The 57,671-nt window shown below is 62.0% G+C and carries 47 protein-coding genes and 1 pseudogene (2 of these 48 only partly in view); 25 read left to right on the top strand and 23 right to left on the bottom strand.

All coding sequences use genetic code 11. From position 1 onward, the window contains the following. Positions 1–125 carry the 3' portion of a cation:proton antiporter gene (locus QF039_RS29110; RefSeq protein ID WP_003213459.1) on the top strand. It extends 1,639 nt beyond the left edge of the window, so only the last 125 of its 1,764 coding nucleotides appear in the window; the start codon falls outside the window, past its left edge; it ends in the stop codon at positions 123–125. An 80-nt stretch (positions 126–205) separates the two neighbouring features. Here QF039_RS29110 and QF039_RS29105 read toward each other — a convergent pair whose 3' ends face one another. The 3 genes from QF039_RS29105 to uvrD all read right to left on the bottom strand — a co-directional run bounded on the left by QF039_RS29105 (position 206) and on the right by uvrD (position 4,000). Beyond that, positions 206–613 carry an SMI1/KNR4 family protein gene (locus tag QF039_RS29105; protein WP_003213456.1) on the bottom strand — a complete coding sequence of 136 codons (408 nt, stop codon included), beginning with the start codon at positions 611–613 and terminating at the stop codon, positions 206–208. A gap of 136 nt (positions 614–749) precedes the next feature. Then, positions 750–1,625, bottom strand: coding sequence for a Tim44 domain-containing protein (locus QF039_RS29100; RefSeq protein ID WP_003213454.1), 876 nt, complete (start codon positions 1,623–1,625; stop codon positions 750–752). A gap of 191 nt (positions 1,626–1,816) precedes the next feature. Continuing rightward, positions 1,817–4,000, bottom strand: a complete 2,184-nt coding sequence (gene uvrD / locus QF039_RS29095) for a DNA helicase II (RefSeq protein WP_003213452.1) — start codon at positions 3,998–4,000, stop codon at positions 1,817–1,819. Positions 4,001–4,279: 279 nt separating this feature from the next. Here uvrD and QF039_RS29090 point away from each other — a divergent pair, with 279 nt between their 5' ends. From QF039_RS29090 to QF039_RS29080, 3 genes are all read left to right on the top strand, one after another. Continuing rightward, positions 4,280–7,153, top strand: coding sequence for an EAL domain-containing protein (locus QF039_RS29090; protein ID WP_307521971.1), 2,874 nt, complete (start codon positions 4,280–4,282; stop codon positions 7,151–7,153). Positions 7,154–7,315: 162 nt separating this feature from the next. Continuing rightward, a complete protein-coding gene (gene hexR, locus QF039_RS29085; protein WP_003213447.1) occupies positions 7,316–8,182 on the top strand; it encodes a transcriptional regulator HexR in 867 nt (288 codons plus the stop codon). Positions 8,183–8,404: 222 nt separating this feature from the next. Further along, positions 8,405–8,602, top strand: a complete 198-nt coding sequence (locus QF039_RS29080) for a PA3496 family putative envelope integrity protein (protein WP_076013218.1) — start codon at positions 8,405–8,407, stop codon at positions 8,600–8,602. Here QF039_RS29080 and QF039_RS29075 read toward each other — a convergent pair. Further along, positions 8,532–9,506, bottom strand: a complete 975-nt coding sequence (locus tag QF039_RS29075; RefSeq protein WP_102604039.1) for a LysR family transcriptional regulator — start codon at positions 9,504–9,506, stop codon at positions 8,532–8,534. The two genes, QF039_RS29080 and QF039_RS29075, sit on opposite strands and share 71 nt — an antisense overlap. A 194-nt stretch (positions 9,507–9,700) precedes the next feature. On the opposite strand from QF039_RS29075, the gene QF039_RS29070 reads away from it, so the two are divergent. Together QF039_RS29070 and oadA are read left to right on the top strand one after the other, a co-directional pair. Continuing rightward, the gene (locus tag QF039_RS29070; RefSeq protein ID WP_003213442.1) at positions 9,701–11,116 is read left to right on the top strand and encodes an acetyl-CoA carboxylase biotin carboxylase subunit; all 1,416 of its coding nucleotides are present in this window, start codon (positions 9,701–9,703) and stop codon (positions 11,114–11,116) included. A gap of 11 nt (positions 11,117–11,127) precedes the next feature. Beyond that, positions 11,128–12,937 (top strand): annotated as a pseudogene (gene oadA, locus QF039_RS29065) (sodium-extruding oxaloacetate decarboxylase subunit alpha). Positions 12,938–13,007: 70 nt separating this feature from the next. On the opposite strand, the gene QF039_RS29060 reads toward oadA, so the two are convergent. Continuing rightward, on the bottom strand, positions 13,008–14,336 hold the full coding sequence (locus QF039_RS29060) for an autotransporter domain-containing protein (RefSeq protein ID WP_307521964.1): 1,329 nt from the start codon (positions 14,334–14,336) through the stop codon (positions 13,008–13,010). A 111-nt stretch (positions 14,337–14,447) separates the two neighbouring features. Then, positions 14,448–17,420: an autotransporter domain-containing protein gene (locus QF039_RS29055; RefSeq protein ID WP_307521961.1), complete on the bottom strand. Its 2,973-nt coding sequence runs from the start codon at positions 17,418–17,420 to the stop codon at positions 14,448–14,450. Positions 17,421–17,507: 87 nt separating this feature from the next. Between QF039_RS29055 and QF039_RS29050 the strand changes: the two genes are divergently transcribed. After that, the gene (locus QF039_RS29050; protein ID WP_087694596.1) at positions 17,508–17,783 is read left to right on the top strand and encodes a helix-turn-helix domain-containing protein; all 276 of its coding nucleotides are present in this window, start codon (positions 17,508–17,510) and stop codon (positions 17,781–17,783) included. A gap of 220 nt (positions 17,784–18,003) precedes the next feature. Here QF039_RS29050 and QF039_RS29045 read toward each other — a convergent pair whose 3' ends face one another. From QF039_RS29045 to QF039_RS29035, 3 genes are read right to left on the bottom strand one after another with little or no spacing between them, the layout of a single operon-like run. Beyond that, complete coding sequence (locus QF039_RS29045; protein ID WP_307521958.1) at positions 18,004–18,675, bottom strand: GNAT family N-acetyltransferase; 672 nt, start codon at positions 18,673–18,675, stop codon at positions 18,004–18,006. Between the two features lie 13 nt (positions 18,676–18,688). Further along, positions 18,689–19,135 carry a GNAT family N-acetyltransferase gene (locus QF039_RS29040; protein ID WP_003213433.1) on the bottom strand — a complete coding sequence of 149 codons (447 nt, stop codon included), beginning with the start codon at positions 19,133–19,135 and terminating at the stop codon, positions 18,689–18,691. Beyond that, complete coding sequence (locus tag QF039_RS29035; protein ID WP_177020310.1) at positions 19,132–19,767, bottom strand: FMN-binding negative transcriptional regulator; 636 nt, start codon at positions 19,765–19,767, stop codon at positions 19,132–19,134. Before QF039_RS29035 ends, QF039_RS29040 begins: the two co-directional genes overlap by 4 nt. Positions 19,768–19,857: 90 nt before the next feature. Here QF039_RS29035 and QF039_RS29030 point away from each other — a divergent pair, with 90 nt between their 5' ends. Beyond that, the gene (locus tag QF039_RS29030; protein ID WP_307521955.1) at positions 19,858–21,420 is read left to right on the top strand and encodes a PLP-dependent aminotransferase family protein; all 1,563 of its coding nucleotides are present in this window, start codon (positions 19,858–19,860) and stop codon (positions 21,418–21,420) included. A 21-nt stretch (positions 21,421–21,441) separates the two neighbouring features. Here QF039_RS29030 and QF039_RS29025 read toward each other — a convergent pair whose 3' ends face one another. The 7 genes from QF039_RS29025 to aspA all read right to left on the bottom strand — a co-directional run bounded on the left by QF039_RS29025 (position 21,442) and on the right by aspA (position 33,753). Continuing rightward, positions 21,442–22,533, bottom strand: a complete 1,092-nt coding sequence (locus QF039_RS29025; protein WP_093203570.1) for a polyamine ABC transporter substrate-binding protein — start codon at positions 22,531–22,533, stop codon at positions 21,442–21,444. After that, the gene (locus QF039_RS29020) at positions 22,530–23,564 is read right to left on the bottom strand and encodes a histone deacetylase family protein (protein WP_008439485.1); all 1,035 of its coding nucleotides are present in this window, start codon (positions 23,562–23,564) and stop codon (positions 22,530–22,532) included. Before QF039_RS29020 ends, QF039_RS29025 begins: the two co-directional genes overlap by 4 nt. A gap of 151 nt (positions 23,565–23,715) precedes the next feature. Then, positions 23,716–24,708 carry an AraC family transcriptional regulator gene (locus QF039_RS29015; protein ID WP_307521951.1) on the bottom strand — a complete coding sequence of 331 codons (993 nt, stop codon included), beginning with the start codon at positions 24,706–24,708 and terminating at the stop codon, positions 23,716–23,718. Positions 24,709–24,761: 53 nt separating this feature from the next. After that, on the bottom strand, positions 24,762–29,354 hold the full coding sequence (locus QF039_RS29010; protein WP_307521948.1) for a hypothetical protein: 4,593 nt from the start codon (positions 29,352–29,354) through the stop codon (positions 24,762–24,764). Positions 29,355–29,429: 75 nt separating this feature from the next. Further along, positions 29,430–30,407: an asparaginase gene (locus QF039_RS29005; protein ID WP_307521945.1), complete on the bottom strand. Its 978-nt coding sequence runs from the start codon at positions 30,405–30,407 to the stop codon at positions 29,430–29,432. A gap of 77 nt (positions 30,408–30,484) precedes the next feature. Continuing rightward, entirely contained in the window at positions 30,485–31,936 is a 1,452-nt protein-coding gene (locus QF039_RS29000; protein ID WP_003213417.1) for a sodium:alanine symporter family protein, read from the bottom strand. Between the two features lie 392 nt (positions 31,937–32,328). Beyond that, the gene (aspA, locus tag QF039_RS28995; RefSeq protein WP_003213415.1) at positions 32,329–33,753 is read right to left on the bottom strand and encodes an aspartate ammonia-lyase; all 1,425 of its coding nucleotides are present in this window, start codon (positions 33,751–33,753) and stop codon (positions 32,329–32,331) included. 181 nt (positions 33,754–33,934) lie between these two features. On the opposite strand from aspA, the gene QF039_RS28990 reads away from it, so the two are divergent. The 5 genes from QF039_RS28990 to QF039_RS28970 all read left to right on the top strand — a co-directional run bounded on the left by QF039_RS28990 (position 33,935) and on the right by QF039_RS28970 (position 37,726). Further along, a complete protein-coding gene (locus QF039_RS28990) occupies positions 33,935–34,843 on the top strand; it encodes a LysR substrate-binding domain-containing protein (protein ID WP_003213413.1) in 909 nt (302 codons plus the stop codon). A 332-nt stretch (positions 34,844–35,175) separates the two neighbouring features. Further along, the gene (gene purE, locus QF039_RS28985; protein ID WP_177122426.1) at positions 35,176–35,667 is read left to right on the top strand and encodes a 5-(carboxyamino)imidazole ribonucleotide mutase; all 492 of its coding nucleotides are present in this window, start codon (positions 35,176–35,178) and stop codon (positions 35,665–35,667) included. 12 nt (positions 35,668–35,679) lie between these two features. After that, positions 35,680–36,765 carry a 5-(carboxyamino)imidazole ribonucleotide synthase gene (locus QF039_RS28980; RefSeq protein ID WP_017476761.1) on the top strand — a complete coding sequence of 362 codons (1,086 nt, stop codon included), beginning with the start codon at positions 35,680–35,682 and terminating at the stop codon, positions 36,763–36,765. Between the two features lie 103 nt (positions 36,766–36,868). Continuing rightward, positions 36,869–37,114, top strand: a complete 246-nt coding sequence (locus QF039_RS28975) for a GlsB/YeaQ/YmgE family stress response membrane protein (RefSeq protein ID WP_003213408.1) — start codon at positions 36,869–36,871, stop codon at positions 37,112–37,114. A gap of 78 nt (positions 37,115–37,192) precedes the next feature. Next, a complete protein-coding gene (locus QF039_RS28970) occupies positions 37,193–37,726 on the top strand; it encodes a DUF3299 domain-containing protein (protein WP_023659290.1) in 534 nt (177 codons plus the stop codon). Positions 37,727–37,846: 120 nt separating this feature from the next. Here the strand turns inward: QF039_RS28970 and QF039_RS28965 are convergent, their stop codons facing one another. Both QF039_RS28965 and QF039_RS28960 read right to left on the bottom strand, forming a co-directional pair. Continuing rightward, positions 37,847–38,746, bottom strand: a complete 900-nt coding sequence (locus QF039_RS28965; RefSeq protein ID WP_177035358.1) for a D-hexose-6-phosphate mutarotase — start codon at positions 38,744–38,746, stop codon at positions 37,847–37,849. Positions 38,747–38,804: 58 nt separating this feature from the next. Next, complete coding sequence (locus QF039_RS28960; protein WP_003176975.1) at positions 38,805–39,209, bottom strand: acyl-CoA thioesterase; 405 nt, start codon at positions 39,207–39,209, stop codon at positions 38,805–38,807. A gap of 457 nt (positions 39,210–39,666) precedes the next feature. Here QF039_RS28960 and QF039_RS28955 point away from each other — a divergent pair, with 457 nt between their 5' ends. The 8 genes from QF039_RS28955 to QF039_RS28920 all read left to right on the top strand — a co-directional run bounded on the left by QF039_RS28955 (position 39,667) and on the right by QF039_RS28920 (position 50,133). Then, positions 39,667–40,956: an MFS transporter gene (locus QF039_RS28955; RefSeq protein WP_003213403.1), complete on the top strand. Its 1,290-nt coding sequence runs from the start codon at positions 39,667–39,669 to the stop codon at positions 40,954–40,956. 329 nt (positions 40,957–41,285) lie between these two features. Then, entirely contained in the window at positions 41,286–42,275 is a 990-nt protein-coding gene (locus QF039_RS28950) for a phosphate ABC transporter substrate-binding protein PstS (RefSeq protein WP_003213401.1), read from the top strand. A gap of 430 nt (positions 42,276–42,705) precedes the next feature. After that, on the top strand, positions 42,706–44,739 hold the full coding sequence (locus tag QF039_RS28945; RefSeq protein ID WP_307523047.1) for an ABC transporter permease subunit: 2,034 nt from the start codon (positions 42,706–42,708) through the stop codon (positions 44,737–44,739). 15 nt (positions 44,740–44,754) lie between these two features. After that, on the top strand, positions 44,755–46,425 hold the full coding sequence (pstA, locus tag QF039_RS28940; RefSeq protein ID WP_008439475.1) for a phosphate ABC transporter permease PstA: 1,671 nt from the start codon (positions 44,755–44,757) through the stop codon (positions 46,423–46,425). Between the two features lie 174 nt (positions 46,426–46,599). Beyond that, positions 46,600–47,433 (top strand): phosphate ABC transporter ATP-binding protein PstB, encoded by an 834-nt coding sequence (pstB, locus tag QF039_RS28935; protein WP_003213395.1) that lies wholly within the window; start codon positions 46,600–46,602, stop codon positions 47,431–47,433. A gap of 72 nt (positions 47,434–47,505) precedes the next feature. After that, complete coding sequence (gene phoU, locus QF039_RS28930; protein ID WP_307521938.1) at positions 47,506–48,267, top strand: phosphate signaling complex protein PhoU; 762 nt, start codon at positions 47,506–47,508, stop codon at positions 48,265–48,267. A gap of 124 nt (positions 48,268–48,391) precedes the next feature. After that, entirely contained in the window at positions 48,392–49,291 is a 900-nt protein-coding gene (locus tag QF039_RS28925) for a response regulator (protein ID WP_003213389.1), read from the top strand. 191 nt (positions 49,292–49,482) lie between these two features. Beyond that, positions 49,483–50,133, top strand: coding sequence for a M23 family metallopeptidase (locus QF039_RS28920; protein ID WP_307521936.1), 651 nt, complete (start codon positions 49,483–49,485; stop codon positions 50,131–50,133). Positions 50,134–50,250: 117 nt separating this feature from the next. Here the strand turns inward: QF039_RS28920 and QF039_RS28910 are convergent, their stop codons facing one another. The 3 genes from QF039_RS28910 to phoB form a co-directional block, all read right to left on the bottom strand. Continuing rightward, positions 50,251–51,591, bottom strand: a complete 1,341-nt coding sequence (locus tag QF039_RS28910; RefSeq protein ID WP_003213385.1) for a hemolysin family protein — start codon at positions 51,589–51,591, stop codon at positions 50,251–50,253. Positions 51,592–51,715: 124 nt separating this feature from the next. After that, the gene (gene phoR / locus QF039_RS28905) at positions 51,716–53,038 is read right to left on the bottom strand and encodes a phosphate regulon sensor histidine kinase PhoR (RefSeq protein WP_008439473.1); all 1,323 of its coding nucleotides are present in this window, start codon (positions 53,036–53,038) and stop codon (positions 51,716–51,718) included. 43 nt (positions 53,039–53,081) lie between these two features. Further along, a complete protein-coding gene (phoB, locus tag QF039_RS28900; protein WP_003195617.1) occupies positions 53,082–53,771 on the bottom strand; it encodes a phosphate regulon transcriptional regulator PhoB in 690 nt (229 codons plus the stop codon). 152 nt (positions 53,772–53,923) lie between these two features. Between phoB and QF039_RS28895 the strand changes: the two genes are divergently transcribed. Next, positions 53,924–54,304: a hypothetical protein gene (locus QF039_RS28895; RefSeq protein WP_003213380.1), complete on the top strand. Its 381-nt coding sequence runs from the start codon at positions 53,924–53,926 to the stop codon at positions 54,302–54,304. Between the two features lie 33 nt (positions 54,305–54,337). Here the strand turns inward: QF039_RS28895 and ubiA are convergent, their stop codons facing one another. Together ubiA and QF039_RS28885 are read right to left on the bottom strand one after the other, a co-directional pair. Then, positions 54,338–55,228: a 4-hydroxybenzoate octaprenyltransferase gene (gene ubiA, locus QF039_RS28890; protein ID WP_307521930.1), complete on the bottom strand. Its 891-nt coding sequence runs from the start codon at positions 55,226–55,228 to the stop codon at positions 54,338–54,340. Then, positions 55,228–55,791 carry a chorismate lyase gene (locus tag QF039_RS28885; protein ID WP_008439472.1) on the bottom strand — a complete coding sequence of 188 codons (564 nt, stop codon included), beginning with the start codon at positions 55,789–55,791 and terminating at the stop codon, positions 55,228–55,230. Before QF039_RS28885 ends, ubiA begins: the two co-directional genes overlap by 1 nt. Before the next feature lie 195 nt (positions 55,792–55,986). Between QF039_RS28885 and QF039_RS28880 the strand changes: the two genes are divergently transcribed. The 3 genes from QF039_RS28880 to QF039_RS28870 form a co-directional block, all read left to right on the top strand. Continuing rightward, entirely contained in the window at positions 55,987–56,154 is a 168-nt protein-coding gene (locus QF039_RS28880; protein ID WP_003213373.1) for a rubredoxin, read from the top strand. A gap of 52 nt (positions 56,155–56,206) precedes the next feature. Further along, positions 56,207–57,355, top strand: coding sequence for an NAD(P)/FAD-dependent oxidoreductase (locus tag QF039_RS28875; protein ID WP_177020307.1), 1,149 nt, complete (start codon positions 56,207–56,209; stop codon positions 57,353–57,355). A 191-nt stretch (positions 57,356–57,546) separates the two neighbouring features. Continuing rightward, positions 57,547–57,671 carry the beginning of an HU family DNA-binding protein gene (locus QF039_RS28870; protein ID WP_003213368.1) on the top strand. It continues 151 nt past the right edge of the window, so 125 of the gene's 276 nt are visible here — the first part of the coding sequence; it begins with the start codon at positions 57,547–57,549; its stop codon lies off the right edge, out of view.

Genomic DNA, 57,671 nt, shown 5'->3' with positions numbered 1-57,671 from the left:
TGATCGCCGTGGTGACGGCCGCGGTGGCCGCCGTGCTGTGGCGCTGGTTCATCCGCGTGCATACGCGGATGCAGGTCGCCTTGCTGGAGACCCTGGATAACCATAAGGATACGCCGGAGCACTGAGTGGGTCGCAGAGGGCTGCTTCGCAGCCCAGCGCGAGCAAGCTCGCTCGCCACAACAAGCGCCCTCGGCACACAGGGGTCTCAGCTTTCCAGCCAGACGTCCCGTGCCCAGTGCCACACCGATTCCCAGGTTTCTTCGGTGACGAGCTCTTCTTCGCCGGACCACAGCACCACGGTGCCGTCTTCCTCGACGCAGTAGTAGTCGTCGCCGTCCTGGCAGATCGGGATCATGCTGCGGTCAACACCGGCATCCCAGGCGTTGGCGGCAACGTCCGGCAGGTAGGTGTGGGACTGTGGATCGGTGACGGTCACCGGCTCCAGGCTGCCGTAGACCACATCGCTGACGGTCAGCAGAAATTCACGGAAGACGAACGGAATATCGATGAACAGTTGTTCCTCGATTTCCACCAGTTGATCTTCGTCAGGCAGCTCCAGAGGAACCGGTACCGGTTCGTTGGCTTCACGCAATTGTTCGATAACTTCTTCCACGGCCGGGATCCTCTTGCTAGATGGCGCGGTTTATAGGGGCGTTTTATACAGTAGCTCGCTATAAGTGCAACCGTGAAATAGAAAACCCCGGACAAGTCCGGGGTTTTTGTTACTGCGTACTCAAAGCGGGCAGGGATCAGCCGTTCTGGCGGATACCGGCGACCAGCCAAGGCTGGTTTTCGCCTTGTGGGCGCTCCATGTTCCAGCTTTCGCTGAACACTTCGCCCTGGTCGAAACGCGAGGTCTTCGACACACCGCTGAAGGTCAGGGTGGCGATGGTCTTGTCGGCGCGGTCATCCACACCTTCAAGCTGCACTTTCAGGTCGTCGATGTAGGTCGACTGGAAGCCGTCGCCCAGATCGGCACGTTCGCGCTTGAGGAACTCCAGCAGTTGCGGGGTCACGAACTCGGCGATCTTGTCCATTTCGTTGGCGTCCCAGTGTTGCTGCAGGGACTGGAAGTGGCTGCGGGCCGCTTCGACGAAGCGCTCTTCGTTGAACCAGGCGGGTGCGTTGATCACCGGACGAGCGGCAGCAGGAGCAGCCGAACCGCCGAAGATCGAACCCATGGCAGCAGGCTTTTGCTCGAACACTTCACGCTGCATCGGCGCGCCGGCTGGAGCCATGTGCTCCTGTTGCTTGCGGCGACGGGCGGCGATAAAGCGGAAGATCAGGAAGGCGATGACCGCCATGATCAGGATGTCGAAGATCTGCATGCCCTGGAAGCCGCCGCCCATGAACATGGAGGCGAGCAGGCCGCCGGCCGCGATACCGGCCAGAGGGCCCAACCAGCGCGAAGCACCGCCAGCCTTGGCAGCAGCGCCTGCGGCACCGGCAGCGCCAGCGGTCGCAGCTGCGCCGCCCATGCCGCCGCCGGATGGGGCCATTTGGCTGGTCTGGTGGCTCGGCGCCGAGCCCATGGATTTGCCGCCACCGAAGCGCTTGGCGTTGGCGTCGAGGCTCATCGTCAGGCCGATGCACAACGCCATGGCGATGCTAAGAAAACGTTTCATAAAGGGAATTCCCATTTGTGGATTGCACGCGCGCCATGTTGCACAGGTGTGATGTCAGTGGCTAGCGGCATAGTGTTTCGGGCTTTTGCGTAGGGCCAATACCGAATCGTCTGTAGGACTTATTACAGATATTGACCCCACCGCTGCCAAATACAAGGGTGGGGCAACATCCTTCATGTTCTACAGTTGTTTCAGATTGCTTCGAGCTTGGCGTAGCCCATCATCAGCCACTTGCTGCCTTCGGCGAAGTTCACCTGCACCCTGGCCTGGGCACCGGCGCCTTCGAAGTTGAGGATCACGCCTTCGCCGAAGATCGCGTGCTTGACCTGCTGGCCAAGGCTGAACGGCGTCTCGGGGATTTCCGAACCAGCGAACATGCTGCTGGAGTTCTGCTGCTGGCCGCCGCCGAACGGTCGGCTGACGCTGTTGGACAGGCGCACTTCCTGAATCAGCCCTTTCGGCACTTCACGTACGAAGCGCGACACCTTGTTGTAGGTCTCACTGCCGTACAGGCGCCGGGTTTCGGCGTAGGTCATGACCAGGTTCTGCATCGCCCGGGTGATGCCCACGTAGGCCAGGCGGCGTTCCTCCTCAAGGCGGCCGGGTTCTTCCAGGCTCATCTTGTGGGGGAACAGGCCTTCTTCCATGCCCACCAGGAACACGTAGGGGAATTCCAGGCCCTTGGCACTGTGCAAGGTCATCAGCTGAATGCTGTCTTCATGCTCATCAGCCTGGGTGTCGCCGGCTTCCAGGGAAGCGTGGCCGAGGAATGCCGCCAGTGGCGTCAGGTCTTCGTCTTCTTCGGTGTTTTCGAACGCGCGGGCGGCGCTGACCAGTTCCTCAAGGTTTTCTACCCGGGCCTGGCCTTTCTCGCCTTTTTCCGCTTCGTGGTAGGCGATCAGGCCGGATTGCTCGATCACGGTCTGGGTCATCAGGTGCAGGGGCATTTCCATGCACTTGGCGGCCAGGTTCTCGATCAGCTCGACAAACACGCTCAAGGCACCGGCCGCACGGCCGGTCAGGCCCTTGTTGGCGATCAGCAGGCGCATCGCTTCCCACATCGACACATCGCTGTGGCGTGCGTGGTCGCGAATCGCCTCGACGGTCTTCTCGCCGATGCCACGGGCCGGAATGTTGATCACCCGTTCCAGCGCCGCATCGTTGCCGCGACCTTCCAGCAAGCGCAGGTAGGCCATGGCGTTCTTGATTTCGGCACGTTCGAAGAAGCGCTGGCCACCATAGATGCGATACGGAATGCGCTCGCGCAGCAGGGCCTCTTCCAATACCCGTGATTGGGCGTTGGAGCGGTAGAGAATCGCAATATCGCTGCGGGCCAGGCCGGTTTTCAGGGCGCTTTCGATGGTTTCCACCACGTAGCGCGCTTCATCGTGTTCGTTGAAGGCGGCGTACAGGTTGATCGCTTCGCCTTCGCCGCCGTCGGTCCACAGCTCTTTGCCCAGGCGCCCGGTGTTGTTGGCGATCAAGGCGTTGGCGGCCTTGAGGATCCCGGCGGTGGAGCGGTAGTTCTGTTCCAGGCGGATGGTTTCGGCGTCCGGGAAGTCGTCGCTGTACTGGTAGATGTTCTCGATTTTCGCGCCGCGCCAGCCGTAGATCGACTGGTCGTCGTCGCCCACCACCATCAGGCTGTCGCCGCCCTTGGCCAGCAGGCGCAACCAGGCGTACTGCACGGCGTTGGTATCCTGGAACTCGTCCACCAGGATGTGGCGGAAGCGTTTCTGGTAGTGCGCCAGCAAGCCCGGGTTGTCGCGCCACAAGTCGAGGGCGCGCAGCAGCAGTTCGGAGAAGTCGATGACGCCGGCGCGCTGGCAGGCCACTTCATAGGCTTCATAAATGCTGCGCATGGTGGCCAGGAACAGGTCGCCGCTGGCCTGGATATGTTGCGGGCGCAGGCCTTCATCTTTCTGGCCATTGATGAACCACTGGGCCTGACGGACCGGCCAGCGTTGTTCATCCAGGCCCAGCTCGCGGATCACCCGCTTGACCAGGCGTTGCTGGTCGTCGCTGTCGAGAATCTGGAAGGTCTGGCTCAGGCCGGCTTCCTGCCAATGCGCCCGCAACAGGCGGTGCGCCAGGCCGTGGAAGGTGCCCACCCACATGCCGGCCGGGCTGATGCCCATCAACTGCTCGATGCGATGACGCATCTCGGCAGCGGCCTTGTTGGTGAAGGTCACCGACAGGATGGAATGCGGTGAGGCGTTCTCGACCTGGATCAACCAGGCGATACGGTGCACCAGCACTCGGGTTTTACCGGAGCCAGCACCGGCCAGGACCAACTGACGGCCAACGGGGGCCGCTACGGCCTGGCGTTGGGCATCGTTGAGGGAGTTCAGCAAAAGAGAGAGATCATCGCGCATCGGCGCATTCTAGGGTGCCCGGGGGAGTCGGGCAAATCCCAATGCCGGGTGGTCACGGGAAAACTTCTGCGTCGACACAGGATAAGGCAACAATCTATTCACGGTGATGACCGGTCGGTCATCGCCCACAGCCCGCGCCCTGTCTCACTCAAGCTGTCTGGCTCCAAGGTTTGCGCCTGATTGTCGCGCTGTTTTTATGACTTGGGGCAGTTTGGCCCGAGCGTTTGCTTGTGTATGCTCCGTCGACGTTTCGGGCTCACCATTATAAGAACACTGCCTATGACCCTTAGCATTGACCTGGCGGGACCCTCCGTGGCGCCGGCGCAGGTTATCCGCAAGCACTACGCCATGGAGATGGCGGTGGAGCGCACGCGCCTGCTTTACCAAGGCTCCCTGCTGCCTACTTTATTAATGCTGGTGAATGGACTGGTCTGCGCCTGGTTGCTCTGGAGCCCGCAGCGCTATCTGCTGGACAGCATTTGGCTGGTATGGCTGCTGGCGCTGGTGGCCTTGCGGGTAATTCAGGTGGCGGCGTTCGATTCCGCCATGCCCAGCCGCCAGGCGCAGCCGATCTGGCGACGCATGTTCATGCTGGGCTCGGCCGTCAGCGGCTTGACGCTGGCCAGTGCTGCCATCGCCCTGGTCCCTGTGGACAGTTTTGCGCAACAGGCCTGGGTGTTCGGCCTGCTCGGCGCGGCGACCTTGTCCGCCAGTGTGGCCTATGCCGTCAGCCTGCCGGCTTTCCTGTCGTTTGCCGTGCCCTGCCTGGTGCCGGCCATCCTCTATTTATTCTGGAGCGGCGACCCGCAACAGCAAGGCTGGGGTTGCCTGGGCCTGATTCTGCTGGCATCCCTGAGCCTGGTGGCATGGCAGGTCAATCGCCTGATCCAGCGCGGGCTGCTCAGGCGCTTCCAGAACCAGGCGTTGATCGAGCATCTGCAGCAAGCGCAGCAACGCAGCGAGCAACTGAACCAGGAACTGGTGCGTGAGGTGGAGCAGCGGCGCCAGGTCGAACAAGAGTTGCGCGAAGCACAGATCGGCCTGCAGCAACGCGTCGATCAGCGCAGTCAGGAACTGGACGCGGCCAGCCTGGCCCTGAGCAAAAGCGAGGCGCGTCTGGCCATGGCGCTGCAGGCCAGCGAACTGGGGCTGTGGGACTGGAACCTGCAAACCGATGAGGTCCACCATACCCAGCTCAAGGAGTTGTTCGGCCTGGAGCCGGAATACGTCACGGCGATGCTCAGCCACCTCAAGCCACGCCTGCATCCGGACGACTTGCCGCTGCTCAAGCGCGCGCTGGTGGAGCACCTTAAAGGCCGCAGCGAGGACTACCTGGTGGAATACCGGGTGCGCCATGGCGATGGCCATTGGGTATGGATCCAGGACCGTGGCCGCGCCGTGGAGCGCTCGGCAGGCGGGCGCGTCACGCGGATGCTCGGTACCCGCCGCGACATCAGCGCCGGCAAGGTCCTGGAAGAACAGCAGCGCCTGGCATCGACGGTGTTTGAGGCGGCCAGCGAAGGCATTGTGATCCTCGATCCGGACTACGTGCTGATAGCCGTCAACCAGGCATTCAGCCGCGTTACCGGCTTCGACATTGACGACATGATCGGGCGCAATGTCGTGGAGCTGCCCAGCAGCCGCGACGCACGGCGCCACTTCCCGGTGATCCGCCAGGCGTTGCTCAGCCACGGCACCTGGCAGGGCGAGCTCGTGGAAACCCGCAAGAACGGCGAACTCTACCCGCAATGGCTACAACTGAATGTAGTCCGAGATATTCGGGGAAATGTCAGCCATATCGTGGGTTTCTTCGCTGATCTGTCCGCGCGGCGCGAATCCGAGGAGCGCATGCGGTACCTCACGCACTACGACGAATTGACCGGGCTGGCCAACCGCTCGCTGTTCCGCGAGCGGTTGCGCGAAGCCCATCAGCGGGTGCGCCAGGGTGGCCGCAGCCTGGCTTTACTGCATATCAACCTGGACCGTTTCAAGCTGCTCAACGACAGCCTCGGGCATGAAGTGGCCGACCAGTTGTTGCAGAAAATGGCCCGCCGCTTGATCAACGCCTTGCCCGAAGCCGACACCATAGCGCGGCTCTCTGGCGATGAATTCGCCGTGCTGTTCGACGCCTACGGCAACCTGTCGAGCCTGGCGCGGGTGGCCACGCGGTTGCTGGCCAAGTTGCGGGTGCCGGTGACGGTGGAAGGGCACGAACTGGTGGTCAGCGCCTCAATGGGCGTCAGCCTGTTGCCCGACAATGCGCGGGAAATATCCGCGCTGGTCAGCCAGTCGAACATGGCCATGCAGCACGCCAAGCACCTGGGCGGTAATAACTTCCAGTTCTACACCGACAGCCTGCAGGCCAGCACCCTGGAACGTTTGCAGCTGGAAAACCAGCTGCGCAAGGCGATTGATGAGCGCCAGCTCACGGTGTTCTACCAACCCAAACTGTGCCTGTCCAGTGGCAAGCTGAATGCGGCCGAAGCATTGATTCGCTGGGAACATCCGCAGTGGGGCATGGTGCCGCCCGGCGATTTTATCGGGCTGGCCGAAGAAACCGGCCTGATCGTGCCGCTGGGGGAGTTCGTGTTGCGCCAGGCGTGCTGGCAGGCTTGTGAATGGCAACGCCAGGGGCTGGCGCCGATTCGGGTGTCGGTCAACCTGTCGGTGCACCAACTGCGCCAGGGCAAGCTGATCAGCCTGGTGCGCCAGGTGCTGGAAGAAACTGGGCTTGATCCGCAATACCTGGAGCTGGAACTGACCGAAAGCCAACTGCTCGACAGCGTCGAGCACATCATCTCGACCTTCCAGCAACTGCGCGACCTGGGGGTGAAGCTGGCGATTGATGATTTCGGCACCGGTTACTCATCCCTCAGTTACCTCAAGCGCATCCCCGTGGACTACGTGAAGATCGACCAGACGTTCATTCGCGGCCTGGGCCAGGGACGCGAAGATGCCTCGATCACCCGCGCCATCATTGCCATGGCCCACGGGCTGTCGCTCAAGGTGGTGGCCGAGGGTGTGGAAGATCAGCAGCAGCTGGACTTTTTGCGGGATGAGCAGTGCGACGAGGTGCAGGGCTATTTGATCAGTCGGCCGGTGGAAGCGGATGGCTTGGCGGATTTGTTACGAAAAAATGCCGATTTTCCATAGTTGAGCCCAAGCCGCACGCGGGGCTACATCGAGCCTGCCCGCTGAATCAGCGGGCAGCAGCGTGATTAAGTGATGCATCGAACGGGCAAATCGGTAATTCTTGTAGTATAACTACAAGCTTGCTACATCCCTGGCGTCTGCCAATAACAAGAGTCCAGCCCTTTGAACCTGTTGCAACATATCGCCCAGTCGCGCCACCTGTTACGCAAATCGGAACTCAAGGTTGCCGATCACGTGCTGCTTGACCCTGCGGCCGTGATGCACAGTTCCATGGCCGACCTGGCCCACAGCGTGGGCATCAGCGAGCCGACCATCGTGCGCTTCTGCCGCGCCATCGGTTGCTCCGGTTTCCAGGACTTGAAGCTCAAGCTGGCCCAGAGCCTGGCAGCGGGTGCGAGCTTTGGCCAGTTTGCGATCCACGAAGACGATTCCGTCGCCGACTACAGCCTGAAAATCTTCGACACCACCCTGCACACCCTGATGGAAGTGCGCGAAAAGCTCGACCCGGTGGAGCTGCAAAAAGCCGTGACCGCCATGTCCCAGGCCCAGCGCGTGGAGTTCTATGGTTTCGGCGCGTCCGGCGCGGTGGCGGCGGATGCCCAGCACAAGTTCTTCCGTTTGCTGCTGACGGCGGCGGCCTACAGCGACCCGCACATGCAGGCGATGTCGGCGGTGACGTTGAAGCCCAGCGACGTGGCGATCTGCATTTCCCAGTCCGGCCGCTCCAAGGATTTGCTGATCACCGCCAACCTGGTGCGTGAAAGCGGCGCGACCCTGATTACCCTGTGCCCGAGCCAGACGCCATTGGCAGAGCTGTCGACCGTCAACCTGGCGATCGATGTGCACGAGGACACCGAGATCTATACGCCGCTGACCTCGCGTATCGCCCACCTGGTGGTGATCGACGTGCTGGCGATGGGCGTGGCCATGGCGCGCGGCCCGAGCCTGGTCAACCACCTCAAGAGCGTGAAGCGCAGCTTGCGCAGCCTTCGGTTGTCACCCAAGTCCGTAAAAGCCCTCGACGACTGATAGTTTGTACGCGGACCAATTGTGGGAGCGGGCTTGCTCGCGAATGCGGAGTGTCAGTCACTGAATATGCTGGCTGGCCCACCGCATTCGCGAGCAAGCCCGCTCCCACATTTTGATTGGGTCCTGCCTCGGAAGATTCATCGTCCTGTCATCCCCATGCCGCTAAACCGTCATTGCCCGAGCCCATCCTGAACTCCCCTTACTCGCATTGGGAGACTCGAAATGGCTCGGCAATACGAAGAAAGCAACAGCACCGTCAAGACTCGCCGCCAGCAGGAAGACCAGCGCCGCATGGCCTTCCGTCGCGCAATTGAAGACCGCTGCGATCAGCGTCAATTGCAACAGAGCATCAGTGACTATCCGGAACTCCACTGGCAGGCACCCGCAGCTGCCCAGCGAAGCGCTCAGCCAGCGCGCTGATCTGCAGCCGCTCGCTGCGGATAAAGCCCAGGAATGCATGGGCCACCGGTGACAGGCGCTTGGCCTTGGCCTGCACCAGGCACCAACTGCGGTACAGCGGCAGTTCTTCCACCGGCAGCTCCCTGAGCCCGCCGGTGGCCAGTTCCAGGTTGACCGCGTGGCGCGTCAGCAGCGCCACGCCCAACCCGGCGGTCACGCACTCGCGCTGCGCCTCGGCCGAAGACACTTCCACCGTCTGGGTGAAGTGCACGCGCTTCTCCTTGAAATACTCTTCGCACGCCATCCGCGTGCCGGACCCCGGCTCGCGCAACAGCAGCGTGTAAGGCTCAAGGTCCTGCAGGCGCAACGGCCCTTGATGGCTCAGCGGATGATCGTGGGGTGCCACCGCGACAATCGGGTTGTTCAGGAACGGCAGGAATTCCAGGCCCATGTCCTGGGGCACCATCGACATGATCACCAGGTCGTCGCGGTTGTCTGAAAGCCGGCGAATCACCTGGGCGCGGTTGACCACCGTCAGGTGCAGGTTGACCTCCGGATGCTGGCGCTTGAAGGCGGCAAACAGGTGCGGCACGAAGTACTTGGCGCTGGATTCCACCGCCAGTTTCAGCTGGCCCTGCAACGAGCCCTGCATGTCGGAGAGTTGCATATCGAGGTTTTCCAGGCGGCCGAAAATGTCCCGGCTGGCCCGTTGCAAGGCTTCAGCAGCTTCAGTCATATAGAGCTTTTTGCCGACGTAATCGAACAATGGCTGGCCCAGCAGCTCTTCCAGCTGCTTGATTTGTAGGCTAACGGCCGGTTGCGTGAGGGACATTTCCTCGGCTGCGCGGCTGTAGGAACGCAAATCACAGACTTCATTGAAAATCTGCAATTGACGCAATGTCATACGCATCAATGACTTACGCATAGTTCAAACACTCCCGCCGACCCTTGATGCGACGACTATAAGTCTTTGCTTATACACAACCCAATAATTATTGATTTTTGTTAATCCCTACAGGGGCATAGTGTGTGTCACGCGACTGCCATGAAACATTTGGTCACGCGCCGACCCGCTTCCAGGGTCGAAGTAGGTAGCAATCGGCTCAAGGGAATTTCCAAGTGATAAAAAAGATCCTGATCGCCAACCGTGGTGAGATTGCCGTACGTATCGTGCGTGCCTGCGCCGAGATGGGCATTCGTTCGGTCGCGGTCTATTCCGATGCCGATCGCCATGCCCTGCATGTAAAGCGTGCAGATGAAGCCCACAGCATCGGTGCCGAGCCATTGGCCGGTTACCTGAACCCGCGCAAGCTGGTGAACCTGGCGGTGGAAACCGGTTGCGACGCGCTGCACCCCGGCTACGGCTTCCTCTCGGAAAACGCCGAGCTGGCAGACATTTGCGCCGAACGTGGGATCAAGTTCATCGGCCCGTCCGCAGAAGTGATTCGCCGCATGGGCGACAAGACCGAAGCCCGCCGCAGCATGATCAAGGCCGGCGTACCGGTGACCCCGGGCACCGAAGGCAACGTTGCCGACATCGCTGAAGCCCTCACCGAAGGCGACCGCATTGGTTACCCGGTGATGCTCAAGGCCACCTCCGGTGGTGGCGGTCGCGGTATCCGTCGCTGCAACAGCCGTGAAGAACTCGAACAAGCCTTCCCCCGGGTAATTTCCGAAGCCACCAAGGCCTTCGGTTCGGCGGAAGTGTTCCTGGAAAAATGCATCGTCAATCCCAAGCACATCGAGGCGCAGATCCTCGGTGACAGCTTCGGCAATGTGGTGCACCTGTTCGAGCGCGATTGCTCGATCCAGCGCCGTAACCAGAAGCTGATCGAGATCGCCCCTAGCCCCCAGCTGACCCCTGAACAGCGTGCCTACATCGGCGACCTGTCGGTGCGCGCGGCCAAGGCCGTGGGCTACGAGAACGCCGGCACCGTGGAGTTCCTGCTCGCCGAGGGCGAGGTGTACTTCATGGAGATGAACACCCGGGTGCAGGTGGAACACACCATCACCGAAGAAATCACCGGCATCGACATCGTGCGTGAACAGATCCGCATTGCGTCGGGCCTGCCGCTGTCGGTCAAGCAGGAAGACATTCAGCACCGGGGTTTTGCGTTGCAGTTCCGCATCAACGCCGAAGACCCGAAGAACAACTTCCTGCCCAGCTTCGGCAAGATCACCCGTTACTACGCACCCGGCGGTCCTGGCGTGCGTACCGACACGGCGATCTACACCGGCTACACCATCCCACCGTTCTACGACTCGATGTGCCTGAAGCTGGTGGTGTGGGCGTTGACCTGGGAAGAAGCCATGGACCGCGGCCTGCGCGCCCTGGACGACATGCGCCTGCAAGGCGTGAAGACCACCGCCGCCTATTACCAGGAAATCCTGCGCAACCCGGAATTCCGCAGCGGCCAGTTCAACACCAGTTTTGTGGAAAGCCACCCTGAGCTGACCAACTACTCGATCAAGCGCAAACCCGAAGAGCTGGCCCTGGCCATCGCCGCCGCCATCGCCGCCCACGCAGGCCTGTGAGGAATATAAGAATGAGCAAGAAGATCTTCGTAACCGACACCATCCTGCGCGACGCCCACCAATCGTTGCTGGCGACCCGCATGCGCACCGACGACATGCTGCCGATCTGCGACAAGCTCGACAAAGTCGGCTACTGGTCCCTGGAAGTCTGGGGCGGCGCGACCTTCGACGCCTGCGTACGCTTCCTGAAAGAAGACCCGTGGGAGCGCCTGCGCAAACTGCGCGCGGCGCTTGCCCAACACGCGCCTGCAAATGCTGCTGCGTGGCCAGAACCTGTTGGGCTACCGCCACTACAGCGACGATGTGGTCAAAGCCTTCGTCGCCAAGGCCGCTGTCAACGGTATCGACGTGTTCCGCATCTTCGACGCGATGAACGACGTGCGTAACCTGCGAGTGGCCATCGAAGCGGTAAAAGCCGCCGGCAAACATGCCCAGGGCACCATCGCCTACACCACCAGCCCGGTGCACACCATCGAGGCGTTCGTGGCCCAGGCCAAGCAAATGGAAGCCATGGGTTGCGACTCGGTGGCGATCAAGGACATGGCCGGCCTGCTGACACCATACGCCACCGGCGAGCTGGTCAAGGCGCTGAAGGCCGAGCAGAGCCTGCCGATCTTCATCCACTCCCACGACACTGCGGGCCTGGCTTCGATGTGCCAGCTCAAGGCCATCGAAAACGGTGCCGACCATATCGACACCGCCATTTCCAGCTTCGCCTGGGGCACCAGCCACCCGGGTACCGAGTCGATGGTCGCGGCCCTCAAAGGCAGCGAATTCGACACCGGCCTCAGCCTGGAACTGCTGCAGGAAATCGGTTTGTACTTCTACGCCGTGCGCAAGAAGTACCATCAGTTCGAAAGCGAATTCACCGCCGTCGACACCCGCGTGCAAGTCAACCAGGTACCGGGCGGGATGATTTCCAACCTGGCCAACCAGCTGAAAGAGCAGGGCGCGCTGAACCGCATGAGCGAAGTGCTGGCCGAAATACCGCGGGTTCGTGAAGACCTTGGCTTCCCGCCGCTGGTCACCCCGACTTCGCAGATCGTTGGTACCCAGGCGTTCTTCAACGTGCTGGCCGGCGAGCGCTACAAGACCATCACCAACGAAGTGAAGCTGTACCTGCAAGGCGGCTACGGCAAGGCGCCGGGCACCGTGAATGAAAAACTGCGGCGCCAGGCCATCGGCAGCGAAGAGGTGATCGACCATCGCCCGGCAGATCTGCTGAAGCCGGAAATGACCAAGTTGCGCGGCGAAATCGGCGCGTTGGCCAAGTCCGAAGAAGACGTACTGACCTACGCGATGTTCCCGGACATCGGGCGCAAATTCCTTGAAGAGCGCGACGCTGGCACCTTGAGCCCTGAAGTGCTGTTGCCGATTCCTGAAGCCGGCGGCGTGGCCCGTGCCGGTGGTGAAGGTGTGCCGACCGAGTTCGTGATCGACGTGCACGGCGAAAGCTATCGCGTGGACATCACCGGGGTGGGCGTCAAGGCCGAAGGCAAGCGCCACTTCTACCTGTCCATCGACGGCATGCCGGAAGAAGTGGTGTTCGAGCCGCTCAACGAGTTTGTCAGCAGTGGCGGCAGCAAGCGCAAGCACGCCACCGCGCCAGGCCATGTCAGCACGGCGATGCCGGGCAACATCGTCGACGTGCTGGTCAAGGAAGGCGACGTGGTGAAGGCCGGCCAGGCTGTGTTGATCACTGAAGCGATGAAGATGGAGACCGAAGTACAGGCGTCGATCGCCGGCAAGGTCACCGCCGTACACGTGGCCAAGGGCGACCGGGTCAACCCGGGTGAAATCCTGATTGAAATCGAAGGCTGATCAACAGCCTTCGAAACTACCGCTTAATCCTCGGGGGGGCATGTGCCCCCTTTTTTTTCGCCCGCAATAATCAGAACGCCAGGGTCCACTGGCCCAGCAAACCCTGGTTACTGCTGTGGGTGCCGACCTCGGCGGTATAGGCCAGGCCCACGGTGTGCCGGGTCGACAGCGCCAGGTCCACTCCGGTGTGCAGCGCCAGGCTGTCGCGGTCCAGGGAGGTGCCTTCGATGGTGAAGTCACTGTTGAAGCCCGGCCGTTTTACCCACGCGGAGGACTGGCGCACGGTGCTGCTCACGTCACCGTAGAGGTGCTTCCAGCCTGTGCTCAGGTGCGGCTTGAGGGCCATCTGGTTGTCCAGCGTAAAGGCACTGGCCAGGCGCAAGCCGAAGGTGCTGCTGAGGTTTTCCTGGGTCTGGGCGCCGACATTCAGCGCTGTAAAGCCGCCTTTTTCCTTGTAGCGGTCGCGGTGATAGCGCTGGTAGCCGATCCCCGCATAGGGTTCGACGCTGAAACTGCCCTTGTCCAGTTGATAGCCCAGCTCGGCGAAAGCGTTCTGGCTTTGGGCGTTGTATTTGCCTTTGGACTGCTCGCGGCGCTCAACGAAATCAAAGTCTACGGTGCGTTGGGTTTGGCCGGCATGGCTGCTGTAGATCGCCCCCAGGCGCAGTGCAAGGGGGCCGTCCTGACGCACGGCGTAACCGCCGAGGTGCCAGCTGTCCAGTTCGCCTTTGAAGCGTTTGGCGTTCAGGTCGCTGGCGGACTTGGCGCCCATCACACCCACCCGCCAGGCATCGTCCACTGCCCAGTCGCCGCCCAGCATCAGGCCTTGGGTGTTTTGCTGCAGGCCCACGCTACCGTGCTGTCCTTCAAGCTTGCCAGCGTTGCCAAGGGCCTGGAGCCATACGTGGCCATTGCCTTCGGCATCCGTAAGGTTGCGTTCGTCGCCTGTCCGGCGCATGACTGAAAGCAGGCTGCTGTTGAGCTGTTTCATACTGTCTTGAGTGGCGGCGCCAAGGTTGGCGTTCTGGCTGCCTGCCAGCTGCTCCAGAACTGCACCCACACGGCCCGGTGCCAGCCTGCCAAGTTCCCGGGCGATATTGTCCAGTTCGTACTCCTCCCAGTCATTGAGTTCGCCCGACTTGATGAGGGTATCCACGGCAGAGTCCAGTACGCGGGCAACCTGCTGGCCGTTACGGGTGGTGGCGTGGTCGTTGAAGTAAAAGTCGGGAGTGGGCTTGGGTGGCTTGGGGCGCTGGTGGCCTTGCTGGCCGACCTCTGGCGCCGGGATGAACCACTCGCTGTCTGGATCGATGTCCCCTCGCGCCTGGACGAATTGAGCGTTGGTGGCACCCAGCGCGAAGGTGATGGCGAGTGCGAGTTGTTTCTGAAGGAGTGGCATGCAGGTCCGACCTCTTGATGTATGAGGTCGGGAAATCTAGCGGGGTAAAGGGCGGATAAATGTCAGGCCATCCACCCTTTGCCTGCCAGAGATGTCTCTAGTGGGCCGCGATTAAAAACTCATCTGCCATTGCCCGATCAGCCCGTGATTGCGGCTGTTACTGCCTATTTCGCCGCTGTAGCCCACGCCGAGGGTATGGCGTGCCGACAGGCCTACATCCAGCCCGGCTTCCAGCAACAGGCTGTCGCGGTCCAGGGCGCTGCCTTCGACGTTGAACGCGGTGCCGCCCATCAGGAAGGCCTGGCGGGTGCTGCTGTCCACGTCGCCGTAGGTGTGTTTCCAGCCGGCGCTGACCCGCGGCGTGAGACTGATGCCGTTGTCCAGCTGGCTCAAGTGCGCCAGGCGCAGGCCGAAGGTGCTGCTGAAATTGTCCTGGGTTTGCCCGTCGACATGCAGGGCGGCGGCGCCGCCTTTTTCGTTGTAGCTGTCGCGGTGGTAGCGCTGGTAGCCGAGGTTGGCGAACGGCTCGGCGCTCAGGCGCCCGCTGCCCATGGCATAACCCAGTTCGGCGAAGGCTTGTTGGCTGTTGGCGTCGTAGTCACCTTTGGGCCGATCGTTGAAACCGTCAAAGGCCACCGTACGTTTACTGTCTCCCTGGTGCCCGCTGTACGCAGCACCCAGGCGCAAGGCCAGCGGTCCGCTCTGGCGCATGGCGTAGACGCCGGCGTGCCAGCTGTCGACGCTGCCGTCGACGCCGGTGGTGTCCAGGTCGGTCTTCGAATAACCGCCCAGCACGCCCACGCGCCAGTCCGAATCGAGCGCCCAATCGGCCCCCAGCACGCTGCCTTTGGTGCGCTGGGTCAGGCCATTGCTGCCGTGGTCGCCGTCGAGCTTGCCGTAGCTGCCGATACCTTGCAGCCACAGGCGGCCCCGGGCATTGGGGTCGTTGAGGTTACGGGCTTCGGCGGGTACGCCGGTGGCGGCCAGTACGGGTGTGTCTTTTTGATCAAGGCCCACCAGCAGTCCGGCACCGCCGCCCAGTTGGTGCATGGCGTTCAACATGCTGTTGCCGACCTGGGCGCTGGCGCCGAGGGTGGCACTGGTCAGGTTGGCGGTGCTGCTGCCCGCCAATTGCTCGATGGCGGCACCGGCGCTGCTGTTGGTGGTGTTGAGCAAGGCGTTGTACAACGCGTTGTTCTTGCCCAGGCTCGCCAGGGCGTTGGCGGCGCGGGTGCCGTTGCCGGTGTTGGCGAACTGATTGAACGCCACGTCATTGCGGGAATAGGTCAGGCCGACCTGGGTAGGGCTGTAATCCAGTGTGGGGGTGAGGAAGGCATAGTCGCTGGTGACCTTGCCGAACGTGCCATTGATGCTGCCGGCCTGCAGTACCGTGTAGTGGCTCTGCCACGGGTAGGTGCCGGTGCCGGGATTGACCGCCAGGGTCGCGCCATTCAGGTACGCGGTGCCGCCGACCTGGACCGGTGCGCTGCTGCCGTCGGCATTCACGCCATAGGCCAGGGTCGAGCCGCTGGTCATCGTCAGGTCGCGGGTGATGCTGGCGGTGCCGAGGGTGGTGTTGGTCTGCAAGGTGCCTTTGACCAACAGGCTGCCGACACTGCCGCCACCGGCATAGATACCGCCTTCATCGACGGTCAGGTTGCCAGCGATCCCACCCTGGTTGATCAGCTTGGCGCCGCTGAAAATCTCGCCGCCGTCGCTGAAGTCGCCGCTGCCGGTGAGGGTCCAGGTGCCTTGCTTCACGTCCAGCCATTCGAAGTTGCGGCTGTCGCCAAAACTGCCGCCGGCGACGTCGTCCATGATCACGCGGTCATATCCGGTGCCGCCATCCACCACGCCGACAAAGCGGCTGCCGCCGAGCAGGGTCAGCGTGTCATCGCCGCCGCCCAAATCCAGGGCCAGGCCGTTGCTGCCGCTGATCAAGCCGGCGTTGACCACCGTGTCGGCAAACTCGCCGACGAACTTCACGCCGAAGCCGTTCAGGCCCTGAATGGTGCCATGGTTGATCAGGGTGGTTGCAGCGAGTCCCGGGCCGTCGCTGCCGTCGTCCACCAGCACCGCGTTGTTGGCACCGCTTACCAATGCACCCACGCCGTTGAACACGTAGCCACCGCCGAGGGCGATGCCTTCGCTGCCGTTGGCAAAGCCGTTCTTGTCGACACCGCCGGCGCCGACGCCCTGGATGATGCCGTAGTTTTCAATGTGGGCGATCTTGTCGATGTCCACGCCGTCACCATCGCCGTCCGGCTGCAGTCCGGAAAATGCGCCGGTAATAGTGCCGTGGTTGATCACCGTGCCATCGCCGTCGGAACCAAAGCCCGAGCCGTTGCGGCCGATTACCGTGCCGTAGTTGGTCAGCGTGGCGCCCAGGTCGGTGGTGATGCCGTGGCGGCCGCCGGAGATGAGGCCGTAGTTGGTGACGGTCACGCCAGTAGCGGAGTCGATGTCGACGCCGTCGAATTTGTCATCGCGCGAGTGGGTGTCGCCGGTGGAAATCTCGCCGTAGTTGGTGATCGTAGCGTTGCCGCCGGTCTTCATGCCGTCGCTGGCGTCACCGCGAATCAGCCCGCCCTGGCGGTTGATGATAGTGGTGGTGACGTTGGAGCTGCGGATCGCATCCAGGTCCAGCCCTTGGCCGGTGGCAGAGCGAATGGTGCCGCTGTTGTCGATCAGCAGGCTGCCGCTGGCGAAGTTGCTGTCGATGCGCAGCGCGTCGTTGGCGCCCTGGATCACACCGCCGGCGCGGTTGTAGATGCTGTAGTTGCGCGTACCGGTGAGGCTGCCGCTGCTGTCGATGGCCCGGCCACCCGTGGAGGTAATGCTGCCGGAGTTGTCGATCACCACGCCATTACCGGTGGTGCCGTCCTTCAAGGTCACCGCGACTTTGGAGGTGGTGATACTGCCCGGTGCCGAGATCGTCAGCGAGTCGCTACCGCCCAGGGTTTGCCCGGTGGTGGTGGGCGTGTCGATCTGCAGCGTCTTGGTTGGCGCGGGCGCCGCATCGGCAAAACCGCTGCTGACCAGCAGGCCGAGAGTGAGCGCAAGGCGCTGGGGCGAAGGGGGCATGGCGGGCGACCTTGTTTTTGGAAAAGAGTCGACCTGTATAGCGGAGGTTTTTTACAGAATGATGGCGAGGAGGTGACGGGGATTGAAATGAGCCTGACGGTTGAAGAACGAACCCGGTTGATCGAAAGCATTCAGGATGCATTGGCCGAGGGAACGCTGGAAATAGCCGAGGCGGTACGCCGGCTGCGAACGGAAGTCACTGGGCTGCATCAGAGCCAGTTTGCCAAGATGTGCAAAATCTCCGTACGCACGCTGGTGCATATCGAACATGGCGAGGGCAATCAGACGCTGAAGTCGTTGAACGCAGTGTTCAGGCCGTTTGGGTTGAAGATGGGAGTGGTGAAGGTTCGCAGAAGCTTGTAGGAAAAGGCGATGGCGTGGTGTTTGATCGTGAGCAAGTATTTCAAGGTATAGATGCTCGCCTATTCGCCTCGGCTGAGCACAAGGCCCGGATACGCTGAAGATACAATGTGGGAGCCGGGCTTGCCCGCGATGACGGTGGGTCAGTTGATACATTTGTGACTGATACGCCGCTTTCGCGAGCAAGCCCGCTCCCACATTTGTCAGGGGGTGGCAGGGTGGCTTAGGTACGGCATTCCACCAGCGTTTTCAACTGTCCCGAACCGGTCTGGTTGGCATCTGACAGCCACCGCTCAAACCCCGCCCCAATCGCCGGCCATTCCCCATCCAGGATCGAGTACCACGCCGTATCCCGGTTGCGGCCCTTGACCACGGTGTGCTGGCGAAACACCCCTTCAAAACTGAAACCCAACCGCTCGGCGGCGTTTTTGGAGCGGGCGTTGGCGTTGTTGCACTTCCACTCCAGGCGACGATTGCCCAGCTCAAACGAGTGCCTGGCCAGCAGGTACACCGCCTCGGTGCTTTTCGGTGAACGTTGCATCGGGGCGCCGAAGGTCACGTGGCCGATTTCGATGCGGCCTTGCTCGGGCACGATGGACATCAGGCTGAGGATGCCTTGCACCTTGCCGCTGGCCTTGTCGATCACGCTGAAGAAGTACGGGTCGCTGTGGGACGCGTGGTTGTTCAGCCAGGCGTCGAAGGCGGCGCGCTCGGGGAACGGGCCGTAAGGCAAATAATCCCACAGCTTCGGATCCGCGCCGGGGCCTTGCAGGGCATTGAACAGGTCATCGCCGTGGCGGGCCGGGTCGAGTTTTTCCAGGCGCACGAAGCGCCCTTCGATAAGGGTGACGGTGGGCGCCGGGACACCTTTCCAGTCGGCCAATGATGTCGTCATGCTGTGCTTCTCCTTAAAGACCTTTGCGAAACTGGATAAAACCGGGGCGTTCGGCGATGCGTTCGTACAGCTGGATGGCGGTGGCGTTGGTCTCGTGGGTCAGCCAGTGGACCTTGCAGCAACCGTCGGCCTTGGCGGTGGCGTAGACGAATTCGATCAGCTTGCGGCCGACGCCGGTGCCGCGCTGGGCCGGATCTACCAGCAAATCCTGCAGGTAGCAGGAGTTCTCGATGCTCCAGTTGGAACGGTGGTAGATGAAATTGACCATGCCTACGGCCTTGCCGTCCTGCCAGGCCAGGGCCGAGTGGGTCGGCTCATTGGCGTCGATCAAGCGTTGCCAGGTGTTCTGGCTGACGGCGTCGGGCAGCTCGGTGTTGTAGAAGCGCAGGTAGGCTTGCCACAGGGGCAACCAAGCGGCGTGGTCGGCGGCGCTGACCTGGCGGATTTCGATCTGGCTCATGATGGCTCCTTGGGAATAAAGCGGGCGAGGGTCTGGTCGCGTACGTCGGTGCTGGCAGCCAGGCCGTCGCGAACACCGGCGATGTCCGCCGGGCTGCGGTTCTGGCTGAGTTTGCGTTTGCCTTCCAGGCGTTGGATCGGCAGGGCAAAGCCGACGATGGCCTTGAGCATGCCGTCGATGTAGTCGGCCGGGGCGTCGCTGACTTTCCAGGGTTGGGCGCGATTGCCTTCATGGCGGTCGGTGAGGGCGCTGACCAGTTCGAGCAGGCGCTCGGCGTCGGTGAACACTTCGCCGGTGCCGTAGGCGTGTACCGCGATGTAATTCCAGGTCGGCACCACTTTGCCGTGTTCGGCCTTGGCCGGGTAGAACGACGGGCTGACGTAGGCCTCGGCCCCGGCAAAAATCACCAGGGCCTCGCCGCCATTTTGCAGGTCCTGCCATTGGCGATTGGCCTTGGCCATGTGCCCGTAAAGGGTGCCGTTGGGCCCTTCATCCGGGTTGAGCAGCAGCGGCAAATGGCTGGCTTGCAGGCCTTGTTCGCCCAAGGTCACCAGTTGCGCCAGGCGCGTGTGCTGGATCAGTTGCTGGATTTCAGGCAAGTCATCGAGGGCAAAGGCGCGTGGTGTGTACATGAAGATTTTCCTTGGCGAATGCCTGCATCCTAGGCAGGCTATTGGTTCGTTGTAAGAGCCATCTACAGTCAATTTTATAGGTCCAATTCCATGCCTGCGCTAGAACCACCGCTCTCGTTCAACCCGGCGGGTATCGAGTTGGACCGCCGCCAGGGACTCACCCGCCAGCTCTATCAGGCGCTGCGCCAGCGAGTACTGGATGGCCGGTTGGTCAGTGGCACCCGGCTCCCCGCCAGCCGTGACCTGGCGGCGGCGCTATCGATCTCGCGCAACAGTGTGGTTCGCGCCTACGACCAACTGTACGCCGAAGGATTTATTGAGGGCCGCGTGGGTGATGGCACCTATGTGGCGCAATTGCCGCAGACACCGACGGCCGCAAAAAAACTATCCACAAAAGTGTCCACAGGGTTATCAACAGGCTTATCCCCAGGTTTATCCACAAAACGGCCAGATTTACCTGTGTTTTCGTCCAGTCAAGTTATCCACAGCGGTGCGCTGGCGCGGGTGGAAAACAATCATTTGGCGCTTCCGCCCAGTGGTCCGCCGAGGGCTTTCAGGGTGGGCGTACCGGCTTTCGATCTGTTCCCGTTTGACGTGTGGGCCAAGCTGAATGCGGCTTTCTGGCGCAAGCCGGACTTGCAGCAGTTGTGTTACGGCGACCCGGCGGGCGACGCGCGCCTGCGTGGATTGATTGCGGCCTATTTACGCAGTTCTCGCGGCATGCAGTGCACGGCTGAGCAAATAGTGATCACCAGTGGCGCGCAGCAGGCAATCAGCCTTTGTGCACAGCTGCTGGTGGAGCCCGGCGATGAGGTTGCCATCGAGAATCCGGGGTATCGGGCAGCAGGCCATGCGTTCGCGGTGGCGGGTGGCCAATTGCATGGCGTTACGGTGGACAGCGAGGGCATCGACTGCGCTGCCTTGAACCGCCTCGGCGGTTGCCGCCTGGCCTACGTCACCCCGTCCCATCAATACCCCACCGGCGTGGTGATGAGCCTGGCCCGGCGCCTGGAACTGCTGGCCTGGGCCGAGCGTACGGGCGGCTGGATCGTCGAGGATGACTACGACGGTGAGTACCGCTACAGCGGCGCGCCCCTGGCGCCACTGGCGGCCCTCGATCGCACGGGGCGGGTGCTGTATGTCGGGACTTTCGGCAAGGTGGCCTTTCCGGCGCTGCGCCTGGGCTACCTGGTGTTGCCGGTCGGCCTGGTCCAGGCCTTTGCCCGGCGCCGCGCGGTGGACGTGCGCCACTCGGAAGTCAGCACCCAGGCGGTGATGGCGGAGTTCATGGCGACCGGGCATTTCCAGCGCCATGTACGCCGCATGCGCCGCGCCGCGCAGAGCCGGCTCAATGCGCTATTGGCCGAATGGCCCGCCGACATTGAAGGCGTTGGCCGCCTGCCGTCGGTGGCGGCCGGGCTGCACCTGACCGTGCGGGTCGACAGCCTGGCGCGGGAACAGGCGCTGATCCAACAGGCGGCGGCGGTGGGTGTGGAGGTCAATGGCTTGAGCAGCTATTGGCTGCCGGAGTCACTCACGCCGCAGGATCAGCGTGCCGGATTGGTGTTGGGGTTTGCTGCCGTGCCCGAGGCGCAGATCAGCCAGGCGTTGAAGCGCTTGGGCCAGGTTTGGCACGCGCCGGTTGCGCACTGAGGCGCAACCGGCGGCAACCGATCAGGTGCCGGACTTGATCTTGGTCCAGGCGCGGGTCCTGGCTCGTTCGGCGTCACGTCCCAGGGGCTTGAGGGTATACAGCGTGGCCATGGCCGCCTCGGTCGGGTACAGGTTGGGGTTGTTGCGAATCGCCGGATCCACCAACCCGGTGGCGTCCTTGTTGGGGTTGGGGTAACCGACAAAATCGCTGATCGGCGCGATCACGCCCGGTTGCAGCAGGTAGTTGATAAAGGCGTAGGCGTCTTCCGGGTCCTTGGCGCCTTTGGGGATCGCGAGCATGTCGAACCAGATCGGAGCGCCTTCTTTGGGTAGCCGCATGTCCACGGTCACACCGTTCTTGGCTTCCTTGGCGCGGTTGGCGGCCTGGGAGAAGCTGCCGGAATAGCCGACCGCCACGCAGATGTCGCCGTTGGCAATGTCGGCCATGTACTTGGACGAGTGGAAATAGGTGATGTACGGGCGGATCTTCATCAGCAATGCTTCGGCTTTGACATAGTCCGCCGGGTTGCTGCTGTTGGGGTCCAGGCCCAGGTGTTGCAGGGCCAGGGGCAGGATTTCCGACGGCGAATCCAGCAGCGCCACGCCGCATTGCTTGAGCTTGCTGATGTTCTCGACGTTAAAGATCAGGTCCCAGCTGTCCACGGGGGCGTTGGCCCCCAGCGCGGCCTTGACCTTGTCCGGGTTGAAGCCGATCAGGATGGTGCCGTACATGTAGGGCACGGCGAATTTATTGCCGGGATCGTTGGCCTCGATCAGCTTCATCAACTTGGGATCAAGGTGGTTCCAGTTGGGCAGTTTGCTGCGGTCCAGCGGCTGGAACACCGAGGCTTCGATCTGCTTGGCCAGGAACACGTTGGACGGCACCACCACGTCATAGCCGGAGTTGCCGGTCAGCAGCTTGGCCTCGAGGGCTTCGTTGGTGTCGAAGATGTCGTAGACCAGCTTGACGCTGGGGTTCTGCGCCTTGAAATCTTCCAGGGCCTTGGGCGTGATGTAGTCGAACCAGTTGTAGACCCGCAGGGTTCTTTCTTCGGCGTGCGCGGCCCCGCTCAGCACGGCGGCGCAGAGGACGAGATGCTTGAGCATATTCATTGGGCGAATCCCTCAAAACCTTCGAGAACGTTGACGGCATTGATGCCGATTTCTTCCACGGCGTAGCCGCCTTCCATCACAAACAGCGTCGGTTTGCCGAGGCGGGCGATTCGCGCGCCCATCGCCAGGTAGTCGGGGCTGTCGAGCTTGAACTGGGAGATCGGGTCGTCCTTGAAGGTGTCGACGCCCAGCGAGACCACGATGATGTCGGCGCCGTAGCGCTCGATATCCCCGCAGGCCTGCTCCAGCGCGGCGCTCCAGCGGTCCCAGCCAGAACCTGCGGGCAACGGATAGTTGAAGTTGAAACCCTCACCGGCGCCTTCGCCCAACTCGTCGGCGTAGCCCAGGAAGAACGGAAATTCCGCCTCCGGATGGCCGTGGATCGAGGTGAACAGCACATCGTCGCGCTCGTAGAAAATCGACTGGGTACCGTTGCCGTGGTGGTAGTCCACGTCGAGGATGGCCACCTTTGTGTGGCCTTGGTCGAGAAACGCCTGGGCTGCGATCGCCGCGTTGTTGAGGTAGCAATATCCGCCCATCAAGTCGCTGGCGGCATGGTGCCCGGGCGGACGGCACAGGGCGAAGGCACTGCGGGCGCCTTGCTGGATCGCCTGTTGCGCGGTGAGTGCTACTTGCGCCGCGCTGTAGGCCGCTTGCCAGGTGCCGGCGGTGATCGGCGCGCCGCCGTCGAAGCTGTAATAGCCGAGCTGGCCGTGCAGGCTGGTGGGGATGACCCGGCGCAAGGTGCGTGCGGGCCAGGTGTAGGGCAGCAAGTCTCCGTCCTGGCCAAATGCCGTCCAGCGTTGCCAGGCGCCTTTGAAGAAGTCCAGGTACGCGGGGCTGTGAATACGTTGCAGCGGCGCCAGGCCAAAATCCTCAGGCGCTTGCACCGGGCCCAGTTCGCGGTCCTTGACCCGTTGCAACACATGGTCGGCGCGCGAGGGCATTTCAAAACAGGGCATCAGTTGCCCGTCCATCAACTCGCACCGGCCATGGTGCAGGTGGTGATCGTCCGAGTAGATCGTCAGCATATTGTTGTTCTCCGCAGGCTGAATCGGTGAGTCCAGTCTTGCGGCGGGTGGGATTAATGAGAATGGCAGGAGCGGCCAAAAGGGGACCGATATGGCCAAATTATCTGTCCGCAATTCGCCCCTCAATGGCGCAGCCATGCCCTTGAATGGATCAAGGCCGGAACTGGCTGGGCGCGACGCCGCTCCAGCGTACAAATGCATGGCGGAAACTGGCGGTCTCGCTGAAACCCAACTGCTCGGCAATCCGATGGATCGGCAGCGCGCCTTCCCCCAGCAATTGCTTGGCCCGCTCGAAGCGTAGCTCGTCGAGCAGTTCCTGGTAGCTGGACCCCAGGTTCTGCAAGTGCCGGCGCAAGGTGCGGGCTGAACAGTTCATTTGCTGCGCCAGGCCATCCAGCCCGGGAGCGGCGTGCAGTTGCGTCGCGAGTAACTGACGGATACGCCCCAGCCAGGCTTCGCGCCCGGTAAATTCGGTGTTCTGTTTACGGCAGCGTTCGGCCATGGCCTGGTGCGTCACGGCGTCCGCCAAGGGTAATGGTTGTTCGAGCCAGCGTGGGTCAAACGCGAATGCATTGGTTGTGGCCTGGAACTGTAAGGGGCAGTCGAAACGCTCGGTGTAACGCCTCTGGTAAGCCGGCGCATCGTGTTCAAAGCGTGCGCCCAGCAGAGGAAGTGGGTGGCCGAGCAAGTCGTCACAGATGACTTTCAACGACACCAGACACAGCTCGACGTTAAACAGGGTCAGCGCGGCGCTCTCGCGGTAATCGCTGGCGGTGAACCAGATACGCTCACCGTCCTGCACCAGGCTCAGTTCAAAGAGTGTTCCCAGCAGCGCCGGATAACGCAGGGCCAGGCGCAAAGCGTCACCGAAGGTGGCACTGGTCAGTAACGCATAGCCCAACATGCCGTAGGACGAAACATGCATGCGCTGGCCCAATTCCAGGCCGATGTCGCACTGTAAGGCCACGGCATTTGCACACACGCGCATCTCTTGGTGAGTGGTGATGCGCGTGTCGGTGCGGCTCAAGTCCGCGGCGCAAATGCCGCTGCCGGCGAGCAGCGCGGTACTCGGCAGGCCTTTGGCGCGGAACGTGCTCAACACCAGCGACACGGCGTTGAGGGTGGTGAGGTGCGAATGCAGCATGGGCGGCTCCAACCGTGGTGGACAGGAGCCGAGCAAGTTGTGTGCCGCCGGTTTCAGCCGGCGTCGAAGAACACTCGCCGGGCTTGCTCCAGGCCAAATTCACTGCGGTAGAAGTCCGTCAATTGCTGCTCGTTCAAGCCTCCGGTGCTGTCGGCTGCCGAGCCGCGGCGCGCCTCCTCGGGAGTTTTCAGGCGGGCCGAGATAAATGCCTTGGGCGGCGTCCAACTGGTGGAGTAGTGGAGGTGCGCGTACCAGAGCACCTTGCCGCTGGATTGCTCGCTGATGGTGTATTCGTCGAGATAATCCGGTTGAGCCGCCTTCAGGCGACGGCGGGTGATGGTTTTGCGTACCGTGATTTCGTTGTGGGTTTTTAGCCATTCAACCCCGTCGATAGTCGGTGGGCGTTGCTTGGTCGTTTGTATCCGGTGATTCTTCGCCTGTAGGTAAAGGCTTTGGGCTGCGTTGTTGAGCTGGCTCGAGAGGCTGGCGGCCGAGTTTGAATCGCTGTCAGTGACGTTGGCGTTTGTCAGTGCCCTCTCCAGGTCTTGCTCGGCCTGCTCCAGCAGCATGGCGTGCTGATGAAACATCTGCTCGATGCCGACGACGGTCCGGTCGGGTTTTTTTACTTGCTCCGCAGCGCGCCGGTTGAACGCCGGCAGTTCCAGGAGCAGGGTCTCGCCGGCATGCAGGCTGGTTTCAAGGTCGGGCGCTGGCGCTGGCACACTGGCCTTGACGTGCTGGACCCAGATCCCCGGTTGCTTCTCATGGAAGGTGGCCAGGACGTTATGGGTCAGGGGAGAGCGAATATCCACCATGTTTGTTTCCAGCCCGGCTTCGGTCAGTCGCGGTTCACCGATGAGCACGCCGTTGAAGCGGGTGCTGATGAACTTCTTCAGCGGGCGTGGCGGAGTCGGCGGGGGGGTGGGACGGGTCCTGATGAGGTCGCGCTCGGCATGCAGCAGCGCCAGGCTGTTCAGCGTCCGTTGCAAATAGCTGCGGATTTGTGCGCGTAATTGGCCTAATGGTTCGCCAAGGGCGTGCTCGGAAAAGTCAGCGGAAAAGTCCTGCAACCGTTCATCGATCACCTTGAACTGGTCGATCAGGCTGCCGAGGCTGTCGATGCGCTCATCGAGCCGTGATTCGCTGCGTTCGTGCAGGGTGTCGCGCAGGGTTTGCACCGCCAGGTCGGCGGCGTCGACGATCCGGTCGAGAGTGCTCCAGGCCTGGGGATGGGTTTGCAGGCTGGTTTCAGACAGGCACAGGTTGCGAGCCATCGTTACCTGCAATGCCTTGAGATCATCGCTGCTGTAGGAGGGCAGCAGGTGCCGGGTGCTCTGGATCAGGCGCAACCCATCCCGGGCCAGGGCCTTCAGTTCAGTGAAGCGTGACTGGGCGTAGTCCAGGCGAGTCAGCATGTCCTGGCTCAACTCGGTCATTTGCCGCGCGTCTTCAATATGGCGCTCCTGAGGGGCCGTCGCTTGGCGTTCGATCTGGTCGAGTACGGTCCGAAGCTTGGGGGTGAAGCGTGTCTGGACTTCTGCAATGCCGGCCTGGGTGAGGTCCAGCTGTGCTTTAAGGTAGCTCAGGGCCTTGGGTTGATAATTGCTCATGGGCGCAAACAGATTCAGGGTCTTCAGCTGTTGCAGGGCGGTTTCATAGTCGTTGCGCTGGCTTACGAGTTTGTCCAGGTAGAGTTGGCGCGCGGCTTGCGCCGAGGTGCCCGGCGCGTCACTCAGGGCTTGGCGGGCCTGCTGCAGTTCGAGCTGGGCTCGCTGTTTGTCGTTTTCGAACTGCTCCAGGCGCGCGCGTACCTCGGCGGCCTTGCGGGTGGCCTCCTTCTGAGCTTTGTTTTTCACGACCTTGGGCCCGCCACCGCGCAGGCGCAGGCGGGTATCGACGAACCATTCACCCTTGAGGTTGTGTAGCAGCAGCGGGCCGGTGCGGGTGGGTAGGCTGGGGTCGACAATCACCACCGCGTCGTCTTCACCTACCTGTACTTCGAACCAACGCTCACCCACCGGTGCGTGCCATTTTTCACCCAGAGGGTAGAGGTATTGGTGGGGCCCCACTGGCGTGACAACGTTGCCCAGGCCGGAGGGCCTGGGGAGTTTGAAGCGTTCCAGCACGGTTGCCAGGGTCTCGGGTTTGCGGGCCACGGCGCCTAGGGAATATACCGATTGCGGCAACTCTGGCGGCAATTCGTGGGGAAGGATGGTCGGGCCTTGCTGGATGATTGGCGCCGTGGGCGTTGAGGTGGGCGGCGCAGGTTTTTTTTCCGCCTGGTAGCCGGGCAGTCGACGACTGGCCGGCTGATTGCGGCTGGCCAAGTGTAAGGTAATGGCCATTGCCAGGTTCAGCAGTACGTCAGTGAGGGCTGCCCACTCCTGCTGTGAATGGTTGCGTCGGCGTGCCTCGGCGGCTTGCTGCAACTGATCGAGAATTTGCCAGATCCAGGCGGCAACCCCCACACCGCGCCCGAGAAAGGGCAGTGCAGCATTGAAGATCAGCCACCCGGCTTGCTTGAACGTGGCCCAGCGGTTCTCACGATTGGACACCGACTGGCGGTCCGCCAACTCCACCACGGCGTTGGCGTTGGCCTTGAAAAGGTGGGCCGCCAGATCATCGTTGATGGCCTCGCCGCCAAGGCGCATAGGGCCGCACATGACCCAGAGTTTGCTGGGTTCGACGATAAACCGCATGATGGCCCAGGGCGAAGGCAGCGCGCCGGGAAACACATAGTTGCTGTAGTCGCTGCGCACCGCGTCGGGCAGCCAGGCCAGTACCGAGTCACGCAGGTCGGCGTCCTCTTGCAGGGCATACAGCACGTTGGCGGGCGACGGATATTGGGTCAGCGGTTGGTCGAACAATGGGCGATACAACAGGCAAGGCCCGGCGGAAGGGTCCTGGGGACCGATCAAGAACATATTGGCCACCTCATCGGCCGCACCGCCCGCACGTCGCAGGGGGACGAAGGCCAGGGGGCGCAACACGATGGTTTGCCCATCTACCTGACGGTTGCCGGCCTGTGACTCCAGCACTGCCACGATGTAGCGGTAGCCACGCTCATCGATGCCGGCCTGCTGACGAATCTTGTATTGCAGGGCCAGCAGCGGCAGCTGAATGCGCAGGTGCTGGCCGTACAGTTGCTGTCGGCGCAGCGATTCCTGTGGGTCGTCCAGTAGTTTGGCCTTAACCAGTGCCGGATATTGGCGACCGATGTCGGCTTGCTGGACCAGCGTCTCCACATAGCTCACGGTCAGCCAGGCGGGCAGCGCCCGGGCATTGCGCAGGCGCAGGCTCTTGTCTCCCAGGGGCAGCGCGATCAGGTTTTGCAGCGCCAGGTCGACCAGGTTAAAGGTGGTCATTTCGATTTTGCCGGGCACGGGGAATGTGCCCCATACCACCTGGCTGGTGACGCGTATTTCGATATCGTCCAGATGCAGTGTGGCGGCTTCGGCGTGGTCGGCGACCATCAAATCCTTGAGGGTTTTGAGGGTGTACTCGCGGATGGGCGCAATCCCGTCCTGGTAACCCTTGCCGGCGTTAAGGCTGTGCAAGGCCGCCAGGTCCTTGAGGTGACGGGAATAGAGGCTCAGGTCGCTGCTGGATGCCGTGTTCAGCCAGGCGGGCATAGCGTCCTGATACTGGCTCAGGTCGGGCCCCTGGTCCGCGACGAAGCTGGCGATCGCCGGCGGTGAGCCGAGGGCGGCCGGGTTGGCATCCTTGTGCTTGAGCGCGGAGAAATCAATGGCACCGATGGCGTTGATCTGGAGGGTGATCAGCGAGCAGGCTTGCTGGTCAAAAAAATCGCCTTCGGGTTCCAGCAAGCGCCAGTGCAGGCCCGTGTAAGACAGGCCGGGGTTCAGGTGCCCGGGCAGGGAGGCGCCGAGCTGCTGCAAGGACGTGAACTTTTCATAACCGTTGAGCAGCGAGTGCACCAGGATCACCGTGCGCGATTCATGGGTGCCCACCAGCACGGCGATGGGCATCAGGCTCAGTGGGGTGACGGTTTCACCCTCTATCAGGCTGATGTCGATCAGGTAGGCCTTGCCGTTAAGCAGAGGCTTGGCCTGCCGGCTCTTCAGGTCGGGTGCGTTATAGAGCTGGCGCGCCATGGCGCAATCCACCGCGCTCCACCCGGTTACCCCTTGGACATTCCACAGCGTTCGCAGGTGGTTGGACAGGGTATGCCATTGCGGGCCGTCCTTGTTGGCGCTGTTCCAGAAAGCGATTTGCTGTTCCTGATAGGCGCTGAGCATGACTGGCGCCAGCACATTAATAACCTGGGCGATTTCGGCGATACGCACCGGCAGGTGAATGGGCGTCGTGGTGAGCGGCTGCTGGGTCAGGAAGTGTTCGCCTTCAATGTACAGGCGAGGCACTTCAAGCACCGCCTGCCGGGCGAGAATGCCGGTGAGCGTCTGATACTGCGGCGTGGTGGCCTGGATCTGGTCGTCCATCAGCACCCAGCCTGGGGTGCAGACCATGGCGATGTCCGGGTCGATATCCAACGCGGGGTACAAACGACGTAGTTCCGGGCGCAGCAACGCGGCTGCGACCTCCAGGAACGAAGGGCCCAGGCACAGTTGTGCGAGCAGGGCTTGGGTGGCGGTGTTGGCGTTGGGCTGTGCGGCGGGTGAACTCATGGGGAGGCCTGGCGTGCATGGAAACAGGCCCCATGCTAGGGAGCGGCACGCCAGGGAGAGCGGTGGATATGTAGGTCAGCCCAGCTCGCCACACAGGTCGAGTTCTACCAGGCGACGCACTTCTGCCACGGGCAGGCCGGCACCCAACAGCGCATTGAGCTTGCCGAACGCGGCTTCACGGGTCATCCCGCCACCCGACAACACGCCCACGCTACGCAAGCGGCTACCGGCTTCGTACACATCCAGCTCCACACCGCCTTCATGGCATTGGGTGATTGCCACCACGACCACGCCGTTATCCTGCGCGCGCTGGAGACCGGCGAGGAACTGCGGGTTGTCGCTCGGCCCGGTGCCGCTGCCGAAGCATTCCAGCACCAGCGCCTGGATGCCGCTGTCGATCAACGCGTCCAATTGCGCGGCGGCGATGCCCGGCACCAGTGGCAGCACACCCACATTGGCCAGCGCCTTGGGCTGGCGGTAATGCAGCGCCGCCGGAATCATGTCCGCCTTGGCGACGCCGCCGTTACGCTGCAATGCGGCAAACGGATGGCGACCAAAACTGCGGATCTTCGCGCAGCGGGTCGGGGCCATCAGTGCACCGTGGAAGTACAGTTGCACGCCCGGCGCCAGGCCAGCGCCCAGGGCTGCCAGCGCGCCGCTGACGTTTTCCCAGGCATCGCTGTCGGGCACACCGGCCGGCAGCATCGAGCCGGTAAACAGCACCGGCGCGGGCAGGCCCAGCAGTTGGAAACTCATGGCCGCAGCGCTGTAGGCCAGGGTGTCGGTGCCGTGCAGCACCAGTACGGCGTCGCAACCCTCGTCCACCGCCTCGATCACGGCGACGCGCAGGCGCTGCCAATAGGCGGGGGTCATGTTCGCACTGTCGATCAGCGGGGCCATTTCCCGAAAGCGCCAGGCTGGCATATTCAGTTGGGCGAGGGCTGCGCTCATGCGCGCTTCAAACCCCGAAGCGGGGGCCAGGCCGTTGGCGCTGGCCTGCATGCCGATGGTGCCGCCGGTGTAGAGCACCATGACGTTGTTGGCTGGTTGCATTGAAGAATCTCCTGAACGAAAAACGCCGCCGGGCCCAGAGCATGCCCAAGGCCGGGCGGCGTGTCATCTATCTAGGTTTAGCGTTGCGCTTGAGCGTTCAGTTCTGCGGTCGCTTGAGCGGCTGGCTCAGGCTTCACCGGATTTGCCGGCCAGGCCTTGCGGTCCAGGTCCAGGTCCGGGAACTTGCTGGAATCAAACACCGGGGTCTTGATGCCCGCAGCACGCTGGCCGTCGTAGTCATTCAGGATGCGCATGGCGATCTTGAACAGGAACGCCAGGGCGAACAGGTTGACGAACGCCAGCATGGTCATGGTGATGTCGGCGAAGGCAAACACGGTGCTCAGGTTCTCGATGGAACCCCAGAAAATCAGCACCAGCACCAGCGCGCGGTAGCCCATCAGCACCTTGCGGTTGTCGCCCACGATGAAGCGCAGGTTGCTCTCGCCGAGGTAGTAGTTGTACATGATCGAGGTGAACACGAACAACGCCAGGGCCACCGAGATGAACATCCGGCCCCAGTCACCCACCACCGCCGCCAGGGAGTTCTGGGTCAGGGCAATGCCGTCGCCTTCAAAGCCCGGGGTGTAGAAGCCCGAGAGCAGGATCAGCAGCGCGGTGCAGGTGCAGATGACGAAGGTGTCGAGGAACACGCTGAACGCCTGAACCACGCCTTGGGCGATCGGGTGTTCAACCGAGGCGACTGCCGCCACGTTAGGCGCACTGCCCAGGCCGGCTTCGTTGGCGAACACGCCGCGTTTCACACCCATGATGATCGCGCTGCCCACCAGGCCACCGAAGGCCTGGTCGAGGCCGAAAGCGCTCTTGACGATGGTCGCGAGCATGGCCGGCACGTGGTCGAATTGCAGCACGATCACGTACAGGGTCACCGCGATGTAGACCAGGGTCTTGACCGGCACCAGCAGGTCGGCGATCGAGGCGATACGCTTGATCCCGCCGATGAACACCAGGCCCAGCAACACCGCCAGGGCCAGGCCGGTGTAGGTGGTGTCGAGGCCAAATGCGTTGTTCAGCGAGTGGGTGACGGCGTGGGCTTGCAGGCCATTGAAGGCGAAGCCGAAAGTCACCAGCAGCAGGAACGCCATCACCATGCCCAGCCAGCGTTTGTGCAGGCCGTGCTGGATGTAATACGCCGGGCCACCACGGTAGGTGCCTTCAGCGTCGGTGCGTTTGTACAGTTGGCCGAGGGAGCACTCGATAAAGCTCGAAGACATGCCCACCAGTGCGGTGACCCACATCCAGAATACGGCGCCCGGGCCACCCAGGGTCACGGCAATGCCGACGCCTGCGATGTTGCCGGCACCCACGCGCCCGGCGAGGCTGAGCATCAGCGCCTGGAACGAACTGAGCTGGCCGGCGCTGCTTTTCAGGCTGTCGCGAAACACCGAAAACATGTGGAAAAAGTGACGCAACTGAACGAAACGCGAGCGGATCGTGAAGTAACCACCGAGCCCGACAATGAGCACGATCAATACTTTCCCTGAGAGGAAGTCGTTGATGACTTCTAGCATGGAGTGTTCCTCGCTGATTTTTCTAATGGCAAACGCAGGACGGTCCGACGCATCGCTCGGCACCAGGCAGTGCACGACGCTTCGACCCCAATCCTTTTGCGGGTGTTGTTATTCATGCGGTTTCGCGCTTCCCAGGGTCTCGTTACCGACGACCGCTGACGCGAAGAGGGGCGGCACTATACCTAGGAGTGGGTGATCCGTCTGCACGAGGCGATTAAAGGTTTCAGCCAAGGCGTTACGGGCAAGGCGGGTTTGTTGGGCGATCTTGGAGTTTTTATTGGCGTCATTTCACAACCTTGAGGCAAAAAAAAGGGCCTGAAGAACGAGCCTTCAGGCCCTCAAAAGGTGAGAGGTGTCTAGTCCCTCAACCTGGTGAGCGGTGCAACAAACGCTTAGGCCTTCAAGGGGACCAAACGTGGGGCAATCATGTTTTCGGGGCGCAGGATGTCGTCGAGCATGGCGTCGTCGAGCAAGCCTTCTTCGCGCACCAGTTCCAGCACGCCGCGGCCGCTTTCAAGGGCGATACGGGCGATGCGGGTGGCGTTTTCATAGCCGATGTACGGGTTCAGCGCGGTGACCAGGCCGATGGAGTGTTCCACCAACTCGCGGCAGCGGGCTTCGTTGGCAGTGATGCCGACGATGCAGTGCTCGCGCAGCATGTCCATGGCGCGTTGCAGCAGGCGGATCGAGTCGAAGATCTTGTAGGCGATCAGCGGCTCCATCACGTTCAGTTGCAGCTGGCCGCCTTCGGCCGCGATGGTCAGCGCCAAATCGTTACCGATGATTTGGAACGCCACCTGGTTCACGGCTTCCGGGATCACCGGGTTGACCTTGCCGGGCATGATCGAGCTGCCTGGCTGACGCGCCGGCAGGTTGATTTCGTTGATGCCGGTGCGCGGGCCGCTGGACAGCAGGCGCAGGTCGTTGCAGATCTTCGACAGCTTCACCGCGGTACGCTTGAGCATGCCGGAGAACAGCACGAAAGCGCCCATGTCGGAGGTGGCTTCGATCAGGTCGGCAGCCGGTACCAGCGGCTGGCCGCTGATGGTCGCCAGGCGCTGGACGGCCAGGGCCTGGTAACGCGGGTCGGCGTTGATGCCGGTACCGATGGCGGTGCCGCCCAGGTTCACTTCGGTCAGCAGCTCAGGCGCCAGGGTCTTCAGGCGGGCCAGGTCTTCACCGAGGGTGGTGGCGAAGGCACGGAATTCCTGGCCGAGGGTCATCGGCACGGCGTCTTGCAGCTGGGTACGGCCCATTTTCAGGACGTGGCTGAATTCTTCACCCTTGGCAGCGAACGCCTGGATCAGGCTGTCGAGGCTGGCCAACAGCGCGTCGTGGCCCAGCAGCAGACCCAGGCGGATCGCGGTCGGGTACGCGTCGTTGGTCGACTGCGCCATGTTCACGTCGTTGTTGGGGTGCAGGTATTGGTATTCGCCCTTGCTGTGGCCCATGGCCTCCAGCGCGATGTTGGCGATGACTTCGTTGGCATTCATGTTGGTTGAAGTGCCAGCGCCGCCTTGAATCATGTCCACCACGAACTCTTCGTGGAAATCGCCGCGGATCAGACGGGCACAGGCTTCGCTGATGGCAGCGTGCTTGGCTTCGCTGAGTTGGCCCAGCTCGCGGTTGGCGTCAGCAGCTGCCTGCTTGACCATTGCCAGGCCGACCACCAATTTCGGGTAATGCGAAATCGGAACGCCCGAGAGACGGAAGTTGTTCACCGCTCGCAGGGTCTGGATGCCGTAATACGCTTGAGCGGGTACTTCGAGTACGCCAAGCAGGTCTTTTTCTGTGCGGAAAGATGCAGCGGAGGACATGACGGAAATCATCTCGATATGGACCCGGGCTAGGCCGGAACGCTGTGAATGCTAGGCTTGCAGGAGATTTTGGGCCAATGCTGTTAAACACTGGCCTATGCATAAACGGCATAATGTCGGTGTGACCCCGTTACCATGACGGACGTGTGTGCCAAAATGGTGCGTGCCCCGGGAGGATGTGATGAACCTTGAAAGCAAATGGCTGGAAGACTTTAGCGCCCTGGCTGCCACCCGCAGCTTCTCCCAGGCGGCTGAGCGGCGCTTCGTCACCCAGCCGGCGTTCAGTCGGCGCATCCGCAGCCTGGAGGCGGCGCTGGGGCTGACCCTGGTCAATCGCTCGCGCACGCCGGTCGAACTGACGGCGGCGGGGCAGTTGTTCCTGGTCACCGCGCGGACCGTGGTCGAGCAGCTCGGCGAGGTGCTGCGCCACCTGCATCACCTGGAAGGCGGGCAGGGTGAAGTCATGCAAGTGGCGGCGGCGCACTCCCTGGCCCTGGGTTTCTTCCCGCGCTGGATCGCGCAGTTGCGCAACGAAGGGCTGAACATCGCCACGCGGTTGGTCGCCACCAACGTGGGCGACGCCGTGCATGCACTGCGCGAAGGCGGCTGCGATTTGATGCTGGCGTTCTACGACCCGGATGCGGCGATGCAGATGGACCCGGAGATCTTCCCGTCGCTGCACCTGGGCAACACCGAGATGCTGCCGGTGTGCGCCGCCGATGCCGACGGCAAGCCGTTGTTCGACCTGGAAGGCGAGGGCAGCGTGCCGCTGCTGGCCTACAGCGCCGGAGCTTTCCTGGGGCGCTCGGTAAACCTGCTGCTGCGCCAGCGGGCGCTGCGCTTTACCACGATTTACGAAACGGCCATGGCCGACAGCCTGAAAAGCATGGCCCTTGAGGGCTTGGGCATTGCCTGGGTGCCGCAGTTGAGCGTGCGCGCCGAGCTGGCCCGGGGTGAGCTGGTGGTGTGCGGCGGCCCGCAATGGCATGTGCCGCTGGAGATCCGGTTGTATCGTTGTGCGTTGGTGCGCAAGGCGAACGTGCGGTTGTTGTGGCGCAAGCTGGAAGGCGGCGCGGCGCAGAACACCTGAGCCCACACAGATCAAATGTGGGAGCGGGCTTGCTCGCGAAAGCGTAGTGTCAGTCAACCCATCTGTGGCTGATCCACCGCATTCGCGAGCAAGCCCGCTCCCACATTAGTTTTCTGGTGTGTTCGCTGACCTGGAAGTCAATAAAACCGCCTGTTTGAGGTGTAAGACAGATGGTCATTCCAGGGGCTGTTTATCTGCGTTATTACGGTATACTGCGCGGCCTTCGGCCGGTCCAACCGGCCTTAATTCGTACAACAAGCCACGCTGGATTTCCCGCGTGGCTTGTTGTTTTTTGACGCGCCTGCGGGCGCCCAGAGAGAAGAGGCACGACGATGAGTGCATTGGTTGGCGTGATCATGGGCTCCAAGTCCGATTGGTCCACCCTTAGCCACACCGCCGATATGCTGGAAAAACTCGGCATTCCCTACGAAGTGAAGGTGGTTTCCGCCCACCGCACTCCGGATTTGCTGTTCCAGTATGCCGATGAAGCAGAATCCCGTGGCATCGAGGTAATCATCGCCGGTGCCGGCGGCGCAGCTCACCTGCCAGGCATGTGTGCAGCCAAGACTCACCTGCCAGTGCTGGGCGTACCGGTGCAGTCGTCGATGCTCTCGGGCGTGGATTCGCTGTTGTCCATCGTGCAGATGCCCGCCGGTATTCCGGTGGCCACCCTGGCGATCGGCAAGGCCGGCGCGATCAACGCTGCCTTGTTGTCCGCCAGCATCCTCGGCGCCAAGTACCCGCAGTTCCACGCGGCGCTGAAAAAATTCCGTGCTGAGCAGACAGACAGCGTCCTGGACAATCCAGACCCACGCATTGCCTGAGGTGGTTGATTGATGAAAATCGGTGTAATCGGTGGCGGCCAACTGGGCCGCATGCTGGCCCTGGCGGGTACGCCGCTGGGGATGAACTTCGCTTTCCTGGATCCGGCACCAGATGCCTGCGCAGCTGCGCTGGGTGAACACCTGCGTGCGGACTACAGCGACCCGGATCACCTGCGCCAACTGGCCGATGAAGTCGACCTGGTGACCTTCGAGTTCGAAAGCGTCCCGGCTGAAACCGTGGCCTTCCTGTCGCAGTTCGTGCCGGTATACCCGAGCGCCGAAGCCTTGCGCATCGCGCGTGACCGCTGGTTCGAGAAGAGCATGTTCAAGGACCTGGGCATCCCGACACCGGCTTTCGCCGACATCCAGTCCCAGGCTGACCTGGACGCCGCAGTCGCCTCCATCGGCCTGCCGGCCGTGTTGAAGACCCGCACCCTGGGTTACGACGGCAAGGGCCAGAAAGTCCTGCGCACCGCCGCCGACGTGGTCGGTACCTTCGCCGAACTGGGCAGCGTTGCCTGCCTGCTGGAAGGCTTCGTGCCGTTCACCGGTGAAGTCTCGCTGATTGCCGTGCGTGCCCGCGATGGCGAAACGCGTTTCTACCCGCTGGTGCACAACACCCACGACAGCGGCATCCTCAAGCTGTCCGTGGCCAGCACCGATCACCCGCTGCAAGCCCTGGCCGAAGATTATTCGAGCCGTGTGCTGAAGCAACTGGATTACGTCGGCGTGATGGCGTTCGAGTTCTTTGAAGTCGACGGTGGCCTCAAAGCCAACGAAATCGCTCCGCGCGTGCACAACTCCGGGCATTGGACCACCGAAGGCGCCGAGTGCAGCCAGTTCGAAAACCACCTGCGGGCGGTAGCGGGCTTGCCATTGGGCTCCACGGCAAAAGTCGGCGAGAGCGCCATGCTCAACTTCATCGGCGTGGTGCCGCCGGTTGATCGCGTGATCGCGATTGATGACTGCCATCTGCATCACTACGGCAAGGCGTTCAAGGCCGGGCGCAAGGTCGGCCACGCCAACCTGCGCTGCAAGGATCGCGCGACGCTGCAAGCGCAGATCCTCAAGGTCGAAGCGCTGATCGCCGAGCAATAACCCAAGGCCGGGCGGAACCATTGGTACCCGCCACCCTCTGATTGCAGGAAGCCAAAGTCTGACTAGGCTTTGACTGAATTCACTTCAATCAGAGGGAAATGCCATGGGTATCATTGGGACCATCTTTATCGGTTTGATCGTCGGCCTGCTGGCGCGTTTCCTGAAGCCAGGCGACGACAGCATGGGCTGGATCATGACCATCCTGCTGGGTATCGCCGGTTCGCTGGTTGCGACTTATGGTGGCCAGGCACTGGGCATCTATCAGGCTGGCCAGGGCGCAGGCTTCATTGGTGCGCTGGTGGGTGCCGTGGTGCTGCTGGTGATCTACGGTCTGCTGAAAAAGAAGTAATTTAGCGACCAAGCCCTCTGCGCTGCGCAGGCGCAGAGGGCTAGAATGCCGGCACTGTAATCCTTGCCGAGCCTCTCCATGCGCCGTCTTCTGTTATCCCTTCTTCTATGCACCGGGTTGGCCCACGCTGGCGAACTGCCGGAAACCGACTGGCTGGAACTGATGCCCAAGTCGGACCAGAAAGCCCTCGAAGAAATGCCGGAAATCGACCACAACTCCCCGGAAGCCCAAGGCACGTTCACCGCAAAGGGTGGCCTGAAGCAGAGCAAGGGTTTGCCGGCGGTTATGTATTCCACCAAGACGGTGGCTGCCATGAACGGCAAGAATATTCGCATTGGCGGCTACCCCGTGCCGCTGGAAACCGACGCCAAGGGCCGCAGCACGCTGTTCTTCCTGGTGCCTTATCCGGGCGCCTGCATCCACGTTCCGCCACCGCCGCCCAACCAGTTGGTGCTGGTGCGTTATCCCAAGGGCTTGAAGCTGGATGACATCTACACGCCGCTGTGGGTGACGGGCACGCTGAAGGTGGAGAAGGTCAACAATGATCTGGCCGATGCGGCGTATGCGTTGGATGCGGGGAAGGTGCGGGCGGTCAAGGAATCGGACTTGTAAGCCGCGACACAATTCAAAATGTGGGAGCTGGCTTGCCTGCGATGAGGGCCTGACAGTCGACATCTCTGTTGGCTGACACTGCGCAATCGCAGGCAAGCCAGCTCCCACATTGGAATCGGTTTACAGGGCGATACCGCTGATGCTCACGCCCAGGGTATGGCTTTCACCCGGCGCCAGCGTCACCACATCGTCCAGCACATTCGCGGTCTCGATGCACAACATGCCCTGCCAGCCGTCGTCGGCCATGTCACTGAAGGCCTTGGCACGTTCAGTCCACGGGTTCCAGATCACCGTCGAGCGCGAGCCTGTGCTGGTGAGTTGAACGCGGCGCTGCCAGTCTTTATCGACGATGTTCACTTGAGTCGGGGTGTCGAGGTAGATGCGGTCGGTCTCGGCGGTGAAGTGCAGCAGCCCGGATTGCTGCTTTGGGGTCCAGCCGTCGGCGGTATCGATATAGTCCCGCCCGTCCAGGCCGTCGACCTGCACGTTGCGTACATCGCTGACCGCAAAATAGCTGTGCAGCGCCTGGCTGAGGCTGACGGTCTCGGCGCCGTGGTTGTGGCTGGTCAGGCGGATGTGCAGTTGATCATCCAGCAGGATGCTCATCTTCAGGTCAACCTGATGCGGCCAACCCGGGAAGCCACCTTCAGGCACTGGCAGTTCCAGCTCAACCCTCAGCGCTGTGCCTTCTGCCTCAACGCCAGCCAACGTCCAGTCAGCGGTCCGCACGAAACCATGGGCACCGGCCGGCTCGGCACCCTGGTACATGGCCTTGACGCTCTGCGGGTTGCGATCGAACACACCAAACCACGGCCAGCACACCGGCACGCCGGTACGGATGCCTTTGCCTTTCTTGAACACCACCTGATCGTTGGGCCAGATGATTGGCTTCTCGCCAGCGCGCTGGTAGCTGACGATATGCGCACCTTGCTGGGCCACCACCAATTCGGCGCCGTTGTGGCGGATGCGCCAAGCGTTCAGCTCATCCAGTTTTACGGTTTCAACGTTGGGCGTAGACATAGGCGCGCGCTCTCAATGGCAGACAATGGGGCAATGGACCGTCAAAACGTCGCGATGTTTAACGCGCCCGCGACGGAACCGAGCGGGTGCGGCCGCTGCCATCGATGGCAACGAACACAAACACCGCCTCGGTGACTTTGCGCCATTCGCTGGACAGCGGGTCGTCGCTCCACACTTCGACCATCATCTGGATCGAGCTGCGGCCGATTTCCAGGGCCTGGGTGTAGAAGGACAACTGCGCGCCGACGGCCACGGGCACCAGGAATGCCATGCGATCAATCGCCACGGTGGCTACGCGGCCACCGGCAACCTTGCTCGCCATGGCGGTGCCGGCCAGGTCCATCTGCGCGACCAGCCAGCCGCCGAAGATGTCGCCGAAACCGTTGGTCTCACGCGGGAGTGCGGTGATTTGCAGGGCGAGATCGCCTTGCGGGATAGGATCTTCTTGTTCGAGTTCGATCATGCCGGTGCCTCTGACCCGTGACGCTTTATGGGTATTTCAAGTGGATAGCCGTCTTCCGGAAAAACGTTTCAGCACCAACATACACCGCTCGATGCGTTTCTCGTAAGGCGTACTAAAGGGAAACTCTGCCAAATCGGCTGGTGTATAACCAACGGCGTTTTGGCACAGCAGCCCCTCAAGGATGCGGGTCTGGCGCTTGCAAGGGCCGAGTATATCGAGCCGTCGGCGCCACGACGACCTCCCGACGCTCATTTGGTCGGTAAATAGACGCTGTATCGCGGCTTTTTCCGGCAACTGTGCTCCTGCTCATATTGATTGCACGTCTGCTACGGAAATATTTCGCGGATCTGAACTGTTAACGGCTCAACGCTGTGCTTTTTCAAGCGATTTGCTATCTTGCCAAGCCTGCCGCAAGTCCCGGGCTTGCCGTCCTGACTACTATAAGAGAAGCCTTGCCATGTCCTCCGTGCCCGCAAGCAGTGCGCAACCTTCGCGCCCGCTGACCCGCAACGACTACAAAACCCTGTCGCTGTCTGCCTTGGGCGGGGCGCTGGAGTTCTACGACTTCATCATCTTCGTATTTTTTGCGACGGTAGTCGGGAAGCTGTTCTTCCCGGCGGACATGCCCGAATGGCTGCGCATGATGCAGACCTTCGGCATCTTCGCCGCCGGCTACCTGGCGCGGCCGCTGGGCGGGATCATCATGGCGCACTTCGGCGACCTGCTGGGGCGCAAGAAGATGTTCACCCTGAGCATCTTCATGATGGCCGTGCCGACCCTGATCATGGGCCTGCTGCCGACCTACGCGCAGATCGGCCTGTGGGCGCCGATCCTGTTGCTGCTGATGCGCGTGATCCAGGGCGCGGCGATTGGCGGTGAAGTGCCGGGCGCGTGGGTGTTCGTGTCCGAGCACGTGCCGCCCCGTCACATCGGTTATGCCTGCGGCACCCTGACCAGCGGCCTGACGGCCGGCATTCTGTTGGGTTCGCTGGTGGCCACCGCCATCAACACGCTCTACAGCCCGGAACAGGTGTCGGATTACGCCTGGCGCATTCCGTTCCTGCTGGGTGGTGTGTTCGGCCTGTTGTCGGTGTACCTGCGTCGCTGGCTGCACGAAACCCCGATCTTCGCCGAGATGCAGCAGCGCAAGACCCTGGCGGCCGAGCTGCCGTTGCGCGCGGTGTTGCGTGACCATCGTGGCGCCATCGTACTGTCGATGCTGTTGACCTGGCTGCTGTCGGCCGGTGTGGTCGTGGTTATCCTGATGACGCCGACCGTGCTGCAAACGATCTACCACTTCAGCCCAACGGTGGCGCTGCAGGCCAATAGCCTGGCCATCGTCACCCTGAGCCTGGGGTGTATTGCTTCCGGCGCCCTGGCCGACCGTTTTGGTGCCGGGCGCGTGCTGATCATCGGTTGTGCCTTGTTGCTGGCAACGTCCTGGACGCTCTATCACAGCCTGATGGCTCACCCGGACTGGCTGTTCCCGCTGTACGCCTTGACCGGCCTGTTTGTAGGCACCATTGGCGTGGTGCCCTATGTCATGGTGAAAGCGTTCCCGCCGGTGGTGCGTTTCAGCGGTTTGTCGTTCTCCTACAACGTCGCCTACGCCGTATTCGGTGGCCTGACGCCGTTAGCGGTGTCGCTGCTGATGAAGGAAAGCCCAATGGGCCCTGCTTACTACGTGGCGGCCCTGTGTGTGATGGGGATGGCGGTGGGTGGGTACCTGTGGAAGCGCGGGCGCTGACACGTTTTTGAAAACTGCCGGACAACCTTGTGGCGAGGGAGCTTGCTCCCGTTGAACTGCGCAGCGGTTCCATTCTGGGGACCGCTACGCGACCCAACGGGAGCAAGCTCCCTCGCCACAGATTTTGCCTTACAACGATTACAGATTGTTTCCACGAAATCGCTCCAACCTCCTCGCAAGCCCCGGATTTATTGGCGTTTCTCCTTCCTGTCAGCTTTTTCATAAATGCTGGCCTTTCATCTAATTGTCATATTCCAGACATAGAGTGTTCACACGGCCTACCGATACTTGGCCCCGATCCAACTATCCCTATCTGCTAGGAGCAAGGCATGAAACTGAAACGTTTGATGGCGGCAATGACTTTTGTCGCTGCTGGCGTTGCGACCGCTAACGCGGTAGCCGCTGGTGTTGACCCGGCGATTCCGGCTTACGTGAAGACCACTGGTGTGTCGGGCAACCTGTCCAGCGTTGGTTCCGATACCCTGGCAAACCTGATGACCCTGTGGGCTGAGGGTTACAAAAAGGAATACCCGAACGTCAACATCCAGATTCAGGCCGCCGGCTCCGCCACTGCACCTCCTGCACTGACTGAAGGCACCTCCAACCTGGGCCCGATGAGCCGCAAGATGAAGGACACCGAACTGGCTGCCTTCGAGCAGAAGTACGGCTACAAGCCAACCGCGATCCCGGTTGCCGTGGATGCCCTGGCCGTGTTCGTGCACAAGGACAACCCGATCCAGCACCTGACCATGGAACAAGTCGACGCGATCTTCTCCTCGACTCGTCTGTGCGGCGCCAAGGCTGACGTCAAGACCTGGGGCGACCTGGGCGTGACCGGCGACCTGGCCAACAAGCCAGTGCAACTGTTCGGTCGCAACTCGGTATCCGGCACCTACGGCTACTTCAAGGAAGAAGCCCTGTGCAAAGGCGACTACAAGCCTAACGTGAACGAACAACCTGGTTCGGCGTCGGTTGTGCAGTCCATCAGCTCCTCGCTGAACGGCATCGGTTACTCGGGCATCGGTTACAAAACCGCCAGCGTGAAAACCGTGGCCCTGGCCAAGAAAGGCAGCACTGACTTCATCGAAGACAGCGAAGAAAACGCCCTGAACGGCAAATACCCGCTGTCGCGCTTCCTCTACGTCTACGTCAACAAAGCCCCGAACAAGCCTCTGGCCCCGCTGGAAGCCGAGTTCGTGAAGCTGGTTCTGTCCAAACAGGGCCAGGAAGTGGTAGTGAAAGACGGCTACATCCCGCTGCCAGCCAAAGTTGCCGCCAAGGCACTGGCTGACCTGGGCCTGAAAGAAGGTGGCAAATAAGCCGCCGGTAAACCTGCCTTGAACCGCGGTTTACCCACGGTTCAAGGCCCGGGCGGGGCCTGTAAGACCTGGACCTCGCCTCCCATTTTTTAATCCGCTGCCAGCCCTGCTACGCGGCGGATTTCTTGCGTCACTGCATTGTCATCTTTCTGTCATACAGGATCGCTAGGGTGTGCGCATGAATGATCTGGCCAATTCCACCATGACGACGACTTCTCCCCCCAAGCGCATTGATTTCAATACGCCTGAGCTGCAACGCAAGCGCCGCATCCGCGCGCTCAAGGATCGCCTGACCCGTTGGTACGTGCTGGTGGGCGGCCTTGCCGTCCTGGGCGCTATCACCTTGATCTTCTTCTTCCTCGCCTACGTGGTCGCGCCGCTGTTCCACGGCGCCAACCTGACCAAGGAAGAGGCCCTCGCGCCTGCCTGGCTGCAGGACGCCGGCAAGCCGCTGATGATCTCCATGGAAGAACAGAACCAGGTCGCCATGCGGGTTTCCGACAAGGGCCAGGCGCTGTTCTTCAACGTTGACACGGGTGCCGAACTCAAGCGCGTTGACCTGCCGTTGCCGGCGGGCGTGACAGTCGCCTCCATTGGTGAAGACCAGCCCGGCAGCCCACTGGTGATCCTCGGCCTGTCCAACGGCCAGTCCCTGGTGTTCCGTCACACCTATAAAGTGTCGTACCCGGACGGCAAGAAGACCATCTCGCCCGCCGTCGAATACCCTTACGGCGAAACACCAATCGTCCTCGACGAACAGGGCCGCTCCCTTGAGCATGTCGCCTTGAACGCGACCGACTCGACGCTGGTGGTGGCCGGTTCCAGTGGTGCCCATCTGAACGTGCTGTCCATCAGCCGTGAAGAAAACATGATGACCGAGGAAGTCACCACCGAGCAGAAGCGCATCGAACTGCCGCAAATGACCGAGCCGGTCAAAGCCATCTTCGTTGATCCGCGCCAGCAGTGGCTGTACGTGATCAACGGTCGCGCCCAGGCCGACGTTTTCAGCCTGCGGGACAACAGCCTCAACGGTCGCTACAAATTATTGGAAGACGGCGTGGCGCAAGTCACGGCCAGCACCCAGCTGGTGGGCGGCATCTCGCTGATCATCGGTAACTCCAGCGGTGGCCTGGCGCAGTGGTTCATGGCCCGCGACCCGGACGGCGAACAACGCCTGAAGCAGATCCGTACCTTCCAGATGGGCACCGCGCCTATCGTTGAAATCACTGCTGAAGAACGTCGCAAAGGCTTCACCGCCCTCGACGCTTCCGGCAAGTTCGGTGTGTTCCACAGCACTGCCCACCGTACGTTGCTGGTGGACCAGGTGGTCGACGGCAACGGTATCTTCGGCATGTCGCCACGAGCCAACCGGGTGATCGTCGAGGCCGGCGGCAAGCTGCAACCGCTGCTGCTGGACAACCCGCACCCGGAAGTTTCCTGGAGCGCGCTGTGGAGCAAGGTCTGGTACGAAAACTACGACGAGCCTAAATACGTCTGGCAATCGACCGCCGCCAATACCGACTTCGAACCCAAGATGAGCCTGGCGCCCCTGACCTTCGGTACCCTGAAGGCCGCGTTCTACGCCATGCTGCTGGCCGCACCACTGGCCGTTGCCGCTGCGATCTACACCGCTTACTTCATGGCCCCGAGCCTGCGCCGCAAGGTCAAGCCGGTGATCGAATTGATGGAAGCGATGCCGACGGTGATCCTCGGCTTCTTCGCCGGCCTGTTCCTGGCGCCGTATGTCGAAGGGCACCTGCCGGGAATTTTCAGCCTGCTGATGCTGCTGCCGATTGGCATCCTGGTGGCCGGCTTCATCTTCAGCCGCCTGCCTGAGTCGATCCGCCTGCGGGTCCCGGATGGCTGGGAAAGCGCGATCCTGATCCCGGTGATCCTGTTTGTGGGCTGGCTCTCGTTGTACATGAGCCCGTACCTGGAAACCTGGTTCTTCGGCGGCGACATGCGCATGTGGATCTCCCACGACCTGGGCATCACCTACGACCAGCGCAACGCCCTGGTAGTCGGCCTGGCCATGGGTTTCGCGGTGATCCCGAACATCTACTCCATCGCCGAAGACGCCGTGTTCAGCGTGCCGCGCGGCCTGACCCTGGGCTCCCTGGCCCTGGGCGCCACGCCATGGCAGACCATGACCCGCGTCGTGATCCTGACCGCCAGCCCGGGCATCTTCTCGGCGCTGATGATCGGCATGGGCCGCGCGGTCGGTGAAACCATGATCGTGCTGATGGCCACCGGCAACACGCCGGTGATGGAGATGAACCTGTTTGAAGGCCTGCGCACCCTGGCAGCCAACGTCGCGGTGGAAATGCCCGAATCGGAAGTCGGCGGCAGCCACTACCGCGTGCTGTTCCTCTCGGCGCTGGTGCTGCTGCTGTTCACCTTCATCATGAACACCCTCGCCGAGCTGATTCGTCAGCGTCTGCGCAAGAAATACTCGTCGCTTTAAGAAAGGTAGAAGTCTGTGAAACAGAACTCCCTGAATGGATGGTTCAAGAGCGGCGCCCCGGGCGTCTGGATCAGCGGTGGCGCGGTGTCCATCGCGGTCATCATGACCATTGGTTTGCTGGCCGTGATTGCCGTGCGTGGCCTGGGCCACTTCTGGCCGGCCGACCTGATCCAGGCCAACTACAACGTGCCGGGCCAGGAAAATCACATCGTCGTCGGCGAAGTGGTGCAGAAAGAAGAAGTGCCCCGCGAGCGCCTGAAAAGCGCTGGCTTGCCGGTGCCGGACCAAGGCCCGGAGTTCATGACCCGCGAGCTGATCAAGGTCGGCAACCGTGACTTGAACGGCAATGACTTCACCTGGATCGTCGGCGAGTGGCTGACCAACCAGACCAAGCCGGTTGAGTTGATGGCCATCGAGCGTCGTGAGTGGGGCAACTTCTACGGCACCCTGGTCAACGTCAAGCAGGACGGCAAGGTGATCGCCGAAGGCGAGGCGGCCTGGCCGGAACTGCAAGCCCGCGTGGACCGCGTCAACAAGCTCGCGGCCCAGCTCAAGACCCTCGAGAAGTCCGACATCGGCGCCATCAACGCCGGCCTCGAACGCATCCGCCTGCACGGTCGCAAACTGGAGCTGGAAGGCAAGCTGGACGCCACCGCCCAGGCCGACATGGACAGCGGCCGCGCCGAACTGAACAACCGCTACAAGGACATCGAAGCCCGCCTGGCCGACCTGCACACCCAGTTCAACCGCGACAGCCTGACCGCCCGCGATGCCAACGGCAAAGAAATCGAAATCGGCATTGGCAAGGTGGTGCACGCTTACCAGCCGAACGCCATGGGCTACATGACCAAGGTTGGCTTCTACTTCAGCAAGGTCTGGGAATTCCTCAGCGACGATCCACGGGAAGCCAACACCGAAGGCGGGATTTTCCCGGCGATCTTCGGCACCGTGATGATGACCCTGATCATGGCGATGATCGTGACCCCGTTCGGCGTGCTGGCGGCGGTGTACTTGCGTGAATACGCCAAGCAGAACACCCTGACGCGGATCATCCGCATCGCGGTGAACAACCTGGCCGGTGTACCCGCCATCGTTTACGGCGTGTTCGGCCTTGGTTTCTTTGTGTACGTACTGGGCGGCTCGGTTGACCGGCTGTTCTTCGCCGAGGCCTTGCCGGCACCGACCTTCGGTACGCCTGGCCTGCTCTGGGCATCCCTGACCCTGGCGCTGCTGGCAGTGCCGGTGGTGATCGTGGCCACTGAAGAAGGCCTGGCGCGGATTCCTCGCACCGTACGTGAAGGTTCTCTGGCACTGGGCGCGACCAAGGCGGAAACGCTGTGGAAGATCGTGCTGCCGATGGCCAGCCCGGCGATGATGACCGGCATGATCCTCGCCGTGGCCCGCGCCGCCGGTGAAGTGGCGCCGCTGATGCTGGTGGGTGTGGTGAAACTGGCGCCGTCGCTGCCGGTGGACGGCAACTACCCGTACCTGCACCTGGACCAGAAGATCATGCACCTGGGCTTCCATATCTATGACGTCGGCTTCCAGAGCCCCAACGTCGAAGCCGCGCGGCCGCTGGTGTACGCCACCGCCTTGCTGCTGGTGCTGGTGATCGCCACGCTCAACTTGTCGGCGGTGTGGATTCGTAACCACCTGCGCGAAAAATACAAAGCGCTGGACAGTTAAGCGGGCACCTGTGGGAGCTGGCTTGCCTGCGATGCCGGCGACTCGGTTGAACAGGTACACCGCGGTGATGCCATCGCAGGCAAGCCAGCTCCCACAGGGTTAGCGCTAGACACAGATTTTGGGTAAACCGCCCCGGCGGTTCAACGAACGAATTGGTAGCACAGGGAGCATCCCATGCAACATGAAACCCATTCCCACGGCATCAACATGTCAGCCCTGGGTCGCGACAAGCAGAGCCTGAGCCTGGCCCAGGAAACCGTGGCCATCGAAGTCCCGGGCCTGAGCCTGTACTACGGCGACAAGCAGGCGCTGTACGACGTCAGCATGAACATTCCGAAGCAGCGCGTGACCGCCTTCATCGGCCCGTCCGGTTGCGGCAAGTCGACCCTGCTGCGCACCTTCAACCGGATGAACGATCTGGTGGACGGCTGCCGCGTCGAGGGCGCGATCAACCTGTACGGCACCAACATCTACCGCAAGGGCGAAGACGTGGCCGAGCTGCGGCGCCGGGTGGGCATGGTGTTCCAGAAGCCCAACCCGTTTCCCAAGACCATCTACGAAAACGTGGTCTACGGCCTGCGCATCCAGGGCATCAACAAAAAGCGCGTCCTCGACGAAGCCGTTGAGTGGGCACTGAAAGGCGCGGCGCTGTGGGACGAGGTCAAGGACCGCCTGCACGAGTCGGCCCTCGGTTTGTCCGGCGGCCAGCAGCAACGCCTGGTGATCGCCCGCACCATCGCCGTGGAGCCGGAAGTGCTGCTGCTCGATGAACCGTGCTCGGCACTCGACCCCATCTCCACGTTGAAAGTCGAAGAGCTGATCTACGAACTCAAATCCAAGTTCACCATCGTCATCGTGACCCACAACATGCAACAGGCGGCGCGGGTTTCCGACTACACCGCGTTCATGTACATGGGCAAGCTGGTGGAATTTGGCGACACCGATACCCTGTTCACCAACCCGGCGAAGAAGCAGACCGAAGACTACATCACCGGTCGCTACGGCTAGCAGGTGACTGGTTGCTCACTGAACTGATGCTGCGGTCGACCGCACCTTACTGGACGTTCCAAGGACGCCAACATGATTAGCAAAGAAGGCCTTACCCATCACATCTCCGCGCAGTTCAACGCCGAGCTTGAGGAGGTGCGCAGCCACCTCCTGGCCATGGGCGGGCTGGTGGAGAAGCAAGTCAACGACGCCGTCACCGCGCTGATCGAGGCCGACTCGGGCCTGGCCCAGCAAGTGCGCGAGATCGATGACCAGATCAACCAGATGGAACGCAACATCGACGAAGAATGCCTGCGCATCCTGGCCCGTCGTCAGCCGGCGGCGTCCGACCTGCGTTTGATCATCAGCATCTCCAAGTCGGTGATCGACCTGGAGCGCATCGGTGACGAAGCCACCAAGATCGCCCGCCGCGCCATCCAGTTGTGTGAGGAAGGCGAAGCGCCGCGTGGTTATGTCGAAGTGCGCCACATCGGTGACCAGGTGCGCAACATGGTTCGCGACGCCCTCGACGCGTTTGCCCGTTTCGACGCCGAGCTGGCGTTGTCGGTGGCCCAATACGACAAGACCATCGACCGCGAATACAAGACGGCGCTGCGCGAACTGGCGACCTACATGATGGAAGACCCGCGCTCTATCTCACGGGTACTGAGCATCATCTGGGTACTGCGTTCGCTGGAACGCATCGGCGACCACGCACGCAACATCTCGGAACTGGTGATTTACCTGGTGCGGGGTACTGACGTGCGGCACATGGGCCTCAAGCGGATGAAAGCAGAAGTTGAAGGTACGACCGATCAAATCCCTAATGTTCCGGGCGTTGCTGACGATAAGTAAGATTGCCCGAGAAATAAACGCCCGGCCTTTGGTCGGGCGTTTTCGTTTGTGGTGTTGGAATTTTTGGCAAAACGCCATCAGCGAAGCGTTATGCTTGCCGGGGTTTTTATAGGATGAAGGGTCGATGAGCAAAGTCAGTGTATTGGTGGTGGATGACGCCTCGTTTATTCGCGACCTGGTGAAGAAGTGCCTGCGTAACTACTTCCCGGGGATCAAGATCGAAGATGCGGTGAACGGCAAAAAGGCCCAGGCCATCCTGATGCGCGAAACCTTCGACATGGTGCTGTGCGACTGGGAAATGCCGGAAATGTCCGGCCTGGAACTGTTGACCTGGTGCCGTGAACAGCCTCATCTCAAAGCCATGCCTTTCGTCATGGTGACCAGCCGTGGCGACAAGGAAAACGTGGTGCAGGCGATCCAGGCCGGGGTTTCCGGCTACGTCAGCAAGCCATTCACCAACGAGCAGTTGCTGAACAAGGTCAAGCAGGCACTGAACAAGATTGGCCGCCTCGACGCGCTGATCGCCAGCGCACCGACCAAGATGAACTCGGCGTTCGGTAACGATTCCCTCAGCGCCCTCACTGGTGGCAAGCCTGACGCAGTCAAGCCGGCCCCGGTGGCCGCGCCCAGCAAAGGCCTGCTCAACAGCCCGCCGGTGCAGGTGGCTGCGGCAGCGTCGCCTGCCAGCGGTCGTGGCCAGGGCCAGTTGCGCCTGTCCAGTGGCACCCAGCAGTGTGTGATCAAGGCCCTGAGTATCAAGGAGGCGCTGCTGGTGGTGCGTCGTGGTGAAATCCTGCCTCAGGTACTGGAAAGCGCCGTGCTCGACCTGGAGCAGGGTGAGAACGCTGAAGTGGCGCGTCTGAATGGCTACCTGCATGCCGTGGTGGCCTACGAGCCCAAGCCCGACAGTGACTGGCTGCAACTGACCTTCCGGTTTATCGACCAGGATGCGCAGAAGCTTGACTACATTTCGCGGCTGATCGCCCGCGGGACCGCACAGAAGCATTTTGTGCCGGGTGCGTGACAGCGTTAACGCTTTACCTGTGGCGAGGGAGCTTGCTCCCGTTGGCTGCAGAACTGCAGTGACTTTATCAGGGGCGCTTCGCGCCCCAACGGGAGCAAGCTCCCTCGCCACAGGGGCAGTGGAAGGTTCACATAGCACTGTCATGATCCCTTGTTAGCCTGCCATCCAATCGTCCCTGGCAGGCCAACCCGATGCTCGTGCGCTCACTGCTGTTGTGTGGACTGTTCGCCGTTGTCATGCCGGCGATGTCCATGACCCTCTACAAATCCATCGACGCCGACGGCGCTGTGGTCTTCAGCGACCGGTACACGCCCGGGGCGCAGGCGTTTGTGTATCAGGAACGGGTGATTCCCAAGCCTGTATATCCGTCGCAATCCGCTTCCTATCGTTATCCCTTGCCCTGGCGTGGCGGGCCGTTCCGTCTCACCCAAGGCCCCAACGGTACCTTCAGCCACTCCGAGCTCAAAAGCCGTTATGCGATGGACATTGCCATGCCTGAAGGCACGCCAATCATCGCGGCACGTGGCGGTGTCGTACTGAAAACCGAGAACGAGCAGAGCGGGCGCGGCAGCGATCCATCGGGCAATTTCGTGCGGGTGCAGCACGATGACGGCACGCAAGGCGTGTACCTGCACCTCAAGCAAGGGTCGGTCAGCGTCAGGGAAGGGCAGCGCGTGGCGGTGGGCAGCCCGCTGGCGCTGTCGGGCAATACCGGCAACAGCAGCGGGCCGCATCTGCATTTTGTGGTGCAGCGCACGACGGCGTCGGGGCTGGTGTCGATTCCCTATGAATTCAACCAACCGGTGCAGGCGTTGCCCAACTTTACGCTGGGCACGCGGTAAGGCTTTTGTAGGAGCGAGCTTGCTCGCGAAAAACCTGAGGGCGCTGCCGGGTGTCAGGGTCCCAGCGTTATTGTTAACGTCCTTCGCGAGCAAGCTCGCTCCTACAGGGGGTGTGCCCTAGTCGAGCAATAGCACCTTGGCCAACACGATCTTCGGCCCTTTCATCTTCTTGATGATGATGCGCAGGCCTTCGACTTCCAGCACTTCTTCCTCTTCCGGCACCCGTTTCAGGGTGTCGTAGATCAGCCCGGCCAGGGTTTCGGCCTCGATGTGGTCCAGGTCGACGCCCAGCAGGCGCTCCACCTTGAACAGCGGCGTGTCGCCACGCACCAGCAATTTGCCCGGCTGGTAAGCGAGGATGCCGCGCTCGGCCTTGCGGTGTTCGTCCTGGATGTCGCCTACCAGTACTTCCAGAACGTCTTCCATGGTCAGGTAGCCGATGACCTTGCCGTCGGCCTCTTCCACCAGGGCGAAGTGCGCGCCGCCTTTACGGAACTGCTCGAGCAGTTGCGACAGCGGCATATGGCGCGATACGCGTTCCAGCGGGCGGGTCAGTTCGGCCAGGTTGAACGACTCGGGAATGTGGTCCAGGGCCGCCAGTTCCAGCAGCAGGTCCTTGATGTGCAGCAGGCCGACGAACTCGTTGCGCACGGCGTCGTACACCGGGTAGCGGCTGAACTTGTGGCGACGGAACAGCGCCAGGATTTCCTTGAGCGGTGCGTTGAAGTCCAGGGTCACCAGGTCTTCCCGGGAGTTGGCCCAGTCCACCACTTCCAGCTCGCCCATTTCCACGGCGGAGGCCAACACGCGCATGCCTTGGTCGCTCGGGTCCTGGCCACGGCTGGAGTGCAGGATCAGTTTCAGTTCTTCACGGCTGTAATGGTGCTCGTGGTGCGGGCCAGGCTCGCCTTGGCCGGCGATGCGCAGGATGGCGTTGGCACTGGCGTTGAGCAGGTAGATCGCCGGGTACATGGCCCAGTAGAACAGGTACAGCGGCACGGCGGTCCACAGCGACAGCAACTCGGGTTTGCGAATCGCCCAGGACTTGGGCGCCAGTTCACCGACCACGATGTGCAGGTACGAGATCACGAAGAAGGCGGCAAAGAACGACACGCCCTTGATCACTTCCGGCGACTGCACACCGATCGCGCCCAGCAACGGCTCGAGGATGTGCGCGAAGGCCGGCTCACCGACCCAGCCCAGGCCCAGGGAGGCGAGGGTGATACCCAACTGGCAGGCCGACAGATAGGCGTCGAGCTGGCTGTGTACGGTGCGCAGGATCTGCCCGCGCCAGCCGTTCTTGTGGGCGATGGCCTCGACCCGGGTCGAGCGCAGTTTGACCATGGCAAATTCCGCCGCAACGAAAAAGCCGTTGAGCAGTACCAGGATCAGTGCAAAAAGAATCATGCCGAAGTCGGCGAAGAGTGTCGCGAGGGTGATGCCAGGGGAAGGGTCCATGATGGGGTTTTGCGGGTTCCGTCTAATCGAAAAGGGTGAGCAGGTGGGCCTGAAAGGCAGGCGCAAGTCCGCCAATGTAGCGGCTGACGGGGCGCTTGCCTAGTGGCGGCTGCCGGGCGGGGGGTCACTCGTCCTGATGAAGGACCCGGGAACGTGTCACCTGGGCCGGCGGGAAATGGCAGGTAAAGGTACTGCCGTGGCCGAGCACGCTACTGATTTCCAGCCGCGCGCGATGGCGCAGCAGCACATGTTTGACGATGGCCAGGCCGAGCCCGGTGCCGCCGGTGTTGGAGTTGCGGCTGGAGTCGACGCGGTAGAAACGCTCGGTGAGGCGCGGCAAATGCTTGGCGTCGATGCCCATCCCGGAGTCCTGCACGCTGAGGTGTGCGCCCTGGTCGTCGGCCCACCAGCGGATGCGGATGTTGCCCTTGTCCTGGGTGTATTTGACGGCGTTGAACACCAGGTTGGAAAACGCGCTGCGCAGCTCGCCCTCGCTGCCCTTGAGCAGGATCGACGGGTCGGCTTCGAGGGTAATCTGCTGCTCACGCTGCCCGGACAATGCCTGGGCGTCGCTCTTGATCGTCTGCAACAGGCTTTGTACCGGCACCGGATGGTTGTCCGAGGGGTAATCGGTGGCTTCCAGCTTGGCCAGCAACAGCAGGTCGTTAAGCAGGGTTTGCATGCGCGAGCCTTGCTGCTGCATCTGTTGCAGGGCACGGGTCCAGCGCGGGTTCACGTCTTCGACGTTATCGAGCAGCGTCTCCAGATAACCGCAGATCACCGTCAGCGGTGTGCGCAGTTCGTGGGAGACGTTGGCGACGAAGTCCTTGCGCATCTGTTCCAGCTGATGGATGCGTGTGACATCGCGCACCAGCATCAAATGTTCGTTATTGCCGTAGCGCGTCAGGTACAGCTGGATACGCACGCGGTCGTTGGTCGGTGACGGGATTTCCAGGGCTTCTTCGTAGTTGTCCTGTTCGAAATACTCCTTGAAACGCGGGTGGCGCACCAGGTTGGTCACCGGCTGGCCGCTGTCCTGGGGCGTCTTGAGACCCAGCAAGGTCTCTGCGGCGCGGTTCCACCATTCCAGATTGCCGTCGCTGTCGAGCATGATCACCGCGTCTTTCAGTGCGGCGGTGGACTCCTGCACCCGGTCGATCACCGCTTGCAGGCGCCCGCGTACACGCTGGTCGCGGCGTTGCAGGTGGTAGATGCTGTCGAACACCTCGCCCCACAGGCCGTAGCCGTCGGGTGGTGCTTCGTCGGGTTTGTGCTGGCGCAGCCATTCGTGCAGGCGCAGCAGTTGCTTGAGGGTCCAGCCCAGGTAAAGGCCCAGGCCGACGGCCAGGCTCCAGCCGTAGTAGCCGCTGACCAGGCCCACCAGCAGGCAGCCGGTGATCAACAGGAGCATGTGGCGGATCAGGGTGCCATGCCAGTTTTGGTTCACTTAAACACGCGTCCTTTCAGCTGTCTGGGCAGTTCGGGCTGGCTCAGCCTTTGGTGGAAAACCGGTAGCCGGTGCCGCGCACGGTTTGTACCAGATTCTCGTAAGCGTCGCCCAAGGCTTTGCGCAGGCGGCGGATATGCACGTCGACGGTGCGCTCTTCCACATACACATTGCCGCCCCAGACCTGGTCCAACAGTTGGCCGCGGGTGTAGGCGCGCTCCTGGTGGGTCATGAAAAACTGCAGCAGGCGGTATTCGGTGGGGCCCATCTCGGCGGGTTTGCCGTCGATGGTCACGCGGTGGCTGATCGGGTCCAGGATCAGGCCGTCGACTTCGATAGGCGCTTCACCATCGGTGGGGCCGGCACGGCGCAGAACGGCTTTCAGACGGGCGACCAGTTCCCGTGGGGAAAAGGGCTTGGTGATGTAGTCATCGGCGCCGACTTCCAGGCCCTGGATCTTGTTGTCCTCTTCACCTTTGGCGGTGAGCATGATGATCGGGATATCCCCGGTCAGCTCGTCACGCTTGAGGCGACGGGCCAGTTCGATGCCGGAGGTGCCGGGCAGCATCCAGTCCAGCAGGATCAGGTCCGGCTTGCGGTCGACGATAATGGCATGGGCCTGCTGGGAGTTCTCCGCCTCCAGGCAGTCATAGCCGGCCATTTCCAACGCAACGGCGATCATCTCGCGAATAGGCGCTTCGTCGTCAACGATCAGAATGCTCCTGCCAACCATGCTAAATCCTCTTGTCATTTAACTGTCTTGCGCCGCATTAGATAACGGAATTATTGCAGTCGTGTGACAGTAATTTAGTCGCCTGGGCAATCCTTGCCTCTCTGGACTACGCTTTGGGTCCGAATCCTGACAACCACAAAAGGAAGGTTCCCATGACTCACAGTACTTTTTCCTGGAAAGCCCTGCTGGTAACGGCCGCGTTAACGCTGCCGACACTGGCGTTTGCGGCAGACCCGGCGATGACCAAGGACGGGATGCTGGTGGACCACAACGGCATGACCCTCTACACCTTTGCCAAGGACGCTGATGGCAAATCCATGTGCAACGACAAGTGCGCCACCAACTGGCCGCCGTTGATGGCCGAATCCACCGACAAGCCCATGGGCAAGTGGACCGTGATCACCCGTGACGACCAGAAAAGCCAGTGGGCCTACAGCGGCAAGCCGCTCTACACCTTCATCATGGACAAGAAGGCCGGTGACATGACCGGCGAAGGCAAAATGGACGGGGCGTGGAAGGTCGCCAAGCCTTGATGTGAGCCGGATAAGGGTGAGGGGCCTGGCCTCTCACCGAAATCCGTAGTCCGCGACAATCCCGACAAAAATCGCCAACCCGGCCCAGTGGTTGTGCAAAAACGCCTTGAAGCATTTGAGCCGGTCCTTGTCCCGGGTGTACCAGAACTCCCAGGCAAAACACCCGGCCGCCGCCAGCAAGCCCAGGTGGAACCAGCCGCCCAGCTCAAAACGCATCCCCGCCAGCCACAGGCACACCAGTGCCAGGCCCTGCAGGGTCAGGATGATCACCCGGTCGGCATCGCCGAACAGAATCGCGGTGGATTTGACCCCGATTTTCAGGTCATCGTCGCGATCGGTCATGGCGTAGTACGTGTCGTATCCCACCGTCCACAACAGGTTGGCGATGTACAACAGCCATGCCGCGGCGGGCAGGCTGCCCGTCTCGGCGGTGAACGCCATCGGCATGCCCCACGAGAACGCCGCGCCCAATACCACCTGCGGGTAATAGGTGTAGCGCTTCATGAACGGGTAGCTGGCCGCCAGCGCGAGGCCGCCCAGGGACAGCCAGATCGTCATGGCGTTGGTCAGCAGCACCAGCAGAAAACTGATGACCATCAGCACCGCGAAGAACGCCAGGGCCTCTTTCGAGCTGATCTTGCCGCTGACCAGCGGGCGCTGTTCGGTGCGCTTCACATGGCCGTCGACCTTGCGGTCGGCCCAATCATTGATGACGCAACCACCGGCCCGGGTGAGTACCACGCCGAGCACGAAGATCAGGATATTGAGCAGCGATGGCGAACCCTTGCCGGCAATCCACAGCGCCCACAGCGTGGGCCATAGCAGCAGGTAAATGCCGATGGGCTTGTCCATGCGGGTCAACTGGATGAAGTCCCAGGCCCTTGGGTTCAGGTGATTCAGGGATTTGAGCAGGCGCTGGTACATCAGAAACGCTCCGGATGGTCGTGCACGGCTTGCCACAGGGTGGGCAGGAAGATCTCGGCCACCAGCACGCTCAGCGGCCCGCGGTCGAAGCGCGAGCGGCGTGCCCACAGGTGATCGGCCTGGTCCGCCGGGGGCAGCCATTCCCGTGGGTAGCGGCGTACCTCGATGGCCTGGCGCGTGAAGGCGTGGTCACAAAACAGCAATTCCCCGAGAGACCGGCTGCCCAACTCATCCATGTGCAAGCCGTCGCCCTGCAAGGCGCTGCGGGCCGCCACGCTGCGGGCAAACACCCACGGCTGGCCATGGCCACGCAAATACACCTCGCGCACCCAGCCGATGCTGGCGGCGGGCAAGTCCAGGGTGGCGCATTCGTCGTCTCGCAGTGGCTGCCAGCCTTCGAACAACGGCGTCACGCTGAAGCCATCGTCGGACAGGCGCGTCAGGCGCCGGGTCAGCGAACCTTCATCGAACAGCCAGTTGAGTGTCAGCGGCGCGGGCAGTGGGCTCAGAAGGCTCTGGGTCAGCCATCGGCAAGCATCGGGAAGGGCGTTTGAATGCGGCACGGAGGGTCATTATTGGCAGTTAATGAGGCGGCGAGCTTACCATGGTGCCCTGGACTTTTGCCGGAGTGCGCCAGGCCCATGCGTCGATCATGCTTGCATCTGCGCCTGCTGATCAGTACAAAACGCCCTGAGCCGCACGGCAAGGTTGCATCTATCGACCGTCGGCCAACGCGCCTGGACCTGAGGAAACAAGTAATGAAGAAGTGGCAATGTGTCGTCTGTGGCCTGATCTACGACGAGAAAGACGGATGGCCGGATGACGGCATCGCGCCGGGCACCCTGTGGCAGGACGTCCCCGAAGACTGGCTGTGCCCGGACTGCGGCGTGGGCAAAATGGATTTCGAAATGATCGAAATCGGCTGATTGCTGATTTAAATCGCAATTCAAGAACCGTACTAACTACAAGGAGAAAGGAATGAACGCACCTGTCGTGATCGTCGGCACGGGTTTGGCCGGTTACAACCTGGCTCGGGAGTTTCGCAAGCTCGATAGCGAAACCCCGCTGTTGCTGATCACCGCAGATGACGGGCGCTCCTACTCCAAGCCCATGCTCTCCACAGGCTTTGGCAAGAACAAGGAAGCCGATGGCCTGAGCATGGCTGAACCGGGCGCCATGGCCGAGCAACTGAAGGCCGAAGTGCGTACCCACACCCGCATCAGTGGCATCGACCCGGGCCACAAGCGCTTGTGGATCGGTGAGGAAGCGGTGGCCTATCGCGACCTGATCCTGGCCTGGGGCGCAGAAACCGTGCGGGTGCCGGTACAGGGCGACGCCGCCGAGCTGATTTTCCCGATCAACGACCTCGAAGACTACGCACGCTTTCGTGCCGCTGCGGCCGGAAAACGCCGGGTGCTGTTGCTGGGTGCCGGGCTGATCGGCTGTGAGTTCGCCAACGACCTGATCCTCGGCGGCTACGAGATCGACCTGGTGGCGCCGTGTGAGCAAGTCATGCCGACCCTGCTGCACCCGGCAGCCGCCGCAGCGGTGCAGGCCGGTCTGGAAGGCCTGGGGGCGCGTTTCCACCTGGGCCCGGTGCTCAATCGCCTGCAGCGCACCGCTGACGGCCTGGAAGCCCACTTGTCTGATGGCGAAGTGATCCAGTGTGACCTGGTGGTGTCTGCTATCGGCCTGCGCCCGCGTGTCGACCTGGCCGCCGCCGCCGGGTTGCAGATCAACCGCGGGATCATGGTCGACCGCCACCTCAAGACCTCCCACGCCAACATCTACGCCCTGGGCGACTGCGCCGAGGTCGATGGCCTGAACCTGCTGTACGTAATGCCCCTGATGAGCTGCGCCCGTGCCCTGGCCCAGACCCTGGCGGGTAACGCGACGGCCGTCAGCTACGGTCCGATGCCCGTCACGGTAAAAACCCCGATCTGCCCGCTGGTCGTCTCGCCACCGCCACGGGGCAGCGAAGGCGTGTGGAGCGTCGAAGGGCAGGGTGGCGACATCAAGGCTCTGTGCCGCGACGCCAGCGGCCGACTGCTGGGCTACGCCCTGACCGGCACGGCCGTGATGGAAAAACTGGCCCTCAACAAAGAACTTCCGCCGCTGCTGGCGTAAATGCTGGTCGTTCTGTCGGAATAAGCATCATTTTGACCGTAGAAAGGTCGCCGTGAGACTGGCGCAGGCCCCGATGGCATGCCATCCTCACTCCCGTCTGCCGCAGAGTAGAGCCTGCGGCGCCTTGGGCGCTGCTCCGATAGAGAGCAGCACGGACATAACAACAAAAAACCGTCAAAGAGGCTTCACTTATGCGTAAACCAGAACTCGCAGCCGCTATTGCAGAAAAAGCAGACCTGACCAAAGAACAGGCCAACCGCGTACTTAACGCCGTACTCGAAGAAATCACCGGCGCGCTGCATCGCAAGGACAGCGT

This window comes from Pseudomonas sp. W2I6, from assembly GCF_030815935.1.
GTDB lineage: Bacteria > Pseudomonadota > Gammaproteobacteria > Pseudomonadales > Pseudomonadaceae > Aquipseudomonas.
This window is presented reverse-complemented; position numbering and strand designations above follow the sequence as displayed.

What these genes read in the sequence shown, in the direction of transcription:
- QF039_RS29100 (WP_003213454.1), bottom strand. Translation starts at nt 1,625, where the DNA reads ATGAAACGTTTTCTTAGCATCGCCATGGCGTTGTGCATCGGCCTGACG.
- uvrD (WP_003213452.1), bottom strand. Translation starts at nt 4,000, where the DNA reads ATGCGCGATGATCTCTCTCTTTTGCTGAACTCCCTCAACGATGCCCAA.
- QF039_RS29090 (WP_307521971.1), top strand. Translation starts at nt 4,280, where the DNA reads ATGACCCTTAGCATTGACCTGGCGGGACCCTCCGTGGCGCCGGCGCAG.
- QF039_RS29080 (WP_076013218.1), top strand. Translation starts at nt 8,405, where the DNA reads ATGGCTCGGCAATACGAAGAAAGCAACAGCACCGTCAAGACTCGCCGC.
- QF039_RS29075 (WP_102604039.1), bottom strand. Translation starts at nt 9,506, where the DNA reads ATGCGTAAGTCATTGATGCGTATGACATTGCGTCAATTGCAGATTTTC.
- QF039_RS29060 (WP_307521964.1), bottom strand. Translation starts at nt 14,336, where the DNA reads ATGCCACTCCTTCAGAAACAACTCGCACTCGCCATCACCTTCGCGCTG.
- QF039_RS29055 (WP_307521961.1), bottom strand. Translation starts at nt 17,420, where the DNA reads ATGCCCCCTTCGCCCCAGCGCCTTGCGCTCACTCTCGGCCTGCTGGTC.
- QF039_RS29050 (WP_087694596.1), top strand. Translation starts at nt 17,508, where the DNA reads ATGAGCCTGACGGTTGAAGAACGAACCCGGTTGATCGAAAGCATTCAG.
- QF039_RS29045 (WP_307521958.1), bottom strand. Translation starts at nt 18,675, where the DNA reads ATGACGACATCATTGGCCGACTGGAAAGGTGTCCCGGCGCCCACCGTC.
- QF039_RS29040 (WP_003213433.1), bottom strand. Translation starts at nt 19,135, where the DNA reads ATGAGCCAGATCGAAATCCGCCAGGTCAGCGCCGCCGACCACGCCGCT.
- QF039_RS29035 (WP_177020310.1), bottom strand. Translation starts at nt 19,767, where the DNA reads ATGTACACACCACGCGCCTTTGCCCTCGATGACTTGCCTGAAATCCAG.
- QF039_RS29030 (WP_307521955.1), top strand. Translation starts at nt 19,858, where the DNA reads ATGCCTGCGCTAGAACCACCGCTCTCGTTCAACCCGGCGGGTATCGAG.
- QF039_RS29025 (WP_093203570.1), bottom strand. Translation starts at nt 22,533, where the DNA reads ATGAATATGCTCAAGCATCTCGTCCTCTGCGCCGCCGTGCTGAGCGGG.
- QF039_RS29020 (WP_008439485.1), bottom strand. Translation starts at nt 23,564, where the DNA reads ATGCTGACGATCTACTCGGACGATCACCACCTGCACCATGGCCGGTGC.
- QF039_RS29015 (WP_307521951.1), bottom strand. Translation starts at nt 24,708, where the DNA reads ATGCTGCATTCGCACCTCACCACCCTCAACGCCGTGTCGCTGGTGTTG.
- QF039_RS29010 (WP_307521948.1), bottom strand. Translation starts at nt 29,354, where the DNA reads ATGAGTTCACCCGCCGCACAGCCCAACGCCAACACCGCCACCCAAGCC.
- QF039_RS29005 (WP_307521945.1), bottom strand. Translation starts at nt 30,407, where the DNA reads ATGCAACCAGCCAACAACGTCATGGTGCTCTACACCGGCGGCACCATC.
- QF039_RS29000 (WP_003213417.1), bottom strand. Translation starts at nt 31,936, where the DNA reads ATGCTAGAAGTCATCAACGACTTCCTCTCAGGGAAAGTATTGATCGTG.
- aspA (WP_003213415.1), bottom strand. Translation starts at nt 33,753, where the DNA reads ATGTCCTCCGCTGCATCTTTCCGCACAGAAAAAGACCTGCTTGGCGTA.
- QF039_RS28990 (WP_003213413.1), top strand. Translation starts at nt 33,935, where the DNA reads ATGAACCTTGAAAGCAAATGGCTGGAAGACTTTAGCGCCCTGGCTGCC.
- purE (WP_177122426.1), top strand. Translation starts at nt 35,176, where the DNA reads ATGAGTGCATTGGTTGGCGTGATCATGGGCTCCAAGTCCGATTGGTCC.
- QF039_RS28980 (WP_017476761.1), top strand. Translation starts at nt 35,680, where the DNA reads ATGAAAATCGGTGTAATCGGTGGCGGCCAACTGGGCCGCATGCTGGCC.
- QF039_RS28975 (WP_003213408.1), top strand. Translation starts at nt 36,869, where the DNA reads ATGGGTATCATTGGGACCATCTTTATCGGTTTGATCGTCGGCCTGCTG.
- QF039_RS28970 (WP_023659290.1), top strand. Translation starts at nt 37,193, where the DNA reads ATGCGCCGTCTTCTGTTATCCCTTCTTCTATGCACCGGGTTGGCCCAC.
- QF039_RS28965 (WP_177035358.1), bottom strand. Translation starts at nt 38,746, where the DNA reads ATGTCTACGCCCAACGTTGAAACCGTAAAACTGGATGAGCTGAACGCT.
- QF039_RS28960 (WP_003176975.1), bottom strand. Translation starts at nt 39,209, where the DNA reads ATGATCGAACTCGAACAAGAAGATCCTATCCCGCAAGGCGATCTCGCC.
- QF039_RS28955 (WP_003213403.1), top strand. Translation starts at nt 39,667, where the DNA reads ATGTCCTCCGTGCCCGCAAGCAGTGCGCAACCTTCGCGCCCGCTGACC.
- QF039_RS28950 (WP_003213401.1), top strand. Translation starts at nt 41,286, where the DNA reads ATGAAACTGAAACGTTTGATGGCGGCAATGACTTTTGTCGCTGCTGGC.
- pstB (WP_003213395.1), top strand. Translation starts at nt 46,600, where the DNA reads ATGCAACATGAAACCCATTCCCACGGCATCAACATGTCAGCCCTGGGT.
- phoU (WP_307521938.1), top strand. Translation starts at nt 47,506, where the DNA reads ATGATTAGCAAAGAAGGCCTTACCCATCACATCTCCGCGCAGTTCAAC.
- QF039_RS28925 (WP_003213389.1), top strand. Translation starts at nt 48,392, where the DNA reads ATGAGCAAAGTCAGTGTATTGGTGGTGGATGACGCCTCGTTTATTCGC.
- QF039_RS28920 (WP_307521936.1), top strand. Translation starts at nt 49,483, where the DNA reads ATGCTCGTGCGCTCACTGCTGTTGTGTGGACTGTTCGCCGTTGTCATG.
- QF039_RS28910 (WP_003213385.1), bottom strand. Translation starts at nt 51,591, where the DNA reads ATGGACCCTTCCCCTGGCATCACCCTCGCGACACTCTTCGCCGACTTC.
- phoB (WP_003195617.1), bottom strand. Translation starts at nt 53,771, where the DNA reads ATGGTTGGCAGGAGCATTCTGATCGTTGACGACGAAGCGCCTATTCGC.
- QF039_RS28895 (WP_003213380.1), top strand. Translation starts at nt 53,924, where the DNA reads ATGACTCACAGTACTTTTTCCTGGAAAGCCCTGCTGGTAACGGCCGCG.
- ubiA (WP_307521930.1), bottom strand. Translation starts at nt 55,228, where the DNA reads ATGTACCAGCGCCTGCTCAAATCCCTGAATCACCTGAACCCAAGGGCC.
- QF039_RS28880 (WP_003213373.1), top strand. Translation starts at nt 55,987, where the DNA reads ATGAAGAAGTGGCAATGTGTCGTCTGTGGCCTGATCTACGACGAGAAA.
- QF039_RS28875 (WP_177020307.1), top strand. Translation starts at nt 56,207, where the DNA reads ATGAACGCACCTGTCGTGATCGTCGGCACGGGTTTGGCCGGTTACAAC.